46 protein-coding genes and 2 pseudogenes are annotated in these 53,201 nt (G+C 74.3%); 16 read left to right on the top strand and 32 right to left on the bottom strand.

Annotation, left to right across the window (positions count from 1 at the left end; genetic code table 11):
* Positions 1-98: 98 nt before the first annotated feature.
* From ACGF07_RS24490 to ACGF07_RS24460, 7 genes and pseudogenes are all read right to left on the bottom strand, one after another.
* Positions 99-992 carry a fumarylacetoacetate hydrolase family protein gene (locus ACGF07_RS24490; protein ID WP_392902006.1) on the bottom strand — a complete coding sequence of 298 codons (894 nt, stop codon included), beginning with the start codon at positions 990-992 and terminating at the stop codon, positions 99-101.
* Positions 993-1,008: 16 nt separating this feature from the next.
* On the bottom strand, positions 1,009-2,178 hold the full coding sequence (locus ACGF07_RS24485) for a cupin domain-containing protein (RefSeq protein WP_392902004.1): 1,170 nt from the start codon (positions 2,176-2,178) through the stop codon (positions 1,009-1,011).
* On the bottom strand, positions 2,175-3,146 hold the full coding sequence (locus ACGF07_RS24480; protein ID WP_392902003.1) for a carbon-nitrogen hydrolase family protein: 972 nt from the start codon (positions 3,144-3,146) through the stop codon (positions 2,175-2,177). The genes ACGF07_RS24485 and ACGF07_RS24480 overlap by 4 nt, the downstream gene beginning before the upstream one ends.
* A 2-nt stretch (positions 3,147-3,148) precedes the next feature.
* A complete protein-coding gene (locus tag ACGF07_RS24475; RefSeq protein ID WP_392902001.1) occupies positions 3,149-5,503 on the bottom strand; it encodes an FAD-dependent monooxygenase in 2,355 nt (784 codons plus the stop codon).
* Positions 5,500-5,844 (bottom strand): annotated as a pseudogene (locus ACGF07_RS24470) (acyl-CoA thioesterase); the annotation flags it as partial. The pseudogene ACGF07_RS24470 and the gene ACGF07_RS24475, both read right to left, overlap by 4 nt.
* Positions 5,845-5,916: 72 nt before the next feature.
* A pseudogene (locus ACGF07_RS24465) lies at positions 5,917-7,527 on the bottom strand (AMP-binding protein); the annotation flags it as partial.
* Positions 7,528-7,937: 410 nt separating this feature from the next.
* Positions 7,938-9,053, bottom strand: coding sequence for a hypothetical protein (locus ACGF07_RS24460; protein ID WP_392901999.1), 1,116 nt, complete (start codon positions 9,051-9,053; stop codon positions 7,938-7,940).
* A 401-nt stretch (positions 9,054-9,454) separates the two neighbouring features.
* Between ACGF07_RS24460 and ACGF07_RS24455 the strand changes: the two genes are divergently transcribed.
* The 7 genes from ACGF07_RS24455 (at position 9,455) to ACGF07_RS24425 (ending at position 16,252) form a co-directional block, all read left to right on the top strand.
* A complete protein-coding gene (locus ACGF07_RS24455) occupies positions 9,455-10,651 on the top strand; it encodes a peptidoglycan-binding protein (protein ID WP_392901997.1) in 1,197 nt (398 codons plus the stop codon).
* Positions 10,652-10,928: 277 nt separating this feature from the next.
* Complete coding sequence (locus ACGF07_RS24450) at positions 10,929-11,606, top strand: DUF2269 domain-containing protein (protein WP_392901995.1); 678 nt, start codon at positions 10,929-10,931, stop codon at positions 11,604-11,606.
* Positions 11,607-11,714: 108 nt separating this feature from the next.
* Positions 11,715-12,728 carry an LLM class flavin-dependent oxidoreductase gene (locus ACGF07_RS24445; protein WP_392901993.1) on the top strand — a complete coding sequence of 338 codons (1,014 nt, stop codon included), beginning with the start codon at positions 11,715-11,717 and terminating at the stop codon, positions 12,726-12,728.
* A 609-nt stretch (positions 12,729-13,337) separates the two neighbouring features.
* Positions 13,338-13,721, top strand: a complete 384-nt coding sequence (locus tag ACGF07_RS24440; RefSeq protein ID WP_392901991.1) for a hypothetical protein — start codon at positions 13,338-13,340, stop codon at positions 13,719-13,721.
* Between the two features lie 223 nt (positions 13,722-13,944).
* Positions 13,945-15,186: a hypothetical protein gene (locus tag ACGF07_RS24435; RefSeq protein WP_392901989.1), complete on the top strand. Its 1,242-nt coding sequence runs from the start codon at positions 13,945-13,947 to the stop codon at positions 15,184-15,186.
* An 82-nt stretch (positions 15,187-15,268) separates the two neighbouring features.
* Entirely contained in the window at positions 15,269-15,664 is a 396-nt protein-coding gene (locus ACGF07_RS24430; RefSeq protein ID WP_392901987.1) for a roadblock/LC7 domain-containing protein, read from the top strand.
* A gap of 213 nt (positions 15,665-15,877) precedes the next feature.
* Positions 15,878-16,252, top strand: coding sequence for a hypothetical protein (locus ACGF07_RS24425; protein ID WP_392901985.1), 375 nt, complete (start codon positions 15,878-15,880; stop codon positions 16,250-16,252).
* Between the two features lie 224 nt (positions 16,253-16,476).
* Here the strand turns inward: ACGF07_RS24425 and ACGF07_RS24420 are convergent, their stop codons facing one another.
* The 7 genes from ACGF07_RS24420 to ACGF07_RS24390 all read right to left on the bottom strand — a co-directional run bounded on the left by ACGF07_RS24420 (position 16,477) and on the right by ACGF07_RS24390 (position 23,590).
* Complete coding sequence (locus ACGF07_RS24420) at positions 16,477-16,878, bottom strand: DUF6188 family protein (RefSeq protein ID WP_392901983.1); 402 nt, start codon at positions 16,876-16,878, stop codon at positions 16,477-16,479.
* Positions 16,879-16,887: 9 nt separating this feature from the next.
* Entirely contained in the window at positions 16,888-18,030 is a 1,143-nt protein-coding gene (locus ACGF07_RS24415; protein ID WP_392901982.1) for an NUDIX domain-containing protein, read from the bottom strand.
* Positions 18,031-18,370: 340 nt separating this feature from the next.
* Positions 18,371-19,255: an SGNH/GDSL hydrolase family protein gene (locus ACGF07_RS24410; protein WP_392901980.1), complete on the bottom strand. Its 885-nt coding sequence runs from the start codon at positions 19,253-19,255 to the stop codon at positions 18,371-18,373.
* Positions 19,252-20,433: a glycosyltransferase gene (locus tag ACGF07_RS24405; RefSeq protein ID WP_392901978.1), complete on the bottom strand. Its 1,182-nt coding sequence runs from the start codon at positions 20,431-20,433 to the stop codon at positions 19,252-19,254. Before ACGF07_RS24405 ends, ACGF07_RS24410 begins: the two co-directional genes overlap by 4 nt.
* The gene (locus ACGF07_RS24400; protein WP_392901976.1) at positions 20,430-21,758 is read right to left on the bottom strand and encodes a glycosyltransferase family 4 protein; all 1,329 of its coding nucleotides are present in this window, start codon (positions 21,756-21,758) and stop codon (positions 20,430-20,432) included. The genes ACGF07_RS24405 and ACGF07_RS24400 overlap by 4 nt, the downstream gene beginning before the upstream one ends.
* A 111-nt stretch (positions 21,759-21,869) precedes the next feature.
* Positions 21,870-22,058 carry a DUF1508 domain-containing protein gene (locus tag ACGF07_RS24395; protein WP_350742263.1) on the bottom strand — a complete coding sequence of 63 codons (189 nt, stop codon included), beginning with the start codon at positions 22,056-22,058 and terminating at the stop codon, positions 21,870-21,872.
* A gap of 125 nt (positions 22,059-22,183) precedes the next feature.
* Positions 22,184-23,590: an amino acid permease gene (locus ACGF07_RS24390; RefSeq protein ID WP_392902120.1), complete on the bottom strand. Its 1,407-nt coding sequence runs from the start codon at positions 23,588-23,590 to the stop codon at positions 22,184-22,186.
* 390 nt (positions 23,591-23,980) lie between these two features.
* Between ACGF07_RS24390 and ACGF07_RS24385 the strand changes: the two genes are divergently transcribed.
* Positions 23,981-24,208: a hypothetical protein gene (locus ACGF07_RS24385; protein WP_350742261.1), complete on the top strand. Its 228-nt coding sequence runs from the start codon at positions 23,981-23,983 to the stop codon at positions 24,206-24,208.
* A gap of 54 nt (positions 24,209-24,262) precedes the next feature.
* Here the strand turns inward: ACGF07_RS24385 and ACGF07_RS24380 are convergent, their stop codons facing one another.
* The gene (locus ACGF07_RS24380) at positions 24,263-26,374 is read right to left on the bottom strand and encodes an MMPL family transporter (protein ID WP_392901973.1); all 2,112 of its coding nucleotides are present in this window, start codon (positions 26,372-26,374) and stop codon (positions 24,263-24,265) included.
* Positions 26,375-26,633: 259 nt separating this feature from the next.
* Positions 26,634-27,575, bottom strand: a complete 942-nt coding sequence (locus ACGF07_RS24375; protein ID WP_350742257.1) for a deoxyribonuclease IV — start codon at positions 27,573-27,575, stop codon at positions 26,634-26,636.
* A 262-nt stretch (positions 27,576-27,837) separates the two neighbouring features.
* On the opposite strand from ACGF07_RS24375, the gene ACGF07_RS24370 reads away from it, so the two are divergent.
* Together ACGF07_RS24370 and ACGF07_RS24365 are read left to right on the top strand one after the other, a co-directional pair.
* Positions 27,838-28,914, top strand: a complete 1,077-nt coding sequence (locus tag ACGF07_RS24370; RefSeq protein WP_392901971.1) for a nitrous oxide reductase family maturation protein NosD — start codon at positions 27,838-27,840, stop codon at positions 28,912-28,914.
* Between the two features lie 86 nt (positions 28,915-29,000).
* Entirely contained in the window at positions 29,001-30,035 is a 1,035-nt protein-coding gene (locus ACGF07_RS24365) for a methyltransferase (RefSeq protein WP_350742253.1), read from the top strand.
* An 85-nt stretch (positions 30,036-30,120) separates the two neighbouring features.
* Here the strand turns inward: ACGF07_RS24365 and ACGF07_RS24360 are convergent, their stop codons facing one another.
* The 9 genes from ACGF07_RS24360 to ACGF07_RS24320 form a co-directional block, all read right to left on the bottom strand.
* A complete protein-coding gene (locus ACGF07_RS24360; protein WP_392901969.1) occupies positions 30,121-30,813 on the bottom strand; it encodes a class F sortase in 693 nt (230 codons plus the stop codon).
* Between the two features lie 262 nt (positions 30,814-31,075).
* Positions 31,076-31,525, bottom strand: a complete 450-nt coding sequence (locus ACGF07_RS24355; RefSeq protein ID WP_392901967.1) for a hypothetical protein — start codon at positions 31,523-31,525, stop codon at positions 31,076-31,078.
* A gap of 298 nt (positions 31,526-31,823) precedes the next feature.
* Entirely contained in the window at positions 31,824-32,153 is a 330-nt protein-coding gene (locus ACGF07_RS24350; RefSeq protein WP_350748667.1) for a TcmI family type II polyketide cyclase, read from the bottom strand.
* The gene (locus tag ACGF07_RS24345) at positions 32,150-32,605 is read right to left on the bottom strand and encodes an SRPBCC family protein (RefSeq protein ID WP_350748670.1); all 456 of its coding nucleotides are present in this window, start codon (positions 32,603-32,605) and stop codon (positions 32,150-32,152) included. Before ACGF07_RS24345 ends, ACGF07_RS24350 begins: the two co-directional genes overlap by 4 nt.
* A 1-nt stretch (position 32,606) precedes the next feature.
* Positions 32,607-32,867, bottom strand: coding sequence for an acyl carrier protein (locus ACGF07_RS24340; protein WP_392901965.1), 261 nt, complete (start codon positions 32,865-32,867; stop codon positions 32,607-32,609).
* 72 nt (positions 32,868-32,939) lie between these two features.
* Positions 32,940-34,181 carry a beta-ketoacyl synthase N-terminal-like domain-containing protein gene (locus ACGF07_RS24335; RefSeq protein ID WP_350748676.1) on the bottom strand — a complete coding sequence of 414 codons (1,242 nt, stop codon included), beginning with the start codon at positions 34,179-34,181 and terminating at the stop codon, positions 32,940-32,942.
* A 5-nt stretch (positions 34,182-34,186) separates the two neighbouring features.
* Positions 34,187-35,443: a beta-ketoacyl-[acyl-carrier-protein] synthase family protein gene (locus ACGF07_RS24330; protein WP_350748679.1), complete on the bottom strand. Its 1,257-nt coding sequence runs from the start codon at positions 35,441-35,443 to the stop codon at positions 34,187-34,189.
* Positions 35,440-35,865 carry a cupin domain-containing protein gene (locus tag ACGF07_RS24325; RefSeq protein ID WP_392901962.1) on the bottom strand — a complete coding sequence of 142 codons (426 nt, stop codon included), beginning with the start codon at positions 35,863-35,865 and terminating at the stop codon, positions 35,440-35,442. The genes ACGF07_RS24330 and ACGF07_RS24325 overlap by 4 nt, the downstream gene beginning before the upstream one ends.
* A 31-nt stretch (positions 35,866-35,896) precedes the next feature.
* Positions 35,897-37,060, bottom strand: coding sequence for a SchA/CurD-like domain-containing protein (locus ACGF07_RS24320; protein WP_350748684.1), 1,164 nt, complete (start codon positions 37,058-37,060; stop codon positions 35,897-35,899).
* Positions 37,061-37,362: 302 nt separating this feature from the next.
* Here ACGF07_RS24320 and ACGF07_RS24315 point away from each other — a divergent pair, with 302 nt between their 5' ends.
* The gene (locus ACGF07_RS24315; RefSeq protein WP_392901960.1) at positions 37,363-38,988 is read left to right on the top strand and encodes an FAD-dependent oxidoreductase; all 1,626 of its coding nucleotides are present in this window, start codon (positions 37,363-37,365) and stop codon (positions 38,986-38,988) included.
* A gap of 132 nt (positions 38,989-39,120) precedes the next feature.
* Here ACGF07_RS24315 and ACGF07_RS24310 read toward each other — a convergent pair whose 3' ends face one another.
* Positions 39,121-40,680 (bottom strand): APC family permease, encoded by a 1,560-nt coding sequence (locus ACGF07_RS24310; RefSeq protein ID WP_392902118.1) that lies wholly within the window; start codon positions 40,678-40,680, stop codon positions 39,121-39,123.
* 431 nt (positions 40,681-41,111) lie between these two features.
* Complete coding sequence (locus ACGF07_RS24305) at positions 41,112-42,032, bottom strand: serine/threonine dehydratase (protein WP_392901959.1); 921 nt, start codon at positions 42,030-42,032, stop codon at positions 41,112-41,114.
* A gap of 254 nt (positions 42,033-42,286) precedes the next feature.
* Here ACGF07_RS24305 and ACGF07_RS24300 point away from each other — a divergent pair, with 254 nt between their 5' ends.
* Together ACGF07_RS24300 and ACGF07_RS24295 are read left to right on the top strand one after the other, a co-directional pair.
* The gene (locus ACGF07_RS24300) at positions 42,287-43,141 is read left to right on the top strand and encodes an EamA family transporter (RefSeq protein WP_392901957.1); all 855 of its coding nucleotides are present in this window, start codon (positions 42,287-42,289) and stop codon (positions 43,139-43,141) included.
* Positions 43,142-43,290: 149 nt separating this feature from the next.
* On the top strand, positions 43,291-43,551 hold the full coding sequence (locus ACGF07_RS24295) for a hypothetical protein (RefSeq protein ID WP_392901955.1): 261 nt from the start codon (positions 43,291-43,293) through the stop codon (positions 43,549-43,551).
* A 27-nt stretch (positions 43,552-43,578) separates the two neighbouring features.
* On the opposite strand, the gene ACGF07_RS24290 is transcribed toward ACGF07_RS24295, so the two are convergent.
* Both ACGF07_RS24290 and ACGF07_RS24285 read right to left on the bottom strand, forming a co-directional pair.
* Positions 43,579-43,923 carry a hypothetical protein gene (locus ACGF07_RS24290; protein WP_392901953.1) on the bottom strand — a complete coding sequence of 115 codons (345 nt, stop codon included), beginning with the start codon at positions 43,921-43,923 and terminating at the stop codon, positions 43,579-43,581.
* Positions 43,920-44,333 carry an SAV_915 family protein gene (locus ACGF07_RS24285; protein ID WP_392901951.1) on the bottom strand — a complete coding sequence of 138 codons (414 nt, stop codon included), beginning with the start codon at positions 44,331-44,333 and terminating at the stop codon, positions 43,920-43,922. The genes ACGF07_RS24290 and ACGF07_RS24285 overlap by 4 nt, the downstream gene beginning before the upstream one ends.
* A 476-nt stretch (positions 44,334-44,809) precedes the next feature.
* On the opposite strand from ACGF07_RS24285, the gene ACGF07_RS24280 reads away from it, so the two are divergent.
* A complete protein-coding gene (locus ACGF07_RS24280) occupies positions 44,810-47,032 on the top strand; it encodes an NADP-dependent isocitrate dehydrogenase (protein ID WP_392901949.1) in 2,223 nt (740 codons plus the stop codon).
* 117 nt (positions 47,033-47,149) lie between these two features.
* On the opposite strand, the gene ACGF07_RS24275 is transcribed toward ACGF07_RS24280, so the two are convergent.
* Both ACGF07_RS24275 and ACGF07_RS24270 read right to left on the bottom strand, forming a co-directional pair.
* Entirely contained in the window at positions 47,150-47,788 is a 639-nt protein-coding gene (locus tag ACGF07_RS24275; protein ID WP_392901948.1) for a YdcF family protein, read from the bottom strand.
* A gap of 210 nt (positions 47,789-47,998) precedes the next feature.
* A complete protein-coding gene (locus tag ACGF07_RS24270; RefSeq protein ID WP_392901946.1) occupies positions 47,999-49,027 on the bottom strand; it encodes a cytochrome c oxidase assembly protein in 1,029 nt (342 codons plus the stop codon).
* Positions 49,028-49,406: 379 nt separating this feature from the next.
* On the opposite strand from ACGF07_RS24270, the gene ACGF07_RS24265 reads away from it, so the two are divergent.
* The gene (locus ACGF07_RS24265) at positions 49,407-50,147 is read left to right on the top strand and encodes an SDR family oxidoreductase (protein WP_392901944.1); all 741 of its coding nucleotides are present in this window, start codon (positions 49,407-49,409) and stop codon (positions 50,145-50,147) included.
* A gap of 43 nt (positions 50,148-50,190) precedes the next feature.
* Here ACGF07_RS24265 and ACGF07_RS24260 read toward each other — a convergent pair whose 3' ends face one another.
* Positions 50,191-50,694: a DinB family protein gene (locus ACGF07_RS24260; protein WP_392901942.1), complete on the bottom strand. Its 504-nt coding sequence runs from the start codon at positions 50,692-50,694 to the stop codon at positions 50,191-50,193.
* A gap of 349 nt (positions 50,695-51,043) precedes the next feature.
* On the opposite strand from ACGF07_RS24260, the gene ACGF07_RS24255 reads away from it, so the two are divergent.
* Positions 51,044-53,080 carry an alpha-galactosidase gene (locus ACGF07_RS24255; RefSeq protein WP_392901940.1) on the top strand — a complete coding sequence of 679 codons (2,037 nt, stop codon included), beginning with the start codon at positions 51,044-51,046 and terminating at the stop codon, positions 53,078-53,080.
* Positions 53,081-53,201 lie beyond the last annotated feature (121 nt).

Below are 53,201 nucleotides of genomic sequence, written 5' to 3'. Positions count from 1 at the left end.
GGGGGGGCCCGGGGGGGGGGGGTGGGGGCCGGGGGGGGGGGGGGGCGGGCGGCGGGGGGGGGGGGGGGGGGGGGGGCGCCCCACCGCCGGGAGCCGGGTCAGCGGGCGTCGACCACGGGGTTGCTGAGGGTGCCGATCCGCTCGATGGTGGCCTCGACCACGTCCCCGGGCTGCAGGAACTGCGGCGGGACCATCCCGGCGCCGACCCCCGACGGGGAGCCGGTGGCGATCACGTCCCCCGGCTCCAGGGTCATCCCGGAGGAGATGTCGGCGATCAGCCGGGCGACGCCGAACAGCATGTAGCGGGTGTTGGAGTCCTGGCGCAGCTCGCCGTTGACCCGCAGCGAGAGGTCGAGCCGCTGGGGGTCGGGGATCTCGTCGGCGGTGACCACGACCGGGCCGAAGGGCGCGTAGCTGTCCTGGCCCTTGGAGAAGAACCACTGCCCGGAGCGGCGCTGGTCGCGGGCGCTGACATCGTTGACGATGCTGTAGCCGAACACGTGCCGCAGGGCGTCCCGTTCGTCCACCCGGAAGGCGGGTGCGCCGATCACCACGGCGAGTTCGCACTCCCAGTCGAGCTGCTTGGTGAGGTCCGCGTTGTGCAGGATCGGCTGTCCGGGCCCGGTCACGGCGGTGGCCGGTTTGCCGAACAGGACCGGGCGGTCAGGGAGTTCGCGTTCGGTGTCCAGGCTGCGGTGCGACTCGGCCACGTGCTCCACGTAGTTGAGGCCGACGCCGACGATCTTCCCGGGGCGCAGCGGTGCGCGCAGCGAGGCCTCGGCGAGCGGACGGGTGTCCGGCGTTCCGGCGAGCAGCTCGCGGACGGCGGCCAGGGCGGGCTCCCCGGCCCGGACCAGCGCGAGCAGGTCGGCCGGGAGCCGGACCCCGGCGGCGGTGGCCAGGGCGGTCAGGTCGGCGACCCGGTCGGTGCCGATCCGGGCGCCGAGGCGCGGGGTGTCGTCGCCGTCGGCGCAGTAGGTCAGCAGGTGCATGGCTCCGGCTCTCCTGTCACGGGGTGGTGATGGGCTGGTGTCCGTCGTGGTCCGGGTAGGCCTCCTCGCGGTAGAGGCCGAGCGAGTGCATCACCGGGAAGTCGTTGAAGGAGAACAGGCAGGCGTCCTCGCTCTGGTCGAGGTTCGCGTGTTCGTGCCAGGCCCAGGACGGGACGACGAAGATGTCGCCCTGCTGCCAGGCGAAGCGCTGCCCGGCGATCACGGAGACGCCGCGGCCCTTGGCCGCCGTGTAGACCACCGAGCCGGTGTGCCGGTGCGCGCGGGTGGCCTGGCCGGGGCGCAGCAGTTGCAGGTGGGCCGCCATGGTGGGCATGACCGAGCCGCCGGTGACCGGGTTGGTGTACTCCATCACCACGCCGTCGTAGGGGGATCCCTCGGCGGCGCGGGCGAGTTGGCACAGCGCGTGGTAGCTCGGCTCCCAGGGCCAGCCGAGCAGCGGCGAGTACGGCCGGGTCCACTTCTCGACGCCGTACGGGAGCAGGTTGCCGCCGTAGCTGAGCAGTGAGGAGTTCACCACCGGGCCGGGGCGCTGGTGGAGTTCGGGGTGGACTTCGTAGAAGTTCGCGTCGAGCGTGTTGACCAGCGGGATGTCCAGGCCGTCCTGCCAGATGACCGGGTTGTCGTCGGCCTCGTTGCCGTGCTCGTGCCAGGTGTTGTTGGGGGTGATCGCGAAGTCGCGCGGGCCGACCTCGAGCCGCTGCCCGTCCACGATGGTCCAGGCGCCGCTGCCCTCGTGGACGAAGCGCAGCGCGGAGGCCTGGTGGCGGTGCGCGGTCATCGCCTCGCCGGGGCCCATGATCTGCAGGCCGGTGTACAGCAGTCCGACGGCGGCGCTGAGTTCGCGACGGCCCGGGTTGACCAGCATCACCACCCGGCGGCCGGCGTCGTCGGCCTTCACCAGCGGGAGCGCCTTGCGGACCAGCGGGCGCAGGTCGGCGTAGCGCCAGAGCACCGGGACGGACCGGGGCTGGGGGTACCAGGGCTCGATCTCGTTGGCGACCGTCCACAGGGCGCCCGCCTCGTTTTTGGCCAACTCATCGTAGTAGGCGAGGAGTTCGGGGCTGTCGGTGACCCGCGCGCGGCCGATCCGGTCGTCGTCGTAGTCGTCGTCGCCGGGGCTTCCGGATCCGCGGACGCCGTCGCGGGGGCTGTTCTCGCTGGTCATGCCTCCTCCTCGGGGAGCACCAAGGGCCGCAGCGGGCGGTTGTCCACGTGCAGCCGGAAGACGTCGAAGCGGTTGTAGTGGCCGACGATGTCGTGCATCTGCTTGGGCTGGATGCAGCGGCCGAGGTCGATCTCGGCGTAGACGATGCCCTCCTCGTCCACCAGGGGCTCGGTGACCGCCCGGCCGTCCGGGCCGAAGACGCCGGACAGCGCGCTGCGCGGGCGGGCGAGCTGCTTGCGGACCTGCTGGTCCTCGCCGGCGATCAGGTCCACCATCTCGGGCGAGATGGTGGAACAGGACACCACGGTGAACAGCTTGCCCTCGAAGCAGTGGGCGGCGGCGCGCAGCGCGATCGCCTCGGCCATGTCGTAGTCCTCGGGGGCCACCGGCAGGGCGATGTAGCTGGCGGCGTGGACCAGTTCGCCCTGGGCCAGCAGGGTGAAGCGGGCCAGGGTGTTGGTGTTCTCGCCGCAGGCCAGCGCGCCGAGCGGGCCGACGGCCGTGTGGTGGACCCGCAGCGAGCTGCCGTCGCCCTGCGTCCAGGTCAGCTTCTCCGCCCAGGTCGGCACCAACTTGCGGTGCACGCCGAGCAGTTCGCCGTCCGAGCCGATGATCAGCAGGGTGTTGTACAGCACCCCGAGGCTGTGCCGGCCGCGCTCGTTGACGCCGATCACCAGGACCACCCCGGCCTGCCGGGCGGCGGCGCGCAGGGTGTCCACGTGCGGGCCGGGGACGTCCACGGCGGCGCGGTACAGCCGCTCGTACCAGGGCGAGCCCTGCACCGGGGTCATCGTCCAGTTCCAGTAGGGGTAGCCGGGCACGAAGACCTCGGGGAAGACCACCAGGCCGGCGCCGTGGCCGGCGGCCTCGTGGATCAGCGCGACGGCCTTGTCCACGGTGGCGGCCGGGTCCAGGTAGACGGGCGCGGCCTGCACGGCGGCGGCGGTGAAGCGGGGCAGGTCCGGCACGGTCACTCCTCGGTCCGGGGCAGCCAGCGGCGGTGGACGGGCGGGGCGGGCTCGGGAAACAGGTGGAGCCGGGGGGCGACCCGGTCGGCGCCCGGGCCCGGGGGTTTGCGGCTGCCCGCCAGCCAGGGCTCCGGCCAGCGGGCGCCCGGGCCGCTGTACCCCTGGTCGGCGGCCGCGTGCAGGGTCCAGAACGGATCGTGGAGGTGGGCGCGGCCGATCGCGACCAGGTCGGCGCGACCGGCCAGCAGGACGGAGTTGGCGTCGTCGTGGTGGGAGATCGCGCCGACCGCGAGGGTGGGCAGGCCGGTGGCGGCGCGGACCAACTCGGCGAACGGCGTCTGGTAGCCGCGCCCGTACGGCGGCCGCTGGTGCGACACGACCTCGCCGGTGGAGACGTCCAGGGCGTCCGCCCCGGCGTCGGCCAGCGCGCGGCAGATCGCCACCGCGTCGGCTTCGGTGGTGCCGCCGGGGGCCCAGTCGGCGGCCGAGATCCGCACCAGCAGGGGCCGGCCGGCGGGCCAGACGGCGCGGACGGCGGCCAGCACCTCCAGCGGCAGCCGCAGCCGGTGGGCGAGCGGGCCGCCGTAGCGGTCGGTGCGGTGGTTGGTGAGCGGGGAGAGGAAGGAGGACAGCAGGTGTCCGTGGCCGAACTGCAGCTCGAGGACGTCGAAGCCGGCCCGCGCGGCGCGCTCTGCGGAGGCGGCGAAGTCGGCGGTCACGGCGGCCAGGTGGATCTCACCGGCCTCGTGCGGGGTCCGGCTGTGGGCGTCCCAGGGCAGCGGCGAGGCGGCGAGCAGCGGCCAGCCCTCGGCGAGCGGACGGCCGATGCCGTCCGGCCCGGGGACGGTCGTGGCGGCGCGGCGGCCGGCGTGGGTGAGCTGGATGCCGACCGGGGCGTCGCTCACCGCCCGTACGGCAGCGCGGAGTTCGGCCCAGGCCGTCTCCTGGTGGTCGCTCCACAGACCGGGGCAGCGATCGGTGGTCCGGCCCTCGGCGCTGACGGCCGTCATCCCGGCGATCACCAGCCCGGCACCGCCGAGCGCGTGCGCGGTGAGCTGCGCCCGGTCGAAGGCGCTGGGCAGCGCGTCGGGGGAGGTGAAGGTGGCGAGCGGGGGCACCACGACCCGGTTGCGCAGTTCCAGGGCGGACAGCTTCAGCGGCCGGAACATCGGCGGCACCCCGGGCGAACCGCCGACGGCGGCGTCCACCGCGTCCGTGAAGGCGCGGTCGCGGGCGCGCAGGTTGCCGTAGGTGACGCGGCGGCTGCGGGTGAGCAGGTTGAAGGCGAACTGGTCGATGGCCTGACCGGTGCGGCGGCCGATCGTCTCGAACCACTCCAGGCTCGCCTGTGCCGCCCGCTGGGTGGACTCCACCACCGGCCGCCGCTCGGCCTCGTAGGCGGTCAGTGCGGCGTCCAGGGTGGGTTGTTCGTTCAGGGTGGCGGCCAGGGCGAGGGCGTCCTCCAGGGCGAGTTTGGTGCCCGAGCCGATCGAGAAGTGCGCGGAGTGGGCGGCGTCGCCGAGCAGCACCACGTTGCGGTGGCGCCACCTGGCGTTGCGGACGGTGGTGAAGCGGATCCAGCGCGAGGCGTTGGGGATCAGCCGGTGGCCGTCCAGGTGCCCGGCGAGCAGCTCCGCGCAGCGCCGGACGCTCTCCGTGTCGCTCTCGCCGCGCGCCGAACCCCGCTGGGCGAGGGCCTCGAAGCCCGCGCGGCGCCAGGCCTGCCCGGCGGCCTCGACGATGAAGGTGGAGCGGGTCGCGCTGTACGGATAGGCGTGCACCTGGAGGACACCGAAGTCGAACTCCTCGACGATGAAGGTGAACGCCTCGAAGACCCGGTCGGTGGCGAGCCAGATGTAGCGGCAGTCCCGCTCGTCGAGCTCGGTGCGGAAGGCCTCCGGGTAGGCCGCCCGGGTGGTCGAACGGATGCCGTCGGCGGCCACCACCAGGTCGTACTCGTCGGCGAGTCGCTCGACCGGTGGGGCCGGCGTGCGGTAGCGCACGTCCACCGCCAGCTCCGCGCAACGCCGTTGCAGGATGGCGCGCAGCCGGTTGCGGTCCAGGGCGGCGAAACCGTGGCCGCCGCTGGTGCGGACCTGGCCGGCGTAGCGGACGTCGATGTCGCTCCAGCGAGCGAACTCGGCGCTGATCGCGGCGAAGACCTGCGGATCGGCCTGGGCGATGCCCTCCAGCGTCTCGTCGGAGAAGACCACGCCGAAGCCGAACTCGTCCTCCCGGGCGTCCCGTTCGAACACGGTGATCTCCCGGTGCGGCGCCAACTGCTTGGCCAGCGCGGCGAAGTAGAGCCCGCCCGGGCCCGCTCCGATCACCGCGATCCGGCGGACCGCGGCCGTCACGCCGACACCTCCGCCTGCTGCGGTCCGGCCTCGCTCAGGGCCCGGCGCACCGGTGCGGGCCAGGGCTCGGCGCCCTTGGTGTGCGGGGCGGCGTGCACCACCGACATCCGGCCGCTGGCGGCCAGCCCGTGCGGGCCGTGCACCTCGAAGGCGTAGTGCAGCGAGGAGTCGCCGACCCGGACCACCCGCAGGTCGGTGCGGACGACGTCCCCGAACCAGAGCCGCTCACGGTAGTCCGCCTCGAAGTGCACCCGGGGGATCCGCCCGAACAGGTCGGCCAGCCCGAGCCGGCGCAACAGGGCCGCCTCGGCCGCCTCGGCCCAGCGCTGGACGGCGGAGAAGTGGTAGTGCCCGGCGGCGTCGGTGTCGGACCACTCGACGCGGCGCTCTATCGTGACGCTGGCGGGGTTCAGGGCGGCCCTCCTGCGGAGTTCGGCGCGCAGCAGCTTGCCGGTGGCGGTGCGCGGCAGTTCGGTGACGAACTCGACGGCGCGCGGGTACTTGTACGGCGCGATGGTGCGCTTGACGTGCTCCTGGAGCTCCTTGACGGTCTCCGGCCCGGCGGACACGCCCTCGCGCAGCACCACGTACGCCTTGACCACCGTGCCGCGCCGCTCGTCCGGAGCGGCGACCACGGCGCTGTCGGCCACCGAGGCGTGGTCGGCGAGCGCCTGCTCGACCTCGGGCCCGGCGATGTTGTAGCCGGCCGAGACGATCATGTCGTCGTTGCGCGCCTGGTACCAGAAGTAGCCGTCCTCGTCGCGGACGTAGGTGTCGCCGGTGAGGTTCCAGCCGTTGCGGACGTAGCCGTGCTGACGCTCGTCGTCCAGGTAGCGGCAGCCGGTCGGGCCCTTGACCGCGAGCAGTCCGGGCCGGCCGTCCGGCACCGGCTCGCCCTGCTCGTCGAGTATCGCCGCCCGGTAGCCGGGGACCGGACGGCCGGTGGAGCCCGGGCGGATGTCCTGGTCGGCGGCCGAGATGAACACGTGCAGCAGTTCGGTGGCGCCGATGCCGTCGATCAGCCGGTGGCCGGTGGCCGCGTGGAAGGCCTCCCACACCGTGGCGGGCAGCGGCTCGCCGGCCGAGACGCAGCGGCGGACGCCGGCCAGCAGGCCGGCCGACCCGGCGGCCAGGATCGCCCGGTAGGCGGTCGGCGCCGTGAACAGCACGCTCACCCCGTGGCGGGCCACCTGTTCGGCGAGCTGCTCGGGCGTGGCCTGCTCCAGCAGCAGGCTGGCGGCGCCGGCGCGGAGCGGGAAGACCAGCAGGCCACCGAGGCCGAAGGTGAAGCCGAGGGGCGGGGTCCCGGCGAACAGGTCCTCGGGGGTGGGGCGGAGCAGGTGGCGGGAGAAGGTGTCGGCGTTGGCCAGCACGTCGCGGTGGAAGTGCAGGGTGGCCTTCGGGCGGCCGGTGGTCCCCGAGGTGAAAGCGATCAGCGCGACGTCGTCGGCGGCGGTCGGTACGGCGGTGAAGCCGGGGGACTGGGCGGCGCAGCGGGCGGTGAGGTCCTCGGGGCCGGTGCCGCCGAAGGGGAGCACCGGCAGGTCGGGGGCGTCCGCCCGGTGGAGCTCGGCGAGGAAGCGGTGGTCGCACAGGGCGGCGGAGGGCCGGGCGATCCGGACCAGCTCGGTGAGCTCGGCGGCGCGCAGCAGCGGCATGGTGGTCACGACCACCCCGCCGGCTTTCAGTACGCCGAGCCAACAGGCGGCGAGCCAGGGGGTGTTGGGGCCGCGCAGCAGGACGCGGTTGCCGGGGACGAGGCCGAGCTCGTCGGTCAGCAGCCGGGCGACGCGGTCGGCACGGTCGCGCACCTCGCCGTAGCTCCACTGGTCGGTGGGGGTGAGCAGGCAGCGGCGGTCGGGGCCGTACCGGGCGATCGTGTCGTCGAGCAGGGCGGCTGCGCAGTTCAGGCGGTCGGGATACGCCAACTCGGGGAGATCGAAGACGAGTTCGGGCCACTGGTCGAAGGGCGGGAGATGGTCGCGGCAGAACGTGTCCACATGTGCTGAGGGGGAGAGCTCCATGGGCGGGCACCTCATCGTGCGGCGGGAGTAGAGCCAGTATGGCGCTCTCGTGACGCCAGTCAAGGGAGCGATACACGCATTCGGGCGACGGGGCGACCGGGCGGCGGGCGGCGGGCGACGGGCGACGGGGCGACGGGGCTGGGCGACGGCCGGGTGACGGGGGCCGGGCGGCGTCCGCGCGACGGCGGGTAACGGCGCCGGGGGCTGCAGTGGCGGGGTGGCAGCGGGGTGGTGCGGGTGACGGTCCGACGGAGCCGCGGCCCGAGGGGTTTCGGGACGTCCGGAAGGCGGGCGGCGGGCGGCGCACGGAACGCGACGCCCCCGCGGGCCGGTTGGCCTGCGGGGGCGTCGGGTTGCTGGGTGTCGGGTTGCTGGGCGGTGGGTTGCTGGGGGCGGGCCGCTGCCGACTCTCAGGCGATGTCGCAGTGGAGGGCGGCGTCCGGGGTGCGGCCGTCCTGGGCCTGCTGGGCGCGCTCGGCGAGCAGGCGGGCGAGCAGCACCAGGGCGGGCGTCGCGGCGGCCGCTCCCGGGCCGTCGTCGCGCACGTGCAGCAGTGCCGGGCCGACCCGGACGAGCGCCTCCGTCCCCGAGGTGCCGTGGACGCGGGCAGCGCTCTGGTCGCCGATCACCGGGACGGTGAGCACGGTCGCGGCGTCAGCGCCGTCGGTGCCGAGCCGGGTGCCGAAGGCCCGGCCCGCCGCCTCGGAGGAGGCGAAGGTGACCACGGTGAACTGCACGGACTGTGCGGATTGCGCGGACTGCGCGGACTGAACGGGCGCGGCACGGAACGTCACGGTGGCGTAGGCGAGTTGCTGGTCGCAGGCGTCCGGGAGCAGGCAGGGCACGCCGTCCCCGGAACCCGCCCCGGACAGCGGACCGCTCTGCACCTGCCAGCCGACCGGCAACGCCGCCGCGTCCGGCAGCACGCCCCGTACCCGGGTGGGGTCGCGGATCGTTCCCGCGGCGTGGGCGAAGTCAGGCCCGCTGGGGTGGAGCAGCGGGCGCGACCCGAGGTTGATCCCCAGCGCGACCAGCGCCGTGATCAGGACCAGCGCGAGGGCGACGACGATCGCGGTGTTGCCGCGGCGGGCGGCGAGGGCCGGGGCACCGGCGGCGGCCGGATCGACCCGGAGCTGGACGGTGGTCGGGTCGCCGGCGGTGGTCGGGTCGCCGGTGCTCGCGGGGCCGGAACGGAGCTGGACGGTGGCGGCGTCCCCCTTCGCCCCCGACCGCAGCTGGACGGTTCTCGGATCGGCGGGTCCTCCCAGGTCGGTGGTGGCCAGGTACTGCGCGAACGCCGGGTCGGCGACCAGCAGTCCCTCGACGGCGGCGGTCAGGGCGTCCCGCGCCGCCGGGTCACCCGGGCTCGCCTCGATCGCCGCCAGGGCCCGGCGCCCCTCCGGCATCAGCCGCAGTCTGGCCCGCACCACCTCGGCGACCGCCTGCCCCGGTCCGGCGGCCGTTCCCCGGGCCAGCCGCACCAGTGCCCTCACCGCGCCCGTGACCGGCTCCCGTTCGTCACGCATGGCAACTCCCCCCGCCGCACGAGTCGTTGACCCCACGATCCCGTCCCGCGGAGCGGTCCGCACCCCGGCGTGCGGAACGGAGACGCAACTGCAACCGGCCTGACGTGCTCGGCCGGCCCGGGCGGCTTCTCCCGGGGGCGGCCGTGGCGGTCGCGAGGGTTGTGGACGCCTGGGACGGGTGCGAGGGCCGGGGCGGACGCGCCGGCTGCGGCGGCGGCGCAGGGGGTGGTCGGTCGTCCGGACGAGGTGGTCGCACGTGGTGGCGAATAGCTGTCAATATTCCGAACGCCAGGGCGGCTCCCGGTGGTTCGGCACCGCACATCCCGCCGTCGGGGTCAATCCCGGACGTGTACGTGCCGATACCTCCGATAGCCGTCATTACGCCGTTCGGAGGAGTCCACATGCCCGAGCTGTGGCTGCCCGGTGCCGAGGTCCACGACCTCGGCGACCACGCGCCGACCGACCAGCAGTACCCGCCGAAGGCCATCGCCCACATCACCTGGGACCGCAACGCGACCGCCTCGGCGCCGCAGGACTGGTGCACCTACGAGTCCCTCGTCTCCTACTTCACCGGCGGCGGCGCCGGCGACGCCCCGCACCTGGTCTGGGACCCGTTCAGCGGCCGTGCGACGCAGCTGTTCCCGGCCGACTCCCGTTCGAAGAGCCTGCTCAGCCCGAGCCAGAGCCCGACCCGCACCAACCGGGCCGGGAAGGTGGTGATCCAGATCGAGGCGGTGTTCTTCCCGTACTGCCGCTACCAGGGCAAGGTCTACGCCCAGCTGGTCGACACCCCGTGCGCGGGCTGGGACCGGATCCACGCCTGGATCTCCTCCTGGGGCGTGCCCGACGCGTGGCCGATGGGCCGTCCGACCGACTTCTCCGCCCACCGCGACGAGCAGGTGTGGGAGAGCCGCGGCGGCTGGTACGCGCACGCCCACGTGCCGTACAACGACCACACGGATCCGGGTTCCTGGCCGGACTTCACCGGCCGCTCCGGCTCCCCCTCCGGGCCGCCGTCCCAGCAGCAGCCGGCGCCGGGCGACCCGACCCCGGCCCGGTACCAGGCCACCGTCAACGGCCTGGCGTACGGGTACGGCGCCCACGGCTACCAGGTGACCGCGGTCGGTCGGGCGCTGGTCGCCCGGGGCTTCGGCGCCCACTACCGGTCCGGGCCCGGGCCGGACTGGACCGACGCGGACACCGAGAACTACGCGGACTACCAGCGGAGCCTGGGCTACACCGGACACGCGGCGGACGGCGTGCCGGGCGAGACCTCGCTGCGCCGGCTGCTCGGCTACCTGCCGGGGCCGCGCACGGTCTCGCTGGCGCACGTCGTGGCGGCGGCGCGCAGCGACCCAGGGGCCGAGCAGGGCCACCTGACGTACGGGTCGGAGGTGGCGATCGTCGAACAGGCGCTGGCGGACGAGGGACTGCTCGAACAGCGCTGGGTGGACGGCTCCTTCGGCAGCCTCACGGTCAGCGCGTACGCGGGCTGGCAGCGTCGCTGCGGCTACGCGGCGGGGGCCGCGGACGGGATCCCCGGCCGGGACTCGCTCCACCGGCTGGGCGCGGCACGGGGGTTCACGGTGACGGACTGAGCGGACGGGGCCGGGCGGCGGTCCGACCGGTGGCGGGCTGACCGGCGGCGTGCGGTCGGGGCGCTGCCCCTAGCGCTGCCGGGGTGCTGCCCGGGGCGCGGTCGGCCTACGGGGGGGGACTGCCGCTACTCCCGGTGGAGTTGGCCTCCGGCGGTGACACGCCGAACGCGTACTCACCAGGGAGTACGCGAGATTACTTCCCTCGTCAGATGCCGGATCAGGGCCGGGCGGGAGAGTCTGGGCGCGTCCTCGTGACCCGGACTCGAAGGAGGTGCCCGTGAGCCCGCCCACCGGAGCCGACGCGGCGCCCCGGCCGTCCCCCGACGCCGGGCGCCGCTCCGCCGACCGCCGCACCGGCGGTGGCCAACCCGAAAGCCGCCGCCCCGAAAGCCGCCGCCCCGGCAGTCGCCGCCTCCGTCGGCGGCTGTCGCCGGGGGCGCGCAAGCTGCTGGTCGTCCTGCACGTCGTCGCCTCGGTGAGCTGGCTGGCGCTGATGCTCTGCCTGCTCACCCTGGCGGTGACGGCTCTGACCACCGGTGACGCCGACCGGCTCAGAGCGGCCTACCGGGCGATGGGCATGCTCGGCGACACGCTGGTCCTGCCGCTGAGCCTGCTCACCTTCCTGAGCGGGGTGGCGCTGAGCCTCGGCACCTCCTGGGGGCTGTTCCGGTACTACTGGGTCGGCACCAAGTTCTGGCTGACGCTCGCGGCGATGGCCGCCTCGGTGTTCGCGCTCACCGCCCGGCTGCACGACGCGGTGCGGGTGGCGGACGCGCATCCGGCCGGTCCCGTCACGGCGGCGGACCTGGGGTTCGTCCGCTACAACACCGTGATCGTCCCGGCGGTGGCTCTCGCGGTCTACCTGTTCAACGTCATCCTCTCGGTGTACAAGCCGTGGGGCCGCCGCGGGACGGTCGTCGGGCGTCCGGGCCGAATACCCGCGGCGGGCAGCTGAACCGAGGGCACGCCCGGTGACCGCCCGCGGTGGTCCGGCGGCCGCCGCGGCTCGCGCGGCGGCGGCGACCGGGTGGGGGAATGCCCGGGCGACGGACCCGTGTTGTCCATGAGCGTGACCAGCGCTACGCCCCCGACCAGGCTCTCCGTGCTCGACCGCTCCCGGACCCGACGGGGCGAGGAGCCGGCGCAGGCCCTGCGGGACACCGTGGCCTTCGCCCGGGAGATCGAGCGGCTGGGGTACCACCGGTTCTGGGTCTCCGAGCACCATGGAGTGCCCGGGGTGGCCGGGTCGGCACCGACGGTGCTCGCCGCAGCGGTGGCCGCGGCGACCACCCGGATCCGGGTCGGCACCGGCGGGGTGATGCTGCCCAACCACCAGCCGATGGTCGTGGCGGAGCAGTTCGGGGTGCTGGCGGCGCTGTTCCCCGGGCGGATCGACATGGGGCTCGGCCGGTCGGTGGGCTTCACCGACGGTGTCCGGCGGGCGCTCGGCCGGGAGAAGGATGCTGCCGACGACTTCGGGGCCCAGCTGTCCGAGCTGCTCGGCTACTTCGACGGCTCGCAGCAGGTGCACCGCGACGTCCACGCGCGTCCGGCGGAGGGGCTTCACGTCCCGGCCTTCGTGCTGGCCACCGGCGCGGGCGCCGACCTGGCCGCCGAGGCGGGGCTGCCGCTGGTCATCGCGGCCGCGCGCGGGGAGGACCGGATGCTCGCCGCGATCGACCGGTACCGCGCCCGGTTCCGCCCGTCCGCCCAGGCCGCCGAGCCGTACGTGGTGGTGTCGGGCACGGTCGCGGTGGCCGAGAGCGAGGAACGGGCACGGGAACTGCTCGTACCGGAGGCCTGGGCCGGCGCGTACTCCCGCACCCACGGGGAGTTCCCACCGCTGGCCCCGGCGGCCGAGATCCGGGCGCGGGCGATGAGCGCGCGGGAGCGCGCGGCGTTCGAGCAGTCGCTGCGGGGGCACATCGCGGGCACTCCCGAGCGGGCCGCCGCCGAGCTCGCCGATCTGGTGGACCGCAGCGGAGCGGACGAGTTCCTGGTCGTGACGAGTACCTACGACCGCACCGCGCTGCTCGACTCCTACCGGCTGCTGGCCGAAGCCGTCGGTCAGGTCTGAAGCTGCCGCCCTCGGCGACCCCGCTCCGCCCCGGGAGGACGATTTCTGACCAGGCGTGATGAGCTGCTACTGTTCTTCCCGTCGAGAGGAAGTGATCTTCCCGAAGAGGCTATCTCTCGAGCAGGCGTCAGCGGTGCTACCAGAGCACGTCCTACTTTCAGTAGGAAGAGTCCGTGCAACCCGGGCCTGGCGCTCCACCAGAAGGGGCTCGTTCCGTCCAGCGGAACGGGCCCCTTCGTCATGTCCGGCGCGAATCCGACCGCTGACCCGTGGAGCGGCGGCGGTCCGGCGCCTCCGGGCGGCCCTCCTATCGCACTTTCCGCCCCGAAACCCTGCGGGGGAGCCCGGTATCGGCCAAGGTCCCGTACCAGGTGGTCCATCGACGCCGCCGCACCTCGGCCGAACGGCCAGCGGCTTTGCCGTCGTGGCAGGGCTGATGCCGTGTCGCATCTTGTCCAGAACTCGCCGCGAATGATGTGAATATGCCATTGGAATGTTCGTCGTACCGAAACCGGCAGTAGCCTTCCGTGTCGAACCTGCCACTGCTGGTGGCGACCCGGCCGGAGCCGCGTAGCGCCCGGCCACCCCAGAAACCGCGAAGGAGCCGGTGTGCCGGGTATCGAGGAATGCCTCTCCGGGGCGATGGCGATCGCCGGCGCCCGCGCCGCGAGCCTGGTCGACTGGGGCAGCGGACTCGCCCTCGGCAGCCTCGGCGACAGCCCGACCGGCGAGCACGAGACCGCCGCCGCCGAGGCGACCGACCTGGTGCGCGCGGCCGTCGAGAGCCAGACCTTCACCGTGGCGGAGGACCGGCAGTCCCCGCTGGAGGACATCATCGTCACGGCAGAGCGCAGTTACCACCTGATCCGCTTCATCGACACCGTCTTCGACAGCCGTCTGGTGCTGCACCTCTGGCTGGACCGCGAGGAGGGCAACCTCGCCGTCGCCCGCTTCCGCCTCCAGGCACTCGCCGAGGAACTGGTGCTGGGGTGAGCGTGACACCCGCCGGGCCCGTCGCCCGGGCCGTCGCCGGCCCCGCCCGCCGGACGGACGCCGCTCGGTGGTGGCCCGCGTGACCGCCGCGCCCTCCGCCGCCCCGCCGACCCTGCCCTCCTCGCGTCCGACAGGGCCGACAACGCCGATGGAGCCGACAACGCCGGTAGAGCCGACAACGCCGATGGCGGCGAGCAAGCCAACAGAGCCGACGGAGTCGACGGTGCCGAGGACAACGACCGGACCCGTCCCGCCGGCCGGTCCCGCCGCCCCGAGGGACCCGGGTGAAGCGGTCGCCCTGCTTGCCGCCCGTCGGGCCACCGGTGCCCTGCACGGCCCACTCGGCACGCTGTACCTGGTCGACGGCCAGGTGACCGCCGCCGAGTCCCCCCGCGCGCCCGGTCTGGCGGACCTGCTCACCGGCTGCGGCCGGATCGGCGCGGAGGGCTGGACGGAGGTCCTCCGGCTCCACGGCCCCCGCGGGCGGGTCGGCGAGGCGCTGGTCGAGCGCGGGCTGCTCACCAGGGGAGAACTCGAACTCGGCCACCTGGGGGCGCTCTTCGACGCCGCCTACTTCATCCTCGCCGACCGCGCGGGCGGCACCTGGCGGTTCGAGCCGGACGCCCGGCACTGGCTCGGACCGGTGGCGGCGGTCGACCCGGCGCGGCTGCACCGCGAGGTCGAGCGCCGGGTCCGGCTCCTCGACCGGATCTGGCCCTGGGCGCAACTCGACACCGCGCCCGTCCGCCCGGTCGAGCACACCAGGCGTCCCACGCACCGCCCGCCCGGCCGGCGCCGGCGCGAACTGCTGGACCACGCCGACGGCCGAAGAACCCCGGCGGACCTGGCCAGGCTGCTCGGCCGCTCCGGCTTCGGCGTGACGGCGGACGTCCGCCGGCTGGCCGCCGCGGGACTGCTCGACGGTCCACCACCCGGAGCGCCGCCGGCCGGGGCCCCGAGACCAGAGGGGCCACGACCCGAGGCTCCGAGCGCACCTGGCGCATCCGGCGCACCCGGTGCACCCGGTGCGCCCGGTGCGCCCGGCGCCGGGTCACAGGCTGCCGACGCCCTCGCCCGACCGGCCGCACCCGGGCCTCCGGCGCCGCGCTCCGCCGCCCCGCGGCACGCCGCTCCGGCTGCCGCGGCGCCGGAGGTCCCCCCGCAGCGGGGCGCAGCAGCAGCCGGAGGCCTGCACCGCCGGGTCCCCGGTGCCACCCTTCGCGGCACCGCGACGGCCGGACCCGGCGGTGCCCCGGCACCCGGCGCCCCGGAACGCACCGGACCCGCGGGACCCGGGGGACCCACGGCAACCGCCCCGGCCCGCGCCGACCAGCCCGGCCAGCTCGACCGCCCCGACCACCTCGACCGCCCGCCGACCACGGCAGCGGCCCACCCGCTGACCGTCCCCGACCCGGACATCGCGCTGCTGACCCGGGTCCGAGACCTTCTGGAGGCCCGACTTTGAGCAACTCTCCGCCCGCGACCCCGTCGTACCGGCCATGAGGCGGGCGCTCAAGCAGCGTGTCGGAAGGAGACAACTGATCGCCTTGGAGACCGAGCTGCTCGCCGAAATCCGTGCCGTGAAACGGCGCGTCCCGCACCTCGCGGGCGGTCTGGTGGCCAGCGTCGACGGCCTGCTGGTCGCGCACGACACCCACGGGACCGAGCCCTCCGGAGTGGCCGCGATGACGGCGGCCTCCCTGTCGCTGGCCCAACGGCTGGCCGACACCACCGGGCAGGGCGAGTTCCGCGAGTCACTGGTGCGCGGCGAACACGGCTACGTCGCCACCTACGCGGCCGGCGGCAGCTGCGTGCTGACCCTGCTGGCGCACCCGGACGTCAACGTCGGCCGACTCCACCTGGAGGCCCGCCGCTGCGCCGGGCGCATCGCCGGGCTGCTCAACGACAGCCTGGTGCCGAAGGATCCGCGCGACGCCGGCTGACCAGGGGCCCCGCCCGAGCCGACCGACCGACCACGACCCGCAGTCCGCAGCCCGCCCCAGCCGGCGCACACCCGGACCACGACCACACCGGACGACCCACACCGGACGACCCACACCGGTCGAACCCCGCCCGACGATCCCGACCCGACGATCCAGATCTCACCACCCACACCTCACGACCGACACCTCACGACCCAACAGGAGTTGACCGAAATGACCGACGCAGCCGGCGCGCTCAAGCAGGCCATGACCGTGATCGAGGGCGCCATCGGCGCGGCCCTCGTCGACTACAACAGCGGCATGGCGCTCGCCACCCTCGACGGCCCCGGCGGCCTGGACCTCAACGTGGCAGCGGCCGGGAACACCGACGTGGTCCGCGCCAAGATGCGCACCATGGACATGCTGGGCCTCCAGGACGGCATCGAGGACATCCTGATCACCCTGTCCAGTCAGTACCACCTGATCCGCCCGCTCACCGGCCGCACCGGCAAGGGCCTCTTCCTCTACCTCGCGCTGGACAAGGGGCGCGCCAACCTGGCGATGGCGCGCCACCAACTCTCCAAGGTCGAGGCCGAGCTCGAGGTCTGATCGGAAGGACTGGAGGGACCGGAAGGAGCCGGAAGGACCGGAGGGACCGGAAGGAGCCGGAAGGACCGGAGGGACCGGAAGGAGCCGGAAGGACCGGAAGGACCGGAAGGAGCCGGAACGGCCGGAAGAACCGGCAGCACGAGCCCCGGCGGCGGCTCGGGCCCGGGCCCCGTCGGGCAGCCGGGGTCCGGGCCCGGCCCGAGCCCGCCGTACGGCCGGGCGGCTCAGCCCCCGGCGGGTTCCGCCCAGCGGACCTCGCCGCCCGGCAGTGCGGCGCACACCGCGCCCTCCGCGGTCAGCACGCTCCAGGGCGCGAGCACCGCGTGCGGCGGGACGGACAGTTCACCGCCCTCCGCGAACCCGAGCTCCAGCCCGCCGGCCATGGTGATCCGGGCGGTGCCGACGGTCCGGCCGACCAGTGCCAGCAACCTGGGCGTCGGACGGAACGTCAGCGCCGGGAAGACGTGCTCCACTTCTCTCGGCGCGGCGAAGGAGGGCGCCGCGAAGCGGAACTCGTGCGTCACCCGGACGGTCACCGGCCAGTCGAGCCGCAGGTCGAGCCGGTCGCCGCCGCTGACGGCGGCGACCCGCCGTCCGGCCAGTACTCCACTGATCCCGTTCTGCATGCCCCAGTGTCACCCATCGGCCGGCGCCGGTCCCACCATTCGCCCGCGTACCAGCTCGGCGGGGCCGCTCGCCCGGTCCCGGGCGGCCAGCGCGGCGGCCGTTCGACCCCAGGACGGCCCGCTCAGCAGCGCCCGTGCCGTGGCCGGATCGCACAGCCGCCACTCCACCAACTCCTGTTCCTGCAAAGCGATCGACTCGAGCAGCGCTCCCGTCACCGTGCCGCCGTCGAAGACGTACACCAGCACGGCGGTGTCCCGGCCGGTCGCCGGATCCGCGCCGGGATCGGCCGCCGTACCCGGTTGCCAGTCCAGCACGAGCAGCCGTCCCGGCTCGACGTCCCACCCCAGCTCCTCGCGGATCTCCCGGCGCGCCGCCGCTCGCGGAGCCTCCCGGTCCGCCTCGACCCCGCCTCCCGGCAGCGTCCAGTGCGGCACCTCCCCGCGCGGACCCTCGTACGGGCGCAGGCGCACCAGCAACACCCGGCCCTCACGGTCGGTGAACAACGCCCTGGCCTTCGCCCGGATCCGCGGCCGGGTGGCGTAGTAGGTGTCCCGGTCCATCGGCGGCTCCGGTTGCCGGTCCGTCGCCCCGGCGTCCTGCGCCCCGAGCGTGGGGGCCGCGGCCAGCCCGGTGTACTCGGGCGCCGGCCCTTCGGCGGGCAGCGCCTGCAGCGTGTGGCCGACGGGCCGGCTGTCCTCGAGCTCCAGTGGCCCGGCCGCACGCGGCGCCCGCAGGCAGGCCGTCACCCGCCGTGACAGCCTCGGGGGCAGCGCATGCCCGGCCTCCTCCGCCGTCAGCCACACCCACCCGCCGACCTCCGCCGCATCCGGCCGGATCGCCGCCACCTGCTGCGCCGTCAACGGCTCGCCCCAGTACAGGTACGCCACGATCGGCGGCCTCGTCGGGAACAGCGCCCAGTCCACGCAGGCCAGTCGTCCGAGCCTGGGCGTGAACCCGAGTTCCTCGGCGATCTCCCGTACGGCGGTCTCACGCGGCGACAGGTCGGTCGGCTCCCACCCGCCGCCCGGGACCGCCACCGGATGCTGCCGGTCGTACGGCAGCCGCACCACCAGCACCCGCCCCGCGCCGTCGGGGAACAGCACCCCCGCCGCCGCCAGAATCCCCTTGCTCTGCCCATCCGACGCGTCCACCCGCGATTCCTCCACCCGCACCCGGCTTCACCCCGGGGCACGGCCCCGGCTCCAGTCATGGTTTCCCCGGCAGGCCCCACCCCGACCATGGCTCCACCCTTCTCCCCGGCAGCAGCCGCGTCGGCGCTGTCCCCGCCGCCCGCCGGCCGCCGCCCGCTGGCCGCCGCCGTCCGCCGGCCGCCGCCCGCCGGAGCCGCGAATCCGGACATGGTCGACCAACGCTGAGGCCGTCGGACGGAGTTCCGGGCGCGCGACCGAGGGCTCGAAGCCGATGTCGCGCCGAGGCCGTCCCTGTCCGACCACTGCCGCCGGTCACCCCGTCAGCCCCGGGCAGCGGCCGTCACCCCAGGGACGCCAGCGCCTGCATCGCCGCCCGGGCCATCTGCTCGTCGTGTCGCCCGGTCCGCCCGCGGAGCCGGGCGACACCCTCGGCCGCCGCCAGGGCGAGCAGGCCGGGGAGCAGGTCGGTGCTGCGGGCGGCGACCCAGCGGGTGCCCTTGGTGGCCATCCACCAGAGGTCGGCGGCCGGGCTCGGCGGGGGTTCGGCCACCCGGTCTGCAGGTGGCGGGCCGAGGGGGTGGCCGGCTTCGGACAGGAGGTCGTGGAAGCGGCGGGCGATCAGGTGGTGCCCTTCGGCGCTGGGGTGGAGGCGGTCGACGCTCAGCAGCCGGCGCTGGTTGCTCCAGGGCAGCTCGGCGATGTGCAGGTGCACGGCCCGGTGCCGCGCGGTGAGCGCGTGCACCACCGTGTTGACGGCCCGCATCCGGCGGGCCAGCGGGCGGCCGAGCGGGGCCGGGAGCCGGAGCAGGAGCCCCGGGTCGGGCAGGCAGGCGGTCAGCAACACGGCACCGTGCGAGGAGAGTTCGCCCAGGGTGGCGTCCAGCTCCAGGGTGGTGCGCCGGATGTCGAAACCGGTCCGCAGGGTGTCGTTGCCGCCGACCAGCACCGCCGCCAGCTGCGGCCGCAGGGCCAGCGCCGCCGGGAGCTGGCGCGCCGTCAGATCGGCGGTCAGTGCACCGCTGTACGCGAGATTGGCGAAGTCCACGTCCCGGCCCCCGGGCGCCAGCGAGTGCGCCAGTACGGCGGCCCAGCCGCGCCATGCCTCGCCGACCTGGTCCCCGACGCCCTCCGTGAGGGAGTCCCCGAGGGCGACGAAGCGCAGCAGTTCGCCGGCCGCCGGCCGCCCCTCCGCGGCCCGGTCGGGCCCGGCGTCCAGCACGCTCATGCCAGCCCCCCGTCCACCGTCTCCGCTGCGCGGTTCCGTACTCCGTGTGCGGCCAGGAAGGCCGCCACCGCCGCCGGCCAGCCGTACCGCTCGGCCTGCGCCCGGGCTGCGGCCCGCCGCTGCTCCTCCGGCCGCGCCAACAGGTCAGCCACCGCCCGGGCGAACCCGGCACCGGTGTCCTCGGCGGCCACTCCGGCCGGTCCCACCAGCCCGGGGAGCGCGGAGGAACGGCTGACCGCGACGGGCGTGCCGCAGGCCAGGGCCTCCATCGCGGCCAGCCCGAAGGTCTCCACCGGCCCGGGCGCCAGCACCACGTCCGCGCAGCCGAGCAGCCGGGCGAGCGCCTCGCGTCGGCTCAGGTGTCCGAGGAAGCGCACCGGCACGCGGAGCCGGGCGGCCCGGGCGGCCAGCCGCTCCCGAAGCGGACCGGTGCCGGCCACCACCAGGACGGCGGACAGCCCCCGGGCCCGCAGCCGGGCGAGCGCCTCGACGGCCCGTTCGGGCCGCTTCTCCGCCGACAGCCGGGAGCAGAGCACCAGCAGGACGTCGTCCGGCCCGGCGTAACGGGCCCGCTCCGCCGCACGTGCGGCCGGCGGCAGTGGTCGCATGGCCTCCAGGTCGACGCCGAGCGGGGCCCGGACCAGGTTGGGCGCGCCGATCCGGCGGAACTCGGCCGCCGCCCATTCGGTGGTGCACAGCACCGAGTCGTAGGCGCGGACCGTCGCCGCGTTGAGCCGGTCGGCGGCCGCCGCGGCCAGCGGGCCGGGCAGGCCCCAGGTGCGCAGCACTCCGGTGGCGCTCTCGTGCGAGACCATCACCGAGCGGACGCCGTGCCGCCGTGCCCAGCCGCCGGTCCAGCGCAGGGTGGTCCGGTCGGACACCTCCAGCCGGTCGGGGCCGAGCCGGGTCAGCTCGGCCTCCACCGCCCGCCGGTCGGTGAGCAACCGGTAGCCGCCGCCGGCCGGCAGCACCGGGCCGGGCAGCGTGACCACCAGGCCCTGTTCGGTCTCCTCCGACGAACGCCGCTCGCCGGGCACGATCAGTACGGGCCGGTGCCCGGCCGCCAGGTACCCGGCGCCGAGGTGGCGCAGCGCGGTGCGCAGGCCGCCGGAGACGGGGGTGACGAAGTTGGCGAGCCGGACGACGGTCAGCCGTCGCGGCGCCGAGGCCCCGGTCATGCCGACAGCTCCTCGGGCAACACGGGCAGCACGGGCAGCACGGGGGAGCACGCCGAAGCCGGCGGAACAGAATCCGACGCCGACGCCGACGCCACCGGCACCGGCACCGGCAACGAGGCGGGCACCGGCAACGACGCGGGCACCGGCACCGCCACGGGGACCGGAACGGCCGCCGCCGCCCCCCGGTGCTCCGCGAGCACCTCGGCGTAGTGCCGCAGCAGCAGGTCCCCGACGGCCTCCCAGGTGCGGGCGGTCACCTCGGCCCGCCCGGCCGTCCCGTAGGCGTCCCGCCGGGCCGGGTCGTCGGCGAGCTCGGCCACCGCCCGGGCGACGGCCGCGCCGTCCCGCGGCGGCACCAGCAGGCCGGTGCGGTGGTGGGAGACCAGGTCGAGCGGGCCGCCGGCCGCCGGGCCGATCACCGCCACGCCGCTGGCCATCGCCTCCTGGATGGTCTGGCAGAAGGTCTCCAGCGGGCCGGTGTGCACGAACACGTCCAGGGTCGCGAAGCACCGCGCCAGTTCCTCCCCGGTGCGCCGGCCGAGGAACACCGCGCCGGGCATGGCGGCCCGCAGCCCGGGGGCCGAGGGGCCGTCCCCGATCACCACCACCCGGACCCCGGGCAGTGCGGAGGCCCTGGCCAGCAGGTCGACCCGCTTCTCCGGGGCCAGCCGTCCGACGTACCCGACCAGCACCTCACCGCCCGGTGCGAGCGCCCGGTGCAGCGCCTCGTCCCGGTGCCGCGGATGGAACCGGACGGAGTCCACCCCGCGCGGCCAGAGCTGCACCCGGGGCACCCCGTGCGCGGTGAGGTCCTGTGCGGCCGGGGTGGACGGCGCGAGGGTGCGGGCGGCCGCGCGGTGCACGGCCCGGATCCGCCGCCAGGCCGCGGCCTCGCCGAGCCCCCGGCCGGCCCGGTAGGCGTGTGCGTACCCGGCGAGGTCGGTCTGGTACACGGCGACGGCGGGCACCCCGAGCCGCGCCGCGACGTGCATGCCGCGCGCCCCCAGCACGAAGGGGCTGGCCAGGTGCACGATGTCGGGTCGGTGGCCGGCGAGGGCGGCGGCCAACTGCCGGCTCGGCAGCGCGATCCGCACCTGCGGGTACCCCGGCAGCGGCATCGAGGGGATCCGCACCACGGGGATCCGTTCCGCCGCGGCGCCGGAGCCGAAGGTCTGCGGTGGGCACTGGGCGCCCCGCGCCGGCGCGGGGGTGACGACGAGGGGCTGGTGGCCCCGGCGGAGCAGGTGCTCGGCCGTCCGCAGCACGCTGTGGGCGACTCCGTTGACCTCGGGCGGGAAGGATTCGGTGACGATGGCGACGCGCATGCCTGTGTTCTGTCCGCGCCCGGCGTGCTCCCGGCCAAAGGGATCTGTCGTACAAGCGAACGCGGGTCGGCGATTCGTACCGCCGACCCGCCTGTTCACCGCGGTGTTTCCTCAGGCAGACCCGGCCGTCTCCTTGAGCTCCGCGTACGGGGCGAGCTTGCGGATCGACTCGATGCTCTTCAGGCAGTCGTCCTTGCTCTCGTGGGGGTCGCCGGTCACCACGATCGACCCGTTGCTCGCCTTGAGGCGGAACCGGTGCATCCCGCTCTCGTCCGTGTACAGCTCGAATTTTCCGGCCATGCCCGTGGACACCTTTCGCTCGAGTGACCCCCTGGCACCGCACCATAGGCGTCGCCCCGCGCCCCCGCCCCTCGGCCGGGCCCGTTCGGGTGCGCGCGGGCGCGAGCCGTGCGCGCGGCCCGCGGTCAGGAGTTGCGGCGGCGGCCGGAGAGCCAGACGTGGACGAGGACGCCGGCGAAGAGGAAGAGCACGCCCTGGTAGACGGCCGCGTAGCCGGCGCCGGCGAGGAGCCAGAGGGAGAAGGCGAAGGCGCCGAGGCCGAGGACGGCGTCGCGGACCAGGTGCGGGGTGGCGACCTTGTCGGTGGTGCCGCGGACCAGCCAGTACAACTGGGCGGCGGTGGAGAGGAGGTAGGGCACGGTGGCGGTGAAGGTGGTGACCAGGACGAGCGTGTCGAACGCGCCCTTCGCGCCGCTGGCGAAGTTGAGGACGGTCAGCGCCGAGGCCAGGGCGACGCTGACGATCACGCCGAAGGCCGGTACGCCGCGCCGCTCCTTGCCGAAGGCGGCCGGGAACAGGCCGTCCTCGGCGGCCGCGTACGGGGCCTGGGCGGCCAGCAGGGTCCAGCCGTTGAGCGCGCCGGTCATCGAGACGAGCGCGGCGACGGCGATCGCCGTGCCGCCCCAGGAACCGCCGAACATGGCGTTCACCGCGTCCGAGAACGGAGCCGCGGAGTGCACCAGCCGCTCGTGGGCGACGGTGCCGAACACCGCGACGGTGCCCAGCAGGTAGACCACGGCCGCGCCGATGGTGCCGAGCACACTGGCCCGGCCGACGTTGCGCTCCGGGTCGCGGACCTTGCCGGCGCTCATCGCGGCCGACTCCACGCCCAGGTAGCTGAACAGCAGGATCGCGGCCGCAGCGGTCATGCCGCCCGTCCAGCCCTGGCCGTTGCCGTCGAACGGCCCGAGGTTCTTCGGGTCGAAGAAGAACAGGCCGCCCACCGCGACCAGCGCCAACGGGATGAACTTCAGGACGGTGGAGACCAGTTGGACCACCCCGACGTAGCGGGTGCCGGCCAGGTTGGCCAGGGCCGGCAGCCACTGGAGGACCAGCGCGGCGGTGATGCTCAGCGCGGTCGAGTGGCCGACCGGCAGCAGCACGTCCAGGTATCCGACGGCTGCCACGGCGAGCGCGGCGTTGCTGACCCAGGTGGTGATCCAGTACGACCAGGCGGACAGGAACCCGGCGAAGTCCCCGAAGGCCTCCCGGGCGTAGACGTACGGGCCGCCGGTGCGCGGGCTGCGTCGGGCCAACTGCCCGAAGACCAGGGCCAGAGCGATCGCGCCCACCGTGAGGACGACGAACGCGAGCAGGCTGACCGTCCCGTAGGGCGCCACGGCGGCCGGGATCATGAAGATGCCGCCGCCGATGATGTTGCCCATGACCAGGGCGGTGGCGGTGGTCAGCCCGAACCGGCCGCCCTTCCGGGAGCCCGCGTCGACCGCCGTGTCCGGGCTGTCCGCGGTCTCCGCGGTGTCCGTGGTGTCCGGTCGAGTCGCCTGCCGGGGTGCGGCGGGGCTGGTCTGCATGAGGGTGGTGCGCCTTTCCTGGTCCTGCTCGCGCTCGGTGGAGCGACCGTTCATGCTCGGACCAGTGCGTACCTTGCGCCAAATCGGTGGGATTTGTTCGTCCGGCCCGGCGGATCACCGCAAGACTTCCGGCCGCCTGGCGGTCGGACGGGCACTCGTCCGGCGGCCCTTCGCGAACCCGTTCGACGCGGAACGCGGAGGGTTCGGCCGGGCGGGGGAGATGTGTCACCCGGATGTCCCAGGGCGGTTGCGGCGCGCGCCCCGTGCCCGTGTTCGTGTGCCAACCTTGGCGCGGCGCCTCCCGGTGGGGCGCGGCCCGTCCGCCGGTCGGCCGAACTGGCCTTTCGAGGGCGCGGGTTGAGGACCAGAGACGAACCAAAAGGACATCAGATGTCGCTTCGTGGGAAGATCCGCAAGGTCGCCGTGATCGCTGCCGTGGCGGGTGCCGCCATGGCGGCCGCGCCGACCTCGGCGATGGCGTGGGGCCACGCGTCGCACCAGGAGTCCAGCCAGAGCCTGGAGTCGGGCTCGGCCGGTGTCGGCCTGTTCGGCCCGAAGGCCAGCTGGTTCAACTTCCACGAGCACAGCGAGGACAAGTGCATCGGGGACTGCGACTGATCAGGCTGATCCAGCCGGATCGGTGAGCCCGGAGGCCGCTCGACGGCCCCGGGCTCACGGCTGTCCGCTCGATGGCTGTCCGCTCGGCGGCGGACCGCCGACGGCGGTCGGGCGGGACAGCCGGCCCGGCCACCACATGTGCCGGTCGAGGTCCATGGTCAGCGCGGTGACCAGCACCGACCGCACCACCAGGGTGTCCAGCAGCACGCCCAGCGCCACCGCGAAGCCGATCTCGGCGAAGGCCACCAGCGGGAGCGTCCCGAGGACGGCGAAGGTGCTGGCCAGGATCAGTCCGGCCGAGGTGATCACCCCGCCGGTGGCCGACAGCCCGGTCAGCGCGCCCAGCCGGGTCCCGTGCCGGACGGACTCCTCGCGCACCCGGGTCATCAGGAAGATGTTGTAGTCGATCCCCAGTGCCACCAGGAACACGAAGACGAACAGCGGGAAGGCCTGGTCCTGGCCCTGGAAGTGGAAGACGTGCGCGAAGAAGAAGGCGCTGATCCCGAGCGCCGCCGCGTACGACAGCACCACGGTCGCGATCAGCACCAGCGGTGCGGTGATCGCCCGCAGCAGGACGGCCAGGATCAGCAGCACCACGCCGAGCACCAGCGGGATGATCGCCCGGTTGTCGGCGGCGGCCGCCCGCCCGGCGTCCAGGACGACCGCCGTGCTGCCGCCCACCTTGGCGTCCGCGGCCGGCACCGCGTGCACCGCGCCGCGCACCCGGTCCACGGTGTCCTTCGCGGCCCGGCTGTCCGGCGGGTCGGTCAGCGTGACCTGGAACAGCGCCCGCCCGTCGTGCACGACCGGCGGCGAGGCCGCCGCCACCCCGGCCGTGGACCGGGCGGCGGAGTGCACGGCCGGCGCGCCGCCCGCCGTGGAGACGATGGTGAGCGGCGCGCCCGTGCCGCCCGGGAAGTGCTGCTCCAGGACCTGCTGGCCGACCACCGAGTCGGGTGTGCCGGTGAAGGAGCCGGCCGTGCTGATCCCGGTGGCGTTCAGTGAGACCAGCCCGGCGCAGCAGGCGGCGAGCGCCAGCGCCGTACCGACCCACACCGCCCGGGGCCGGTGGGCGATCCGGGCCCCGACGCGCGCCCAGCGGCCGGTCCGGGTCGGCTCCGGCGTGCCGTACGCCGGTCGGACCGGCCAGAACACCCAGCGGCCGACGATCACCAGCAGCGCCGGAAGCAGGGTGAGCATCGCGGCGAGGGCGACCACCACGCCGATCGCCAGGACCGGGCCGAGGCCCCGGGTGGAGTTCATCTCGGCGATCAGCAGGCAGAGCATCGACGCCACGACGGTGGCCGAGGAGGCGAGGACGGCGGGCCCGGCCCGGTGCAGGGCGAAGGCCATCGCCTCGTGCCGGTCCTCGTGGCGGCGCAGTTCCTCCCGGTAGCGGGCCGTGAGCAGCAGCGCGTAGTCCGTCCCCGCGCCGAGCACCAGGACGATCAGGATGCCGGCGCTCTGCGCGTTGACGGTCAGCCCGGCGTGCTTCGCCAGGAGGTAGATGAAGGCCTCGGCGACGGTCAGCGCGCCGGCGGCGGAGAGCAGCGGCAGCGTCCACAGCACCGGGCTGCGGTAGGTCAGCAGCAGCAGGACGACCACCACGCCGACGGTGGCGGCGAGCAGTGAGCTGTCGATGCCCGCGAAGGCCTTGGCCTGGTCGGCGGCGACCCCGCCCGGGCCGGTGACGTGGGTGGTCATGCCCTGGGCGTTCGCGGCGGCGGTGGCGCGCAGGGTGTCGACGGCGGGTTTGAGGTCGTTCCAGCCGTTGCTGCCGACGTCGATCGGCACGATCGTCTGCATCGCCTGGCCGTCGGCCGAGACGGCGGGGCCGACCACCGGGCCGGCCACGTGCGGTACGGACGCGAAGTCGACGGCGTCGCGCGCGGCCTCGGCGCGGTCCGCGGGGGTGATGCCGCCGGCCCGCTGGTAGACCACGACGGCCTGGGCGGTGTCCACCGGCTGGAAGGCCCGCTGTTCCTGCAGGACCTGGGTGGACTCGGCGCTGCCCGGCAGCCAGCTCGACGCCTGGTTGTCCTCGGCGCCCATCAGCTTGCCGGCCAGCGGGCCCAGCGCGACGAGCAGCACCAGCCACAGGGCGAGCACCACCCACTTGCCGCGGCGTCCGCACGGCAGGGCGGCGAGCTTCCTGGTCCGGGACACGGCAGACCCCCCAAGCGGAGGCGATGACTCGTTCCAGCCTCCCACCGGTGGTGGCGACCGGCAGCCCGAGCCCGGCACCGCGGGGCAGCCGCGCCCTCGCACCGCCGCGGAGCCGGAGCCCCGCCTCGGGCCCGGAGCACCGCCGCAGGCCCGGACGGCGGCCTCGGGCCCCCGACCGTCACCTCAGCTCGGGACCGCAGCCTCAGGCCGGGACCTCAGCCTCAGGCCGGGACCGCAGCCTCAGGCCGGGACCGCAGCCTCAGGCCGGGACCGCAGCCCGCTCCCGCAGCTCCTTCAGCACCGCGATGTCCATCGCGTGCCCGGTGCCGTCCCCGCCGTGCTTGCGGTCCGGGGTCTCCACCAGCAGCGGCACCCCGGCCGTCTCCGGGTGCTCGAACAGCTCGCGGAACGGCTCCGCGCCGATCATCCCCGCGCCGATGTTGGCGTGCCGGTCCTTGCGGGCGCCCACCACGTCCTCCGAGTCGTTGGCGTGGATCAGCCTCAGCCGGCCCGGACCGGCGGCCGAGGCCAGCGCGTCCAGCGCGGCCGTCACCCCGCCGGGCGCGGCCAGGTCGTGCCCGGCGGCGAAGGCGTGGCAGGTGTCCAGGCAGACGCCCACCTTCGGGTGCCCGTCCAGCGCCGCGACGTACTCGGCCAGTTCCTCCAGCCGGGAGCAGAGCGAACTGCCCTGCCCGGCGGTCGGCTCCAGCAGCAGCCAGGGGGCGTCCTCCCCGAGCGCGTCCAGCTCGTCCAGCAGGGGCCGGACGTCCGCGCGGACCTGTGCCATCGCCTCGGCCCGGCGGGAGCCGCCGTCGGGTGCCGCACCGACGGCGGAGCCGGTGTGGAGGACGACACCCAGTGCGCCGATCGCGTGGCCGCGGCGCAGCGAGTGCCGCAGCGAGTCCGCCGAGCGCTGCCGGGTGGTCGGATTGTCCGACCCGAAGTTGATCAGGTACGGCGCGTGCACCCAGGCCGGGACGCCCTCCTCGGCGCAGGCGGCACGGAACTCCTCGTCGTGGCGCGGATTGCCCGGGGGAGTGGCCCAGCCGCGCGGGTTGGCCACGAACACCTGCACCGTCTCCGCGCCGACCTTCCGCGCGTACGCCAGCCCCGTCCCGGCCAGCCCGCGGCCGGCCACCGGCACGTGGGCGCCGATCGGGTTGCGGACGGTGGCGACGGACGGTGCGGACGCGGTGCTCATGCCCCCGAGGATGTCACGGGCCGGGACCGCTCCGGCGCGCGGCCCCGTACGGCCCGGCGCCCCGCACGCCACGCCGGGGCGTCCCACCAGCGGCCGACGCCCCGTCAGTCCCCCAGCCCAGCCCTGGTGGCGGCCCCACCCGGGCGCCCGTACCGTCGACACGGCCGTACCCACCGACCGTCACCATCCGGACACCCAGCGTCGGACGGGCGCCCACGTCCCCATCCTTCCCACCGCGCGCCGAAAGAACAGGTCACCGCTCATGCCCACCCGTCGGGTCCACCACCTCGCTGCGGCCACCGCTGCCGCCACCGCCCTGACCACCGCCCTCGCCGCCCTGGCCGCCGCCCCCGCGGCGCACGCCGCCGGCACGCTGCACCTCGTCCAGCCGGGCGAATCGATTCAGCGGGCCGTCGACGCCGCCAAGCCCGGCGACACCGTCGAGCTGCTCCCCGGCACGTACCGCGGCAGCGTCCGCATCACCACCCCCGGTCTGACCCTGCGCGGTGCCGGCGACCTCAGTGTGATCACCCCCGGCGACGGCCGGGAGAACGCCTGTGCCGTCGCCGGGCACGGCGTCTGCGTGGTCGGCACCGAGCAGGCCCCGCTGGCCGACGTCACCGTCGAGTCCCTCGCCGTCACCGGCTTCGCCAGGAACGGCATCGACGCCAGCGGCACCACCCGGCTGACCGTCCGCGCCACCCACGTCCACGACAACGCCCAGCAGGGCATCAGCCAGGAGATGTCCACCAAGGCCACCATCATCGGCAACCGTTCGACCGACAACGGCCAGTCCGGCGTCTTCCTCGCCAACTACGCCTACCGGGAGGGCGGCGCGCCCGACACCGGGGGCACCGTCGTCGCGGGCAACGTGCTCACCGGCAACCGGGTCGGCGTCACCGTCCGCCGGCTGCGCGTGCTCACCATCGAGGGCAACGAGGTCAGCGGCAACTGCGCCGGCGTCTTCGTGGTCGGCGACGAGAACGCGCCCCGCGCCGGGGACCTCGACGTCCGGCGCAACCGGGTGGTCGCCAACAACAAGTTCTGCGCCGCCAACCCGCGCCTGGGCGCCATCCAGGGCGCCGGCATCGTGCTCACCGGCACCGAGGGCACCCGGGTGACCGACAACGACGTCCACGACAACGTCGGCACCACGGACTTCTCCGGCGGCATCGTCCTCTACAAGAGCGCCGTCGGCGTACCGAACAGCCGGGCGACCGTCTCCGACAACCGCCTGAGCGGCAACGGCCCGGCCGACCTCGCCGACCACGACACCGGCACCGACAACGCCTTCGCCCGCAACACCTGCTCGGTCTCCGTGCCCGCCGGCCGCTGCTGAGCCCGGCAGCCGCCCGGCTCCGGCCACCCCGCAACGCCACGCCCGCAGACCCCGAGCCCCCCCCACACGACCCCCAGGGACCGCCCATGACCACCGCACCAGCCCACACCTCCGCCCAGGCCGCGATGCGCCTGCGCGAGCTCGTCTTCGGTGCCGCCTGCGCCGCCGCCGTCCGCGCGGCCGCCCGGCTCGGTGTCGCCGACGTGCTCGGCGACACCCCGATGGACGTCACCGAGCTCGCCGCCAAGCTCGACACCGAACCCCGCCAGCTGCGCCGCCTGCTGCGCGCGCTCACCTGCTACGGGATCTTCGCCGAGACCTCCGACGACCGCTTCGAGCACACCGAGATGTCCCGCCTGCTGCGCGAGGACGCCCCCAACTCGCTCCGCTACATCTCCCTCTGGTGCACCGAGCCGTGGACCTGGGAGGCCTGGCCGAAGCTCGACGAGGCGGTGCGCTCCGGCCGCAACGTCTTCCCCGAGCTGTTCGGCAAGGAGTTCTTCGACTACCTGCACAGCGACGCGGGCGACTCCGCCAAGGTCTTCGACAAGGCGATGACCACCTCCAGCCGGCAGTCGGCCAAGGACTTCGCCGACTACCTGGACCTCACCGGCATCGACTCGGTGGCGGACATCGGCGGCGGCCAGGGCCACGTGCTGGCCAGCCTGCTGGAGAAGCACCCGGCCCTGCACGGCACCCTGCTCGACCTGCCCAAGGTCGTGGCCGGGGCCGATCCCCGACTCCGGGAGGGCGGCGCCTTCGCGGCCCGTGCCCGGCTGGTGGCGGGCGACTGCCGGATCGAGATCCCGGTCCGCGCCGACCTCTACATCATCAAGAACATCCTGGAGTGGGACGACGACAGCACCCGCCGCACCCTCGCCAACGTCGTCGCCGTGGCCCGCCCCGGCGCCCGGGTCGTGGTGGTGGAGAACCTGGTCGACAACAGTCCGTCGATGCGCTTCACCACCGCGATGGACCTGATGCTGATGCTGAACGTCGGCGGCGCCAAGCACTCCGAGGAGAGCATGGTCGGCCTGATGGCAGAGGCGGGCCTGGACGTCGTCGCCGTCCGCCCGGTCAACCCCTACCTGCACGCCTTCGAGGCCGTCGTCCGCGGCTGATCCGGAAGGCCGACGGCCGCTGCTCCCGGGAGGACCGGGGCAGCGGCCGTCGGTGTTCCCGGGGCCCGCTCGGGCGTGCCCGGGATCAGGCCTTGTGCGAGGACTCCAGGTGGGCGAAGACCACGACGTTGTCCAGGTAGTCCCGCCGCTTCTTGTCGTACGTGCCGCCGCAGGTGATCAGCCGCAGCTGGGCGTCCTGGGTCTTCCCGTACACCTTCTGGTCGGGGAAGGCGTCCTTGGCGAAGGTCTCCACGGAATCGACCGTGAACACCGCGACCGTGCCGTCGGCCCGGCTCACCTCGACCTTGTTGCCCGGCAGCAGCAGGCTCAGCAGCAGGAACACGGCCGGGCCCTTGGTGGTGTCGACGTGGCCGGCGACGACCGCGCTGCCGCGCTCGCCCGGGGTCACGCCGTCCCGGTACCAGCCGACCAGGTTCTTGTCGTCCGGCGGCGGCGCGTTGAGCTGGCCGGCCTGGTTGAGGGTGAGTTCGGTGAACGGCGCGTCCACCGCGATCTGCGGGATCCGCAGCCGGGTCGGCTTGGACCGCTTCAGCGCCGGAGCGCCCGGCGCCGCCGCCGGGGACGCCTTCGCGGCCGCCGCCGCGGCCTGCCCCGGGACGGCGGGTGCGGCGGCCGCCGGGGGAGCGGACTGGCCGGTGGGGGAGTCGTCGTCACCCGGCCGGGTGTCCACCGAGTTGTAGATCAGCAGCAGCCCGACCGCTGCCGCGCCCATCCCCGCCTGCAGCAGCCGGGGCATTCCAGCGCCGGGAGCGCCCATCATTCCTGTCCTCCGCTAGAAGTCCTCCGCCGAACCGGGCGAGCCGCTCGGCCGTCCGACCCGCCGGGCCGTCCCGACCGCGTGAGCCGCCGGGCCGTCTGAACCCGGCGATCCGCCGGGCCGTCCGACCCGCCTGACGGCCCCTGCCGCCGTGGCCCGTGACCGCCGCCTGCACCGGATCCGGTTCCGCAACGGTGCGCCGCCCCCGCACGCCCCACCCCCGGGGAAGGGGGTGGGGCGCCCGGAGGCGGCAGTGGCGGGATCAGACGGCGGCGGTGCCGGCCGCACGCCGCCCGCGGCGCAGCGCGAGGGCGCCGGCCCCGAGGCCGCCGAGCAGCAGCACCGCGCCGGAGGCCAGGCCCCCGCCGGACAGCGCCAGCCCGCCGCCGCCGGTGTGCACGCCGCCGTGCGGGCTCTGGTGCTCCTCTTCCTTGCCCTCGTAACCCTTGCCGTCGTAACCCTTGCTCTCGGTGCCCTTGCTCTCCGTGCCCTTGTGCTCGCCGGAGCCCTTGTTCTCCTCGGAGGCGCCGCCACCGGGCTTCTTGTCGTCGTAGCCCTTCGAGGATTCGGAGGCGCCCTTGTCGGGCTGCTTCTCCTGCCAGGTGAGGTTCTTGCCCTGGTCGGAGGAGCCGTCGGCGAAGGCCATGGGAGTGCCGACGGTGAGGACGGCGGCGACGGCCGCCCCGGCGAGCAGAGTGCGTGCAGAACGCATGAGGATGATCCTTCCGGCGCGAGGGTCCGCGACCGCCGGCACGGTGCCGGACAGGGGACTCGCGGACGATGGCGCCTGATCCACCGTCAACCACCGGGGGAGCGGTTGCCACCGGAGCGTGGCGGCGCCGCTACGGACTGTGCGCCCTTCGGGTGGAGTCCTGGGCGTGTTCACCCGATCGCCCCGGCGATCCGGGTGAATCGTCGCGGGTGCGCAGTGGTACGGAGATGCACTGGTACGGACATGGGCCCGCCCCCGGCGCACGGCCGGGGGCGGGCCCATGCGGGCGCGCGGGAGCTCAGCGCTCCCAGCGGTAGAACTCGCGCGCCATGGCGTCCTTCGGCTCGCGCCAGGTGGCCGGGTCGTAGGCCTGGACGAAGGCGGTCAGGCGGTCGCTGACGGACCGGAACTCCGGGTGGCCGAGGACCTTGGCGACGGCCGGGCCCGGCGGTCGGTCGGCCTCGATCAGGTGCAGGTAGACGTCGCCGAACTGGAAGAGGCTGCGGCCGGTGACGCCGATCAGGTGGGGCAGTTCGCCCCGGTCGGAGTCGGCGAACACCTCGGCGATGTCCGGGGCCGACTCGGGCTTCATCCGGGCGACGATCAGGGCGCGATGGGTCCCGCTCATTGCTCGGCCGCCCGCTTCTCGACCTTCTCACGGATCAGCTGCATCTGGATCCGCGAGTTCTTGTTGATGTGGTTGACCATGCCCTCGTCGTCCACGGGGGCGGTGGGCTTCATCGCGAAGTCCTGGATCCAGCGCATCTTGGTGCCGGCCGGGACCTCCGCGTACTCCCAGCGGATCTCCATGAACTCGAACGGGCCGGGCTCCACCCTGCGGGCGTTGACCGCGAGCGAGGGCTTGTCGGTGGTGCGCTCGGAGACCCAGCTCCACACCATGCCGTTCTCGTCGGGGTGCATGGTGAGCCGGAACCGCACCCGGTCGCCGTCCCGCTCCAGCACCTCGACCGAGGCGTACTCGCTGAACAGCTCGGGCCAGTTCTCCAGGTCGTTGGTCATCTCCCAGACCAGGTCGAGGGGAGCGTTGATGACGATCTCGTTGTCGGTGTGTCCGGGCATCTCAGGCACCAGCCTTCGTCGCGAGGGAGGTGTTGACCAGCTCCATGAACTCGGCGGGGGTCTTGGCGGATTCGGCGCCGGAGGTGATCTTGAGGCCGTGCCGGTTCTCCAGCTCGCCGACGACGCCGAGCAGTCCGAGGGAGTCGATGCCGAACTCCTCGAACCGGGCGTCCGGCTGCCGCATGTCGTCGGGGTCGACGGTGACGCCGGCCCGGGCCTGGAGCAGGTCGGCCAGCTCCGTATAGCTGAGGGTGTTGCTCACGGGATTTCCCTTCGAAGGAGGAACGGAGGAGGGAGGTGGACGGGGTCGGGCCCCGGGGTGGCGGGCCCGGGATCAGGGCCGGTCGCCGCGCCGGAGCACCAGCGCGGAGTTGGAGCCCATCAGCCCGCGGCTGAGCACCAGTGCGGTGCGCAGCTCGGCCGGGCGGGCGCGACCGGTCACCAGGGCGAGGTCGTGGCAGACCTCGGTGACGTTGGGGGTGGGCGGCAGCACGCCGTCCTCCATGGCCAGCACGGCGGCGGTCACGTCCAGCATCGGCGCGCCGCAGTAGGCCCGTCCGGTACCGGCCTTGGGGGCGGTGACCGGGACGTGCTCGACCGCCGGGCCGAGTGCGTCGGCCAGCGCGAGGGCCTCGGCCCGGTCCGCGGCGGGGACGCCGAGCGCGTCCGCGAAGACCACGTCGACCTCCTCGGGCGCCGTCCGGGCCTCGTCCAGCGCGATCCGGATCGCCGCGGCCAGCCCCTCGCGGGACTCCTCCCAGCGGGAGGCCCCGGTGAAGGTCGCGCCGTGTCCGGCGACCTGCGCCCGGACGGTGGCGCCGCGCCGCCGGGCCACCTGCTCGTCCTCGAGCAGGAGCATCGCGCCGCCCTCGGCCGGCGCGAACCCGCAGGCGTGGGCGGTGAACGGCAGGTAGGCCGCGTCGGGCTGGTCGGCCAGGCTCAACTCGGGATAGCCGAGCTGGCAGACCATCGAGTACGGCGCGAGCGGGGCCTCGGCGGCGCCGACCACCAGTGCGTCGGTGCCCCGCTCGATGGCGCGGGCGGCGTGCGCGAGGGCGTCCAGGCCGCCGGCCTCGTCGCTGGCGACCACCCCGCACGGGCCCTTGTAGCCGCCGCGGATCGAGATCTGCCCGGTGCTGGCCGCGTAGAACCAGGCGATCGACTGGTACGGGCCGACGAACTTCGGCCCCTGGCCCCAGAGTTGCTGGAGCTCGCGCTGGCCGAACTCGCCGCCGCCGGAGCCGGCCGCGGTCACCACGCCGACCGCGAAGGGCTGTTCGGGATCGGGGCGGAAGCCGGCGTCCCGCACCGCCAGGTCGGCGGCGGCCATCGCGTAGTGCGTGAACCGGTCGGTCTGCACGAGGTAGCGGTTGTCGATCGCGGACGCCGGATCGAAGTCCCGTACCTCGCCCGCGATCTTGAGCGGCAGCTCGGTGCAGCCCTCACGGGATATCCGGTCGAGGACGCTCACGCCCTGCCTGGTGGCCTTCCAGAAGGCGTCGGCCCCGACGCCGTTCGGCGCCACCACGCCGAGGCCGGTGACCACCGCCCGGCGGCCCTGCTGACGTGACGTCATGGAACTCACCCCGTTCTGTTGAGCACGACGGCGGACTGGAATCCGCCGAATCCGCTGCCGACCGAGAGGATGTGGCTCAGCGGCAGCTCGCGCGCGGTGCGCGGCACGTAGTCGAGGTCGCACTCCGGGTCCGGAGTCTCGTAGTTGGCGGTCGGCGGCACCACGCCGTGGGCGAGCGCCAGGGTGCAGGCGACCACCTCGATCGCGCCGATGGCACCGAGCGAGTGCCCGACCATCGACTTGATCGAGCTCATCGGCGTCCGGAAGGCGTGGTCGCCCAGCGAGCGCTTGACCGCGGCGGTCTCGTGCCGGTCGTTCTGCTTGGTGCCCGAGCCGTGCGCGTTGACGTAGTCGACGTCCGTGCGGTCGACCCGGGCGTGGTCGAGCGCGTGGTCGATCGCCCGGGACATCTCCAGCCCCTCCTTGGTGAGGCCGGTCATGTGGTAGGCGTTGCCGAAGGTGGCGAAGCCGCCCACCTCGCCGTAGATCCGGGCGCCGCGGCGGCGGGCGTGCTCCAGCTCCTCCAGCACCAGCACGGCGCCGCCCTCGCCGAGGACGAAGCCGTCCCGGTCCGCGTCGAAGGGGCGGGAGGCGTGCTCCGGGTCGTCGTTGCGCTCGCTGGTGGCCTTGATGGCGTCGAAGCAGGCGACGGTGATCGGCGAGATCGGGGAGTCGGAGGCGCCGGCCACGCAGATGTCGGCGCGTCCCTCCTCGACGGCCTGGAAGCCGTAGCCGATCGCGTCCAGGCCGGAGGTGCAGCCGGTGGAGACGGTCTGCACCGGGCCGTGGGCGCCGACCCGCTCCGCCACCGCGGAGGCCAGGGTGCTGGGGGCGAAAGCGCGGTGCAACTGCGGCTCGGCCTGCCGGTGGTCCACGTCCCAGCGCGCGCCGCCGGCGCTGACCAGGGCGTAGTCGTGTTCCAGCCGGGTGGTGCCTCCGACGGCGGTGCCGAGCGAGACGGAGATCCGCCACGGGTCCTCGGCGGCCAGGTCCAGGCCCGCGTCGGCGATCGCCTCGTCGGCCGCGACCATCGCGAACTGCACGTAGCGGTCGGCCCGTCGGACGTCCTCCGGGCTCAGGCCGTGGGCCGCCGGGTCGAAGTCGCACTCGGCGGCGATCCGGGAGCGGAACCCGGCCGGGTCGAAGAGGGTGATGCCCCGGGTGGCGGTGCGGCCGGCCGTCAGGAGGTCCCAGAAGGCGGGGATCCCGATCCCTCCGGGCGCGACCACACCGATGCCCGTGACGGCGACGCGCCGTGTCACCGGGCCACCTTGGCGTGTTCCGGCGGTCCGGAGGCGGCGGACTCCTCGGTGCTGACGTGGCCGAGGTCGGGGCGCGGGGCGAGCGGGCCGCAGTGGAAGACCATCCGGGCCTCGGTGTCACCGACGTTGCGGAAGCGGTGCCGCATGTTGATCGGGATCATCAGGCCCTGGTCGGCCTTGAGCGGCCGGGTCTCCCCGTCGAGGTCCACTTCCAGCTCGCCGCAGACGACGAACACGAACTCCTCGGAGTACGGGTGGTAGTGCTCGTTGATCCGCTCCCCCGGCTTGACGATCGCCAGGCCCATGAAGCCGCTGGTCGACCCGCAGCTGGTCGGGGTGAGCATGGTGCGCAGTTCGGCGCCGTGGCGCCGGTTCTCCGGGGCCTCGTCGACGTTGACGATCGGTGGATACTGCGTGGTCATGGTGCTTTCCCTTACGTGAGTCGGCTGGACGTCAGTCGTCGGAGCTGCGGTCGGTGACCGGGCTCATGGCGCGGGCGGCGAGGAAGGCGCTCAGGCCCGCGACGGTGCGCAGGTCGCCCTGCGGACCGAGGTCCAGCAGCCGGGCCAGCTCGGCGGCCTCCCGGTCGCCGGCCACGCCGAGCGCGGCGGCCGGATCGGCCTCGGCCGGCACCCGCAGGTCGACCAGCCGCACCACGATGTCCTCGCGCTGGAAGACGGTGGCCGCCGCGACCGGGCCGGTCGGGTCGGCGGTGGCGAGGTTGTCGTGCTCGAAGAGCAGCTCGGCGAGGGCCTGCCCCTGGCCCGGGCGGACGGGGTACAGCACGGCGTGCCGGTGCAGCCGCCCGGAGGCCGGCGTGCCGGCGACGGCCTGGTGCCTGGCGGGCAGCGCCGCCCTGGCGAAGAAGGCGCGGGCGGCCATCGGGTCGCCCAGCTCGCGGGCCTCCTCCAGGTGCGGGTTGATCTCCTCCTCGACGGCCCGCACCTCGGGCTGCATCGCGACGTGGCGCAGCGCGTCGCCCAGGTCGCCGACCACCTCGACGGCCCTGACCACCCGGTTGCCGTGCATGAACAGCGAGGTGCGGCGCAGCCGGGTGTGCTCGTCGACCTCGGCCTTGGGCGAGGCGTAGCCGGACAGGATCCGGGCCACCTCGGCCTCGCTGCCCGGCTTGACCGTGAAGGTCAGCGCGTGGCGGACGACGCCGTCCGGCCCCGGTGCGGCCTTCGGCGGGCCGACGTGCCCGGCGGGCTGGCTGCGGGGCAGACCGGGCGGGACCTCCATGGGGGCGCGGGAGCCCGTGGAGCCGGCCGCCGAGGTCTCCCGCAGGACGGCGTAGCGCAGGGAGCGGAAGTTGTCGCTGACGCAGCCGTGCATGGGCTTGACCATCTCGCGGTGCGCCGGGCTGTCCACCCACTGCAGGAAGGTCTCCTGGTCCGTCCACTCGCTGGTGATCAGCCACTGGCGGGGGTCGTTGATCGACTGGCACAGCTGGTCGCTGACGTGGCCGGGCACCGAGGCCACCTGGTGGCGGAGCTTCTCGTAGACGTCGAGGAAACGCTGCTGGGCGCCGTCCTGGATCTCCAGCATCAGCACCACCCTCAGTCGGGTGTCGGACTCTTCGTGCTGCTTCGGCTGCGGTTCGGACAGAGTTGTCATGATCCACTTTCTGCTCTGGGCCGCACGCGGCGGGCCGTGACGGCCGCGTCCGGCGGGTGCTCCCGGCCTGGGGGAGGGAGGTGCGGTGGCGGTCGGCCCGGACAGTCGGCGCCAGGCCTGAGGTCGATCGTGAGCGGCGCACCGGGCGCGGCGCGAGATTTGCGAGCCATCCGGGCGAAGCGGCGGCACAGCCGCCCCCGGGCGGGGGATGGAAGAGCGGGGCCCCCGGCCGAGCGGGCCCGTCGAGAGCGGCCGAGTTCAGTCTCCGGGCCGCGGAATCCCCTTACAGGGCGGAGCAATTGATGAATCCGAAGGTTGACGACCGGGTGCCGGTCCTGATCGTGGGCGGCTCCCTGGTCGGGTTGTCGGCCTCGCTGTTCCTCGGCCGGTTGGGTGTCGCACACCTGCTGGTCGAGAAGCACGCCGACACCTCGCATCACCCGCGTGGCCGAGGCAACAACGTCCGCACGATGGAGCTGTACCGGGGAGCCGGGGTCGAGCCGGCGATCCGCGAGGCGGCCTCGGTGCTGGCGCCCAACCACGGCATCCTCCAGGCGCCCTCGCTGACCGGCGCGGAGCAGGAGTGGCTGTTCCGGGAGATCGACCCGGGCGGTAAGCTGGCCCGGTTCAGCCCCAGCTCGTGGTGCCTGTGCAGCCAGAACGACCTGGAGCCGGTGCTGCTGCGGGCGGCCCGCGAACTCGGCGGCGACCTGCGGTTCAGCACCGAGCTGGTCTCCTTCGAGCAGGACGCCGACGGCGTGACCTCACTGCTTCGCAGCCGGGAGACCGGTGAGGAGCGGGTGGTGCGCTCCGAGTACCTGATCGCGGCGGACGGCCCGCGCAGCCCGGTGCGCGAACGGCTGGGCATCGCGCAGACCGGCAAGGGCGAGCTGTTCCACAACGTCAGCATCACCTTCCGGGCGAAGCGGCTGGCCGAGGTGGTCGGCGACCGGCACTTCATCGCCTGCTACCTGACCAACCCGGAGGCGGACGGCGCGCTGCTGCCGGTGGACAACCAGACGGAGTGGGTCTTCCACGCGCCCTGGCACCCGGAGCACGGCGAGCCGCTGGAGGCCTTCACCGACGAGCGCTGCGAGCGCCACATCCGGGCCGCCGTCGGCCTGCCGGAGCTGGACGTCGAGGTCACCGGCAAGGCGCCCTGGCACGCCGCCGAACGGGTCGCCGAGCGGTACGGCTCGGGGCGGGTCTTCCTCGCCGGGGACTCCGCCCACGAGATGTCCCCGACCGGCGCCTTCGGCTCCAACACGGGCATCCAGGACGCCCACAACCTGGCCTGGAAGATCGCCGCCGTGCTGTGCGGCTGGGCCGGGCCCGGCCTGCTGGAGACGTACGGGCAGGAGCGCCGCCCGGTCGCCCGGGTGACCAGCGAGCGCGCGTCGGCCCGCTCCGCGGAGCACAGCCACCCCGGTTACGCGGTGGTCCCGGGCGTCGGCCGCCAGGCCGGGGTGCTGGCGGTGGCCCTCGGCTACCGCTACCCGCAGGGCGCGGTGCTCGGCACGGACCCGGAGGGTCCGGTCGTACCCGAGAAGTTCGAGTCGACCGGCGAGCCGGGCAGCCGCGCGCCGCACCAGTGGCTGCTGCGCGCGGGCGTGCGGCTGTCCACGCTGGACCTCTACGAGCAGGCGATGGTGCTGCTCACCGGCCCCGGCGGCACGGCCTGGCAGCAGGGCGCCCGGCGGGCGGCCGACCGGCTGGCCGTCCCGCTGGACGCCTACCGGATCGGTGACGGCCCCGAGGACGACCTGGCCCCGGAGCCGGGCGCGGACTTCGCCGCGCTGCACGGCATCGGCCCGGAGGGTGCGCTGCTGGTGCGCCCCGACGGCTTCGTGGCCTGGCGCTCGCCGGGCCCGGTCGACGACTCGGAGGCCGAGGTCGAGGCGGTGCTGCGGGCGGTGCTGGACCTCTGAAGCCTCCCGCGCACGCGGACGGGCCCGCCGGTCGACTCAGCGACCGGCGGGCCCGTCCCGTCAGGTGTCGGCGATCAGGTGATCAGGTGACCAGCTGATCGGGTGCCTCGGGTGACCGAAGGCCTCGGGTGGTCAGTGACCGCCCGCGTCGACCACCTCGACGTCCGCGACCTCCCGCTCGATGTCCTCGGCCGGCAGCGCGACCCGGATCGCCCAGTAGTAGATGACCAGCGAGAACGCCGCGACGATCGCCATGTCGTACCACAGCGGGATCCGGCCGGTGCCGTCGCCGAAGCCGCCCTGCCAGGAGATCAGGCCGAGGCCCAGCAGGTAGACCGGCAGCCACTGGGCGGCCTTCCAGTTGAGCCGCGGGGCGTTCGGCAGGCCCTTCTTGATCGCGTAGGCCGCGTAGCTGCCGAGCAGCAGGTAGCCGAACACGATCGCGATGCCCAGGCGGGACAGGGTGTGCCAGCCGCTCCAGTAGATGATCAGGCTGGAGACCACGAACGCGGCGGGGGAGACCACGCCGCCGAGCGGCAGCCGGTAGGAGCGCTCGCGGTTCGGCAGGCGGCGGCGCAGGGCGCCGAAGGCCAGCGGGGCCCCGGCGTACATCAGCACGCTGGCGGAGGTGATGAAGCCGACCAGCTCCTGCCAGCTCGGGAAGGGCAGGAAGCAGATCACGCCGGTGACGAAGGACAGGATCAGACCGGCCCACGGCACGCCGTTCTTGTCCAGCTGCTCGAACTTCTGCGGCGCGTAGCCGTTGCGGCTCAGGCCGTAGGAGATGCGCGAGGTCGAGGTGGTGTAGATCAGGCCGGTGCCGCCGGGGGAGATCACCGCGTCGACCTTGAGGATCCAGGCCAGCCAGCCGAGGCCGACCAGGGTGGCCAGACCGGCGAAGGGGCCGTCGATGCCGGGGAAGTCGAGCTTGTCCCAGCCGTTGGCGAAGGCACTGACCGGCAGCGCGCCGATGAAGACCACCTGGAGCAGGGTGTAGATCAGGGTGCCGATGGCGACCGAGCCGAGCACCGCCCGGGGGATGTCGCGGCGGGGGTTGCGGCTCTCACCGGCGATCTGGATGGCCTGCTCGAAGCCGAGCAGGGCGAAGATGATGCCGCTGGTGCTGATCGCGGCGAGGACGCCCTTGGCGCCGAAGGGCGCGAAGCCGTGCGAGGTGAAGTTCGAGCCGTGGAAGCTGGTGAGCGCCAGCACGAAGATCGTGAACAGCGGGACGAAGATCTTCAGCCAGGTGGTGATCGTGTTGGTGCGGGCCAGGGCCTTCACGCCGAGGAAGTTGACCGCCACGAACACCGCCATCAGCAGCGTCGCGACGACGAACCCGCTGGTGGTGAGGGTGCCGTTGGCGTTCTGCAGGCCGCTGGCCCACGGCATGTCCTTGGCGTAGCCGATCATGGCCTCGACCTCGATCGGTGCCACCGTGGCCGCCTGCAGCCAGGAGAACCAGCCGAAGGACATGCCGGCCAGGCCGCCGAAGGCGTAGTGCGGGTAGCGCGCGGTGCCACCGGCGACCGGGAAGAGCCCGCCGAGCTCGGCGTGCACCAGCGCGAGCAGCACGATCGCTACGGCGCCGATGCCCCAGGAGATGACGGCCGCGGGCCCGGCGGCGACGACACCGTTCTTCGCGCCGTAGAGCCAGCCGGAGCCGATGATCGATCCGACCGAGGCCCACATGAGGCCGACGAGGCCGACGTGCCGCTTGAGCGACCGGTGGGTGGTGCCGTCGGTGCCGGTGCTCTGACCGGGCGGCGAGATCTGGTTGAGGGAAGCCATGGGCGATCTCTCTGTGTGTGGGGGCTCCGAGGTGGGTGGAGCGCGGAGAGTTGCCACACAGTAGGGCTATTCATAGAGGTCTGCACAGATTTCATTACTGAATGTTTACTTTCTTTGCCGGATATCCGTGCAGGTAGGAGGCTGTCTGTTCAGTTGTCTGTTACGTGACTCGCGGGTAGGTCCGGCATCTGAGCGCGAATTGAGCTTTCCGATTCCGTCCGGCATTATGGGTGACCCTCGGTCTTTTATAAGGATGATCGGCATTGCATAACCATGCCGCCGAGGGGTCGCCGACGGCCCTCGCGCGGACTCGGCGAGCACCTGACGATCCGTCAATCGACGAGGTCCGAAGGGTCGGTGTTGGCGCCGCAGAGCAGCACGGCGACGCGCTCGCCCCCGGCCCCGTCCAGGGCGGCCAGCGCGGTCGCGGCCGCGTGCTCGACGGCGATCCGGCGCTCCTCCCACAGCCGGCGACGGGCCGCCACGATGGCCGCGTCCGGCACCAGCACGGAGCGCACCCCCTCGTGCGCGGCCGCCCGCACCGCCAGCGCGGTGGCCCGGCGCGCTCCCAGCGCGTCCTGGGCGACCGAGTCGACCGGCACGTCCACGGGACGGCCCGCCTCGATCGCCGCGTGCAGTGCCCGGCTACCGGCGGGCTCCACCGCGACCACCCGCACCCCGTGCTCCCGGGCCGCGACCGCCACCCCGGCGAACAGCCCGCCGCCGCCCACCGCCACCACCACCGTGTCCAGGCCCGGCACCCGGGCGCGGATCTCCTCCAGCACCGTCCCCGCCCCGGCGGCGATCAGCGGATGGTCGTAGGCGTGCGAGGCCAGTGCCCCGTCGGCCGCCGCGAACTCCTCGCAGGCCGCCAGCGCCTCCGCGTACTCCCGGCCGACCAGCCGGACCCGCGCCCCGTACGAGCGCAGCCGCGCCAGTTTCACCCGCGAGGCCGTCTCCGGGAGGAACACCGTTGCCGGGACGCCGAGTTCGCGCGCCGCCCAGGCGCAGGCGAGGCCCGCGTTGCCGCCGGAGGCGATGGTGACGCCGGCCTTGGGCAGGGTGCCCGCCTCGGCGTGGGCCAGCAGGAAGTTCTGCGCGCCGCGCGCCTTGAAGCTGCCGGTGTGCTGCAGGAACTCCAGCGCCAGCCAGGTCCGCCCGCCGTCGTCCCCGGGCGCCACCGCCACCGGCCGCACCCGGCCGGCGATCCGCCGCCCCGCGGCCTCGACCTCGTCGTACGTCAGCTGCTCCACCGTCGGCTCCTTCGGCTCGGGTACGGACCGTCGGGCCGACCCTAGGGCGCCCCGGCCGCCCGGAGAAGATCGCCGACCGGCGCGCGTAGGCTGGCTCCCGTGCGCTCCGTGATCCTCCCGCCGCCGGCCCGCTAGCGGGCGGCGAACTCCGACCACCCCGGCCCCGGCGGGAACGCCCGCCGCCACCGGGGCGATGGCTGCCGCCCGCGTACCCCGCGGACCTCGACCGGCAACCCATCGTGGAGCACCGACGCATGACCTCGTACCCCGCCGTGCCGTTCCGGCGCGGCCTGTTGTCCATCTCGGCCGCCGCAGTCGCCTGGGGCGCGGGCGGCGCCGTGGCAGCGCTGCTGCTGCGCACCAGCGGGCTGGGGCCGGTGGCCGTCTCCTGCTGGCGCTTCGGCGTCGCCGCGCTCTGCGTGGCGGTGCTGCCCTCCGGCGGAACGACCACCCGGCGCCGCGCCGCCGTGCTGACCGGCCTCGGCCTGGCCGTCAGCCAGTGCGCCTACTTCGGCTCGGTGCAGTACGCGGGCCTCGGCCTGGGCACCCTGATCACCATCGGCGCCGGGCCGGTGCTCACCAGCCTCGGCGCCCATCTGCTGCTCGGCGAACGCCTCACCCGCCGGGCGGCGGCCGCCGTGCTGCTCGCCCTCGGCGGGCTGGCCCTGCTGGTCGCCGCACCGGCCGCCGGGCCGCGTCCCGCCCTGGGCGCCGCCCTGGCGGTGCTGGCCGGCGCCGGCCAGAGCGGGCTGACCCTGTGGGCGCGCGGCGGCGGCTCGGCGACCGCGGGCACCGGCGCCTTCCTCACCGGTCTGCTCTGCCTGCTGCCGTTCGCGGCCGTGCAGGGCGTGCTGCCCACGGCCGGGGAACCGGCGTTCACCGGGGTGGCACTGCTCTTCCTCGGAACGGTGCCGACCCTGCTCGCCTACCGCTGGTACTTCACCGGTCTCACCGCCGTGCCGGGGACGACCGCCTCGGTGCTGGTGCTGCTGGAGCCGGCCACGGCCGCGCTCATCGGCGTGCTGTTCCTCGGCGAGCCGCTCACCGCGGGCCTGCTGGCCGGCTCGGCGCTGCTGCTGGCCGCGATCGCGGCGCTGGCGCGGGCGTAACGGCGCGGCGGGGCCGCAGCGGAAGAGCGCGCCCATGGCGGAGCGGCCGACGGCGCAGCGGCCGGGGGCCGTCCGGACGTAGGGCGGCGTGCACCCGGGCAGACCAGCTGTGGTCGCCGGGGGCACGCCGCCGTGCTGTCGTGGGCCGCATGAACTCCTCCCTCCCCGCCCGGGCCGCCGCCACCGCCACGATCGCCGTCCTCCTCGCCGCGGGCGCCGTCGCCCCCGCCACCTCCGCCTCGGCGGCGGCGGGCGGCAGGCGCGACGTCACCGCCGAGCAGTGCCGGGCCGCAGGAGGGCACGTCGAGGGCAGCGGCTACTGCGTCGACGCGGGCGGCGAGGACGCCTGGGGAGCCCCCATCGACGGACAGGCGGTCAACCCCGATCCGCGCCCCGGCCAGGAGGACTGAGCAGCCGCGGAGCCACGGAGCCGCCGCTCAGGGCACCGGCCGCAGGGCGACCGGGCGCGCGGCCGCCGGGCCGGGGGTCAGCGTGCGCAGCACCAGGTCGATCCGCACCCTCGCCGCGCCCGCCCGCTGCAGCGCGGCGGCGACCGCCCGTAACTCCTCCGGGCCGGTGCAGGCCAGGTGGAGCTCCAGGTCGGCGTCGCCGGCGAGGGCCAAGCCGCTCCGGACGGCCGGGAACTCCGCAGCCAGCCGGTCGAAGTCGAGCGGGACGGGCCCGTAGCCGACCCGGGCGACCGCGTGCAGGTCGCGGGCCTGCCCGGGCAGGCCCGGCGCGGGCTCGGGCCCGGCCGGGACCAGGGCGAGCGGGGCCGTCACCGGTGCTGGAGCTGTGCGGTGGGCGCCGGAGCGGGCGCTGCCACCGGGGCGGCGACGGGCGGGGCGACCAGCCGGGGGTCCAGCACCAGGGTGTGCACCCCGAGCGGGGTGGTGAGGCTCCGCAGGGCGGGCTCGCCCATCTCGACGTAGTCGTGGTCCGGCCCGAGCAGGGCGGCGAGGGCCTCGGGGCTGGAGAAGCCGACCGCGCAGCGACGGCCGTCCCGCAGGCGGAACAGGCGGAGGGCGGAGATGCCCCCGCTGCCGGTGCGGCAGCCGGTGAGGGTGTCGGTGTCGGTGTCGGCGCCGGTGTCGGTGCCGGCGCCGGGGGTGTCGGCGGTGGCGTGGGCGGTGACTGTGGCGTTGGCGTTTGCGTTGGCGGTGACCGGAACGTGCCAGACGAGGCGGGCCATGCGGATGCTCCCGGGTGGGGTGGTGGTGCCTGCCGGAACTGCTTCCTCGACGCTAGGCCCGGTCCGGGCACAGCGTCGCCGGTCCTGACGCGGCATTGACCGAATGGGGTGGCGCGTTGACGCACCCCTGACACCCGGCTCACCCGTTGGGACGACGGCAGCCCTGCGACCGGCCGCACACCGGCCGACGGCGCCGCGAACACGTCCCGACCGGCGCCCGGGCGCGGACGGGTCGGGGCGCTCCGAAAAAACTTGCCTCCCGCGCCGCGGCGGACCACGGTGGAGTCGGCTGCCCGTGACGGCCGCCGAGACGCCTCGTGATGCCTGCGCGATGCCTGCGCAGCGCCCTGCCCTGATGACCGCCGGAGCGGTCGCCGACGCCGCCCGGAGCGCTCCGGGAAGGGGGGAGGTGGAGCGAGGGGCCCGGAACGAGATATCTTGACGTCAAGACGTTGGAGACGTGAAGCGGAGTACCGATGACTGACTCGACCATCATCTATACGCACACCGACGAGGCTCCGGCCCTGGCGACCTACTCGTTCCTGCCGGTGGTCCAGGCGTACGCCTCGACGGCGGGCGTGCGGGTGGAGACCCGTGACATCTCCCTGGCCGGGCGCATCATCGCCAGCTTCCCGGAGCGTCTGACCGAGGCCCAGCGGATCGGCGACGCCCTGGCCGAGCTCGGCGAGCTCGCCAAGACCCCGAGCGCCAACATCATCAAGCTGCCGAACATCTCGGCCTCCGTGCCGCAGCTCAAGGCCGCCATCGCCGAGCTGCAGGCCCAGGGCTACGCCCTGCCGGACTACCCGGACGACCCGCAGACCGACGAGGACAAGGACGTCCGCGCCCGCTACGACAAGGTCAAGGGCAGCGCCGTCAACCCGGTCCTGCGCGAGGGCAACTCGGACCGCCGCGCCCCGCAGTCGGTCAAGAACTACGCCAAGACCCACCCGCACCGCATGGGCGCGTGGACCGCGGAGTCCAAGACCAACGTCGCCACCATGGGCGAGAACGACTTCCGCTCCACCGAGAAGTCCACCGTGATCGCCGCCGACGGCGCCCTGCGCATCGAGCTGGTCGGCGAGGACGGCACCACCACCGTGCTGCGCGAGAAGGTCCCGGTGCTGGCCGGCGAGGTCGTCGACGCCTCGGTGATGCGCGCCGCCGCCCTGAACGAGTTCCTGGCCGCGCAGGTCGCCCGGGCCAAGGCCGAGGGCGTGCTGTTCTCGGTGCACCTCAAGGCCACCATGATGAAGGTCTCCGACCCGATCATCTTCGGCCACGTCGTCCGCGCCTTCTTCCCGAAGACCTTCGCCAAGTACGGCGAGGTGCTGGTCGCCGCCGGTCTGAACCCGAACAACGGCCTCGGCGGCATCCTGGCCGGCCTGGACAACGTGCCGCACCTGGGTGCCGAGATCAAGGCCTCCTTCGAGGCCGAGCTGGCCGAGGGCCCGGCGCTGGCCATGGTCGACTCGGACAAGGGCATCACCAACCTGCACGTGCCGAGCGACGTCATCGTCGACGCCTCGATGCCGGCCATGATCCGCACCTCCGGCCACATGTGGGGCCCGGACGGCCAGGAGGCCGACACCCTCGCCGTGCTGCCGGACAGCAGCTACTCCGGCGTGTACCAGGCCGTGATCGACGACTGCCGCGCCAACGGCGCCCTGGACCCGGCCACCATCGGCTCGGTGCCGAACGTCGGCCTGATGGCCCAGAAGGCCGAGGAGTACGGCTCCCACGACAAGACCTTCGAGATCGCGGCCGCCGGCACCGTCCGCCTGGTCGACGCCGAGGGCAACGTGGTGCTGGAGCAGGCCGTGCAGCCGGGCGACATCTTCCGCGCCTGCCAGACCAAGGACCTGCCGATCCAGGACTGGGTCAAGCTGGCCGTCACCCGCGCCCGCGCCACCGGCGACCCGGCGGTGTTCTGGCTCGACGAGAACCGCGCCCACGACGCCGTGCTGATCGAGAAGGTCAAGACCTACCTGCCGCAGCACGACACCACCGGCCTGCAGATCGAGATCATGTCCCCGGTCGAGGCCACCAAGTTCTCGCTGGAGCGCATCCGCCGCGGCGAGAACACCATCTCGGTGACCGGCAACGTGCTGCGCGACTACCTGACCGACCTCTTCCCGATCCTGGAGCTGGGCACCAGCGCCAAGATGCTGTCGGTCGTCCCGCTGATGGCGGGCGGCGGCCTGTTCGAGACCGGCGCGGGCGGCTCCGCCCCGAAGCACGTCCAGCAGCTGGTCAAGGAGAACTACCTGCGCTGGGACAGCCTGGGCGAGTTCTTCGCGCTGGCCGCCAGCTTCGAGCACCTGGCCGCCAGCACCGGCAACGCCCGCGCCAAGGTGCTGGCCGACACCCTGGACCGCGCCACCGGCACCTTCCTCAACGAGGACAAGTCGCCGAGCCGCCGCCTCGGTGGCATCGACAACCGCGGCAGCCACTTCTACCTGGCCATGTACTGGGCCCAGGAGCTGGCCAAGCAGACCGCCGACGCCGAGCTGGCCAAGGCCTTCGACGGCCTGGCCAAGGCGCTGACCGAGCAGGAGCAGACGATCGTGGACGAGCTGATCGCCGTCCAGGGCTCGCCGGTCGACCTCGGCGGCTACTACCAGCCGGACCCGGCCAAGGCCGCCGCCGTGATGCGCCCGTCCAAGACCTTCAACGAGGCGCTCGCCAACCTCAGCTGACGACAGCCGAGTTCGAGGCAACGGGAGGCCCCCGGGTCCGCACCTGCGGACCCGGGGGCCTCCCGGCTTCGGCGCGCCGGCTCTCGTCCTCCGATCTCCGTCCGCCCGTCGGCCCGGTCAGGCCAGGCCGAGCACCACTCCGGTGCCGGCCAGCAGCAGGAGGGCGGTGCCGGTGGTGCGCGGCAGGGCGAGGGCCGTACCGACCGCCTCGCGCAGCAGCTGGTACGGGCCGTACGCGAGCAGGCCGTCCGCACCGAGCACCCGGGCCGGCGCTCCCGCCGCGCGGGCGGCCAGGGCGGAGCGGACGGTGTGGAAGCCGCTGGTGACCACCGTGCAGCGGTAGCCGGGACGCTCGGCGGCCATCAGCGCGGCGCTGAGGCGCAGGTTCTCGACGGTGTTCACGGCCTGCTCCTCGCGCCGGATCCGCTCCTCAGGGACGCCCCGGGCGATCAGGTAGCGGGCCATCGCGGCCGCTTCGGTGCACTCCTCGTGCGGCCCCTTGCCGCCGGTCACCAGCACCAGCGGCCGGTACCCGGCGGCCTCCTCGGCGGCGTAGCGCTCCAGCGCGACGTCCAGGCGGGCCGCCAGGACCGGCGCGGGCTCACAGCCGTCCAGCGCGGCGCCGAGGACCACCAGGAAGTCGGACCCGGGGGGCACCGGGCGGCGGCGCTGGTGCAGGGCGCAGCCGAGGAAGCCGAGCAGCCAGAGCAGGACGTACCCGCCGAGGAGCGCGACGGTCAGCAGCAGGGCGTACATACCCCTCGAACGCGCCCGGCAGGAGCACCGTTCCGGAGCGGGCGGAGGCGGCCTCCCTCGGGGCGCGCGGGACCCGGGCGGACGGTGCGCGGGGGCGAACCCGGGGCGGACGGTGCGCGGGGGCGAACCCGGGCGGACGGTGCCGGAGAGACGCGGGAGCCCCCGTTCCGCAGGGGGAACGGGGGCTCCGCCGGGGCGCGTGGACGGACCTCAGCCGGCGTCGGCCGCAGGGGCAGCGGGGATGACGGGCGTGCCCGGCGTGCCGGGCTCGGCGGCGGCGCTGCCCGCCGGGCGGGGGCCGCGCCTGTGCAGCGAGGCCAGGTAGGCGTTGTACGCCGCCAGCTCGGCGTCCCCGCTGCGGTCCTCGGCGCGGTCGCGGCGACGGGCCTGGCGCTGCTCCGAGCCCATCCACTGGTAGACCAGCGCGATCAGCACGATCGCCGTCGGGATCTCGCCGAACGCCCAGGTGATGCCGCCGGCCAGCTTCTGGTCCTCCAACAGATCCGTCCCGGGTGGTGCGCCCTGAACGGTGAAGGTGGAGACCAGCGGATGCCCGGCCATCATCACCGCGACGCCGAAGAAGGCATGGAACGGCATCCCCATGAACAGCTCGATGATCCGCATCACGTGGCCGGGGCGGTGCGGGCCCGGGTCCACACCCATGATCGGCCAGAAGAAGGCCAGACCGGTCATGAGGAAGTGGACCATCATGAAGATGTGCCCGAGGCGGTACTGCATCAGGAAGTCGAACAACGGGGTGAAGTAGACCCCGTACAGGCTCGCGATGAACAACGGGATGGTGAACGCCGGGTGCGAGACCACCCGGACGTACCGGCTGTGCAGCAGCGCCACCAGCAGCTCGCGCGGGCCGCGGGGGCGGCCCTTGCCCGCGGGGCGCAGGGCCCGCAGGGCCAGGGTGATCGGGGCGCCGAGCAGCAGCAGGATCGGCGTCAGCATCGACAGCACCATGTGCTGGATCATGTGCGCGCTGAACAGCACCATGCCGTAGTCGTTCAGCCCGGAGCAGGTGACCAGCAGCAGGGTGCCGACTCCGGCGACCCAGCCGACGATCCGGCCGACCGGCCAGCGGTCGCCGCGCCGGTACAGCCGGACGACGCCGACCAGGTACAGCCCGAGCGCCACCAGGCCGCCGAGCAGGAACACCCAGTCCGGGGACCACGTCCACACGTTCGACAGGGTGAACGGGCCTAGCTGGGTCATCCCGCCGTGGTGGTGCATGCCTGACATTCCATCGCCCATCGGCGGGTCCTGCTTCCGTCCTCGTGGCCCCTGTGCGGGTCCGGTTCGCCCCTTTTGCTTGGCATACAGCCTAGGTGGGCCTTACCTCGGCCCGGCCCCCGGCCCCTCGGTACGGGGCCGTCCGGCGGGTCGCGGGGGTCGGACGCCGGTCGGGCGCCGGTCGGGCGCGGGCCGGACGCACCGACCGACCGGTCGGCCTGGCCCGGGCGGTCGGTCCGGCGCCCGGGTCCACGTCGGGCAGACGGCCCGGAGGCGAGGCGGGGACGGGGGCCGGGAGGCGGGGTTTGTACCTGACACCGGTGGCAGCTCCTACCGTCGGGGCGCGATGAACGCGACCCGACGAAGAGGGGGAGGAACGATGAGCGAGTTGGCCGGCAAGGTGGCCCTGGTGACCGGTGGAAGCCGGGGGATCGGCGCGGCGGTGGCCCGGCGGCTGGCGGCCGGGGGAGCAGCGGTGGCGCTGACCTATGTCCGGGAGCAGGGGCGGGCCCGGGCGGTGGTCGAGGAGATCGAGGCGGCCGGTGGCCGGGCGGTGGCGATCCGGGCGGACCTGGCGGAGCCGGACGCCGCGGCGCGGGCGGTGGAGGAGACGGTCCGGGAGCTGGGCGGGATCGACGTCCTGGTGAACAACGCGGGCTTCCTCGCCCACGGCCCGCTCGCCGAGGTGACGGTCGAGGAGCTCGACCGGGTGCTCGCCGTCGACATCCGGTCGGTGTTCCTGGCCGCCCAGGCCGCGGCCCGGCACATGGGGGAGGGCGGGCGGATCATCAGCATCGGCTCCTGCTTCAACGGGCGCGTCCCGGGCGGGGACTTCGTCCTCCAGGCGACGGCCAAGACCGCGCTGACCGGGCTGACCAAGGGGCTGGCCCGGGAGCTCGGTCCGCGCGGGATCACCGTGACCGTCGTCGATCCCGGCCCGATCGACACCGACATGAACCCGGCCGACGGCGACTCGGCCGACTTCCAGCGCGGGCTGACCGCCCTGGGGCGTTACGGCGAGGCCGAGGACGTCGCCGCCGCCGTGGCCTTCCTGGCCAGCCCCGGCGGGCGGTACGTCACCGGCACCGCGCTGGCGGTGGACGGCGGCTACACCGCCTGAGCGGGCGACCCGGCGCGGCCGCGGGCCCGGCCGCGCCGGGGGCTCAGCGCCGGTCGTGGTCCCCGGTCGCGCCGTCGGTGAGCTCGCGCAGGATGTCCATGTGCCCGGCGTGCCGGGCGGTCTCGGTGGCCATGTGGATCAGCACCCAGCGCAGCGACACCGTCCGGCCGGACCACGAGGTGCCGAGGGAGTCCAGCTCCAGCTGCTCGATCGCCTCGTCGGCGGCGGCACGTGCCCGGGCGTAGAAGGCCAGCACGTCCGCCGTCGACTCGTGCGGTTCGATCCGCATGTCGGAGCTCTCGTCGGCGTCGACGTCGAACGGCAGCGGGCCGGTCTCCAGGCCGAAGGTCTGGCGGAACCAGCCGAGTTCGGCGCCGCCGAGGTGCTTGACCAGCCCCAGCAGGTTGGTGCCCGAGGGCGTCAGGGGTCGGCGCAGCTGCTCGTCGTCCAGGCCCTCGACCTTCCAGAGCACCGCGTCGCGGTGCCGGTCGAGGGCGGTGTGGAGGCATTCCTTCTCGGCGCCGGTGAACGGCACGACCTTGATCATGGCGGGACCGTAGCAGGGGCCTCCGACATCGGGCCGGGAGCGGGCGGGAGCCCCCTCGACGCCTGATGGGCCTTCAGGTCGCTTTGTGTTCGGTCTTGTCGGGTTGTGTTAGGTGAAATATCGTATGGCACCGCCGCTGAGACCGAGCGGCCCGGCGGGATCCGTGGCGTCCGTACCCCCATGCCATGCAGAGGGCGTCGCCGAGTCCGCACGCCCCGGTCCGGACCGCCGGAACCGGCTCCATCCACCCCGCGCCGAGGCCAGAGCCCTTCGGTGGCCCAGGCCCGGCCCCCTCCTCACCCACCCGGGAAGCCCCCACATGCGCAGAACGCCACCTCGCGTCGCCGGCATGCTCGTCGCCATGGCCCTCGCGGCCTCCGGCCTCGGAGCCGTCACACTCTCCACCGCCACGCCGGCCGCCGCCCTCGGCAACGGCAACGCCCTCACGCCGCCCATGGGTTGGAACTCGTGGAACAGCATCGGCGCCTACGTCACCGAAAGCGAGGTCAAGCAGACCATCGACTTCATGTCGGCCAACGGCCTCGTCCAGGCCGGCTACGACACCGTCACCATCGACGACGGCTGGTCGGCGCGCCACCGCGACGGCCAGAGCACGGACTTCGTGAAGACCGCCGACGGTGCCATGCAGCTGTACGACGACAACGGCGCTCCGGTCAGCGGCACCGACGGGCGCGGCAGCGATCCGACCAGCGGCCACCTCGTCCCCGAGCCCCGGCAGTTCCCCGCGCAGACCGTCGACGGCCGGACCGTCAACGGCATCCAGTACCTGGCCTGGTACGCCCACAGCAAGGGCATGAAGCTCGGCCTCTACGCCACCGACACCTACACCACCTGCCAGGGCCACCCCGGCAGCCTCGGGCACGAGGCCACCGACGCCGCCGACTTCGTCTCCTGGGGCGTCGACTTCGTCAAGTACGACGACTGCCCCTACGGCCCCACCATCCTCGGCCCGGACGGCTACGCCTACTACCCGCAGGGCGAGGGCCAGGAGCTCACCCGGTCCATCTACGCCCGGACCCAGACCTTCCAGCGCGCCCTCGACGCGGCGACCGGCGCCGCGGGCAGGCCGAAGGCCACCCTCAGCCTGTCCGCACAGCCCGCGCACACCGGAATCCCCTCCCTGCTGCGCGCCGACGACCCGGCCCGCACCGATCCGCTGATCACCGCCGCCGGCACTCCGCCGCACCAGGCACCCGGCTACTCGCCCACCGGGATCTGGTGCGGCCAGGTCGCCAACATGTGCCGGATCGGCGGCGACCGGGACAGCGAACTGGACGGCGTGCTCTACAACGGCCAGTTGCAGACCGCCCTGAAGTACCCCGGCAACGTCCACCCGGGCAGCTGGAACGACCTGGACATGATGTTCGCCGGCTGGCAGGACACCTACGGCGTCTGGGGCGTCACCGACACCTCCCGGGGCCACAAGCCCTTCACGGACGACGAGTCGCGCACCGAGCTGTCCATCCTGTCGATGATGGCGGCCCCGCTGATCTCCGGCGCCGACCTGCGCAGCGCGGCCGACTCGCAGCACACCGCCGACGGCTACACCTGGTCCACCGGCATCAGCCCCTCCGCGCTGGCTCTCCTGAAGAACCGCGACATGATCGCCATCGACCAGGACGGCCTCGCCGAGCCCGCCACCCTGGTCGGCAGGGCGCCCTCCTCCCCGACCGCCCCCGTGGTCCTCGAGCGCCGACTGGCCAACGGCGACCTGGCGGTGGCGCTGGTCAACCAGGACCCGGACAACTGGGCCATGATCAGCACCAGCTTCGCCGACCTCGGCCTGACCGGCTCCTCCTACGGCTACCGGGAGCTGTGGACCGGCGCCACCGGCACGGCCACCGGCTCCCTCGGGGGCAACTGGATCCCCGCGCACGGCGTCGCGCTCTACCGTGTCGCCGGCGGAGCCGGCGGGTCGTCGGTCGTCGGCGACGGCAGGTACCACGTGATCAGCCCGGGCGGCACCGCGGGCCAGGTGCTCGAGGTCCAGGGCGGCTGCTCCGCACCCGTCGGCGGCAACTCCGGCATCGCCGCCCGCCGGAGCGGCGACGCCGCGCAGCAGTGGCTGTTCACGCCCACCGCGGACGGCACCGTGACCATCACCGACGGCTGCTCCACGGCGGCCCAGACGCACACCGTGCTCTCCGGCGGCAGCGGCGTCGGCACCGCGTACCTGCTCAACGCGTCGCCCGGCAACCCGTGGCAGAAGTGGAAGGTCACCCGGAACGCCGGTGGCGCCCTCACCGTCACCAACGTCGGCAACGGCCTGACCCTGGACGTCGCCGGCACCGCGGCCGGCTCCCCGGCCATGACCAATCCGGCCAATCCGGCTGCAGCTGGCCAGAGTTGGACCGTCCTGTCCTGACCGACGGGGCCCCGGCCGGGGGGCCGCCACCCGGCCGGGGCCCCCCCCGCGCCGCGGCGCCCCCGCCCGCCCGCGGGGCAACCCCGCCGCCCCTGGGCCCCGCAGCCGAGGGGGGATCCGG

This window comes from Kitasatospora sp. NPDC048194 (assembly GCF_043202455.1).
Classification (GTDB): Bacteria; Actinomycetota; Actinomycetes; order Streptomycetales; family Streptomycetaceae; genus Kitasatospora.
This window is presented reverse-complemented; position numbering and strand designations above follow the sequence as displayed.

What these genes read in the sequence shown, in the direction of transcription:
- ACGF07_RS24490 (WP_392902006.1), bottom strand. Translation starts at nt 992, where the DNA reads ATGCACCTGCTGACCTACTGCGCCGACGGCGACGACACCCCGCGCCTC.
- ACGF07_RS24485 (WP_392902004.1), bottom strand. Translation starts at nt 2,178, where the DNA reads ATGACCAGCGAGAACAGCCCCCGCGACGGCGTCCGCGGATCCGGAAGC.
- ACGF07_RS24460 (WP_392901999.1), bottom strand. Translation starts at nt 9,053, where the DNA reads ATGCGTGACGAACGGGAGCCGGTCACGGGCGCGGTGAGGGCACTGGTG.
- ACGF07_RS24455 (WP_392901997.1), top strand. Translation starts at nt 9,455, where the DNA reads ATGCCCGAGCTGTGGCTGCCCGGTGCCGAGGTCCACGACCTCGGCGAC.
- ACGF07_RS24445 (WP_392901993.1), top strand. Translation starts at nt 11,715, where the DNA reads ATGAGCGTGACCAGCGCTACGCCCCCGACCAGGCTCTCCGTGCTCGAC.
- ACGF07_RS24425 (WP_392901985.1), top strand. Translation starts at nt 15,878, where the DNA reads ATGACCGACGCAGCCGGCGCGCTCAAGCAGGCCATGACCGTGATCGAG.
- ACGF07_RS24420 (WP_392901983.1), bottom strand. Translation starts at nt 16,878, where the DNA reads ATGCAGAACGGGATCAGTGGAGTACTGGCCGGACGGCGGGTCGCCGCC.
- ACGF07_RS24410 (WP_392901980.1), bottom strand. Translation starts at nt 19,255, where the DNA reads ATGAGCGTGCTGGACGCCGGGCCCGACCGGGCCGCGGAGGGGCGGCCG.
- ACGF07_RS24405 (WP_392901978.1), bottom strand. Translation starts at nt 20,433, where the DNA reads ATGACCGGGGCCTCGGCGCCGCGACGGCTGACCGTCGTCCGGCTCGCC.
- ACGF07_RS24400 (WP_392901976.1), bottom strand. Translation starts at nt 21,758, where the DNA reads ATGCGCGTCGCCATCGTCACCGAATCCTTCCCGCCCGAGGTCAACGGA.
- ACGF07_RS24395 (WP_350742263.1), bottom strand. Translation starts at nt 22,058, where the DNA reads ATGGCCGGAAAATTCGAGCTGTACACGGACGAGAGCGGGATGCACCGG.
- ACGF07_RS24390 (WP_392902120.1), bottom strand. Translation starts at nt 23,590, where the DNA reads ATGCAGACCAGCCCCGCCGCACCCCGGCAGGCGACTCGACCGGACACC.
- ACGF07_RS24385 (WP_350742261.1), top strand. Translation starts at nt 23,981, where the DNA reads ATGTCGCTTCGTGGGAAGATCCGCAAGGTCGCCGTGATCGCTGCCGTG.
- ACGF07_RS24375 (WP_350742257.1), bottom strand. Translation starts at nt 27,575, where the DNA reads ATGAGCACCGCGTCCGCACCGTCCGTCGCCACCGTCCGCAACCCGATC.
- ACGF07_RS24370 (WP_392901971.1), top strand. Translation starts at nt 27,838, where the DNA reads ATGCCCACCCGTCGGGTCCACCACCTCGCTGCGGCCACCGCTGCCGCC.
- ACGF07_RS24365 (WP_350742253.1), top strand. Translation starts at nt 29,001, where the DNA reads ATGACCACCGCACCAGCCCACACCTCCGCCCAGGCCGCGATGCGCCTG.
- ACGF07_RS24360 (WP_392901969.1), bottom strand. Translation starts at nt 30,813, where the DNA reads ATGGGCGCTCCCGGCGCTGGAATGCCCCGGCTGCTGCAGGCGGGGATG.
- ACGF07_RS24355 (WP_392901967.1), bottom strand. Translation starts at nt 31,525, where the DNA reads ATGCGTTCTGCACGCACTCTGCTCGCCGGGGCGGCCGTCGCCGCCGTC.
- ACGF07_RS24350 (WP_350748667.1), bottom strand. Translation starts at nt 32,153, where the DNA reads ATGAGCGGGACCCATCGCGCCCTGATCGTCGCCCGGATGAAGCCCGAG.
- ACGF07_RS24345 (WP_350748670.1), bottom strand. Translation starts at nt 32,605, where the DNA reads ATGCCCGGACACACCGACAACGAGATCGTCATCAACGCTCCCCTCGAC.
- ACGF07_RS24335 (WP_350748676.1), bottom strand. Translation starts at nt 34,181, where the DNA reads ATGACGTCACGTCAGCAGGGCCGCCGGGCGGTGGTCACCGGCCTCGGC.
- ACGF07_RS24325 (WP_392901962.1), bottom strand. Translation starts at nt 35,865, where the DNA reads ATGACCACGCAGTATCCACCGATCGTCAACGTCGACGAGGCCCCGGAG.
- ACGF07_RS24320 (WP_350748684.1), bottom strand. Translation starts at nt 37,060, where the DNA reads ATGACAACTCTGTCCGAACCGCAGCCGAAGCAGCACGAAGAGTCCGAC.
- ACGF07_RS24315 (WP_392901960.1), top strand. Translation starts at nt 37,363, where the DNA reads ATGAATCCGAAGGTTGACGACCGGGTGCCGGTCCTGATCGTGGGCGGC.
- ACGF07_RS24310 (WP_392902118.1), bottom strand. Translation starts at nt 40,680, where the DNA reads ATGTGGGCCTCGGTCGGATCGATCATCGGCTCCGGCTGGCTCTACGGC.
- ACGF07_RS24300 (WP_392901957.1), top strand. Translation starts at nt 42,287, where the DNA reads ATGACCTCGTACCCCGCCGTGCCGTTCCGGCGCGGCCTGTTGTCCATC.
- ACGF07_RS24295 (WP_392901955.1), top strand. Translation starts at nt 43,291, where the DNA reads ATGAACTCCTCCCTCCCCGCCCGGGCCGCCGCCACCGCCACGATCGCC.
- ACGF07_RS24285 (WP_392901951.1), bottom strand. Translation starts at nt 44,333, where the DNA reads ATGGCCCGCCTCGTCTGGCACGTTCCGGTCACCGCCAACGCAAACGCC.
- ACGF07_RS24280 (WP_392901949.1), top strand. Translation starts at nt 44,810, where the DNA reads ATGACTGACTCGACCATCATCTATACGCACACCGACGAGGCTCCGGCC.
- ACGF07_RS24275 (WP_392901948.1), bottom strand. Translation starts at nt 47,788, where the DNA reads ATGTACGCCCTGCTGCTGACCGTCGCGCTCCTCGGCGGGTACGTCCTG.
- ACGF07_RS24270 (WP_392901946.1), bottom strand. Translation starts at nt 49,027, where the DNA reads ATGCACCACCACGGCGGGATGACCCAGCTAGGCCCGTTCACCCTGTCG.
- ACGF07_RS24265 (WP_392901944.1), top strand. Translation starts at nt 49,407, where the DNA reads ATGAGCGAGTTGGCCGGCAAGGTGGCCCTGGTGACCGGTGGAAGCCGG.
- ACGF07_RS24260 (WP_392901942.1), bottom strand. Translation starts at nt 50,694, where the DNA reads ATGATCAAGGTCGTGCCGTTCACCGGCGCCGAGAAGGAATGCCTCCAC.
- ACGF07_RS24255 (WP_392901940.1), top strand. Translation starts at nt 51,044, where the DNA reads ATGCTCGTCGCCATGGCCCTCGCGGCCTCCGGCCTCGGAGCCGTCACA.